Origin of the sequence: Burkholderia sp. Bp9012, from assembly GCF_003853825.1 — a bacterium.
Taxonomy (GTDB): domain Bacteria; phylum Pseudomonadota; class Gammaproteobacteria; order Burkholderiales; family Burkholderiaceae; genus Burkholderia; species Burkholderia diffusa.
On the sequence record NZ_QTQA01000040.1, the window covers coordinates 1 to 48,445 of the forward strand.

The 48,445-nt window shown below is 64.8% G+C and carries 43 protein-coding genes; 36 read left to right on the top strand and 7 right to left on the bottom strand.

Features of this window, described 5'->3' with window-relative positions:
* From DIE11_RS33250 to groL, 9 genes are all read left to right on the top strand, one after another.
* Nucleotides 1-1,302: beta strand repeat-containing protein (locus tag DIE11_RS33250; RefSeq protein WP_409364595.1), on the top strand; the 1,302-nt coding region annotated here is incomplete at its 5' end.
* A 276-nt stretch (nucleotides 1,303-1,578) separates the two neighbouring features.
* Nucleotides 1,579-1,938 carry a hypothetical protein gene (locus DIE11_RS33255; protein ID WP_124629572.1) on the top strand — a complete coding sequence of 120 codons (360 nt, stop codon included), beginning with the start codon at nucleotides 1,579-1,581 and terminating at the stop codon, nucleotides 1,936-1,938.
* Nucleotides 1,939-1,993: 55 nt separating this feature from the next.
* Nucleotides 1,994-2,509: a sigma-70 family RNA polymerase sigma factor gene (locus tag DIE11_RS33260; RefSeq protein ID WP_059608125.1), complete on the top strand. Its 516-nt coding sequence runs from the start codon at nucleotides 1,994-1,996 to the stop codon at nucleotides 2,507-2,509.
* The gene (locus DIE11_RS33265; protein WP_124629573.1) at nucleotides 2,509-3,297 is read left to right on the top strand and encodes an anti-sigma factor; all 789 of its coding nucleotides are present in this window, start codon (nucleotides 2,509-2,511) and stop codon (nucleotides 3,295-3,297) included. Before DIE11_RS33260 ends, DIE11_RS33265 begins: the two co-directional genes overlap by 1 nt.
* 27 nt (nucleotides 3,298-3,324) lie before the next feature.
* Nucleotides 3,325-3,738 carry a quinol oxidase gene (locus DIE11_RS33270; RefSeq protein WP_124629574.1) on the top strand — a complete coding sequence of 138 codons (414 nt, stop codon included), beginning with the start codon at nucleotides 3,325-3,327 and terminating at the stop codon, nucleotides 3,736-3,738.
* Nucleotides 3,735-4,367 carry a DUF1571 domain-containing protein gene (locus tag DIE11_RS33275; protein ID WP_124629575.1) on the top strand — a complete coding sequence of 211 codons (633 nt, stop codon included), beginning with the start codon at nucleotides 3,735-3,737 and terminating at the stop codon, nucleotides 4,365-4,367. The genes DIE11_RS33270 and DIE11_RS33275 overlap by 4 nt, the downstream gene beginning before the upstream one ends.
* 41 nt (nucleotides 4,368-4,408) lie before the next feature.
* On the top strand, nucleotides 4,409-4,918 hold the full coding sequence (locus tag DIE11_RS33280) for an SRPBCC family protein (protein WP_059608129.1): 510 nt from the start codon (nucleotides 4,409-4,411) through the stop codon (nucleotides 4,916-4,918).
* 374 nt (nucleotides 4,919-5,292) lie between these two features.
* Nucleotides 5,293-5,586 carry a co-chaperone GroES gene (locus DIE11_RS33285; RefSeq protein WP_011544732.1) on the top strand — a complete coding sequence of 98 codons (294 nt, stop codon included), beginning with the start codon at nucleotides 5,293-5,295 and terminating at the stop codon, nucleotides 5,584-5,586.
* Between the two features lie 46 nt (nucleotides 5,587-5,632).
* Nucleotides 5,633-7,273: a chaperonin GroEL gene (gene groL, locus DIE11_RS33290; protein ID WP_059611329.1), complete on the top strand. Its 1,641-nt coding sequence runs from the start codon at nucleotides 5,633-5,635 to the stop codon at nucleotides 7,271-7,273.
* A 169-nt stretch (nucleotides 7,274-7,442) separates the two neighbouring features.
* Here groL and DIE11_RS33295 read toward each other — a convergent pair whose 3' ends face one another.
* Nucleotides 7,443-8,309, bottom strand: a complete 867-nt coding sequence (locus tag DIE11_RS33295; protein ID WP_059608131.1) for a hydroxymethylpyrimidine/phosphomethylpyrimidine kinase — start codon at nucleotides 8,307-8,309, stop codon at nucleotides 7,443-7,445.
* 254 nt (nucleotides 8,310-8,563) lie between these two features.
* Between DIE11_RS33295 and DIE11_RS33300 the strand changes: the two genes are divergently transcribed.
* From DIE11_RS33300 to DIE11_RS33335, 8 genes are all read left to right on the top strand, one after another.
* Entirely contained in the window at nucleotides 8,564-8,734 is a 171-nt protein-coding gene (locus tag DIE11_RS33300; protein ID WP_004186709.1) for a rubredoxin, read from the top strand.
* 104 nt (nucleotides 8,735-8,838) lie between these two features.
* A complete protein-coding gene (locus tag DIE11_RS33305; protein WP_124629576.1) occupies nucleotides 8,839-10,143 on the top strand; it encodes a hypothetical protein in 1,305 nt (434 codons plus the stop codon).
* Nucleotides 10,144-10,325: 182 nt separating this feature from the next.
* Nucleotides 10,326-10,904 (top strand): YqgE/AlgH family protein, encoded by a 579-nt coding sequence (locus tag DIE11_RS33310; RefSeq protein ID WP_006751106.1) that lies wholly within the window; start codon nucleotides 10,326-10,328, stop codon nucleotides 10,902-10,904.
* A complete protein-coding gene (gene ruvX / locus DIE11_RS33315) occupies nucleotides 10,901-11,350 on the top strand; it encodes a Holliday junction resolvase RuvX (RefSeq protein ID WP_124629577.1) in 450 nt (149 codons plus the stop codon). The genes DIE11_RS33310 and ruvX overlap by 4 nt, the downstream gene beginning before the upstream one ends.
* Complete coding sequence (gene pyrR / locus DIE11_RS33320; protein ID WP_059681461.1) at nucleotides 11,337-11,852, top strand: bifunctional pyr operon transcriptional regulator/uracil phosphoribosyltransferase PyrR; 516 nt, start codon at nucleotides 11,337-11,339, stop codon at nucleotides 11,850-11,852. Before ruvX ends, pyrR begins: the two co-directional genes overlap by 14 nt.
* Nucleotides 11,853-11,926: 74 nt before the next feature.
* The gene (locus tag DIE11_RS33325) at nucleotides 11,927-12,958 is read left to right on the top strand and encodes an aspartate carbamoyltransferase catalytic subunit (RefSeq protein ID WP_059608134.1); all 1,032 of its coding nucleotides are present in this window, start codon (nucleotides 11,927-11,929) and stop codon (nucleotides 12,956-12,958) included.
* A gap of 61 nt (nucleotides 12,959-13,019) precedes the next feature.
* Nucleotides 13,020-14,306 carry a dihydroorotase gene (locus DIE11_RS33330; RefSeq protein WP_124629578.1) on the top strand — a complete coding sequence of 429 codons (1,287 nt, stop codon included), beginning with the start codon at nucleotides 13,020-13,022 and terminating at the stop codon, nucleotides 14,304-14,306.
* 19 nt (nucleotides 14,307-14,325) lie between these two features.
* Nucleotides 14,326-15,183, top strand: coding sequence for a 1-acyl-sn-glycerol-3-phosphate acyltransferase (locus DIE11_RS33335; RefSeq protein ID WP_124629579.1), 858 nt, complete (start codon nucleotides 14,326-14,328; stop codon nucleotides 15,181-15,183).
* Nucleotides 15,184-15,216: 33 nt separating this feature from the next.
* Here DIE11_RS33335 and DIE11_RS33340 read toward each other — a convergent pair whose 3' ends face one another.
* The gene (locus tag DIE11_RS33340; RefSeq protein ID WP_124629580.1) at nucleotides 15,217-16,056 is read right to left on the bottom strand and encodes a symmetrical bis(5'-nucleosyl)-tetraphosphatase; all 840 of its coding nucleotides are present in this window, start codon (nucleotides 16,054-16,056) and stop codon (nucleotides 15,217-15,219) included.
* Nucleotides 16,057-16,401: 345 nt separating this feature from the next.
* Here DIE11_RS33340 and rfbB point away from each other — a divergent pair, with 345 nt between their 5' ends.
* From rfbB to DIE11_RS33435, 19 genes are all read left to right on the top strand, one after another.
* Complete coding sequence (rfbB, locus tag DIE11_RS33345; protein ID WP_124629603.1) at nucleotides 16,402-17,463, top strand: dTDP-glucose 4,6-dehydratase; 1,062 nt, start codon at nucleotides 16,402-16,404, stop codon at nucleotides 17,461-17,463.
* Nucleotides 17,464-17,474: 11 nt separating this feature from the next.
* A complete protein-coding gene (gene rfbA, locus DIE11_RS33350) occupies nucleotides 17,475-18,368 on the top strand; it encodes a glucose-1-phosphate thymidylyltransferase RfbA (protein ID WP_124629581.1) in 894 nt (297 codons plus the stop codon).
* Complete coding sequence (gene rfbC / locus DIE11_RS33355) at nucleotides 18,353-18,904, top strand: dTDP-4-dehydrorhamnose 3,5-epimerase (protein ID WP_124629582.1); 552 nt, start codon at nucleotides 18,353-18,355, stop codon at nucleotides 18,902-18,904. Before rfbA ends, rfbC begins: the two co-directional genes overlap by 16 nt.
* Nucleotides 18,897-19,799 (top strand): dTDP-4-dehydrorhamnose reductase, encoded by a 903-nt coding sequence (gene rfbD / locus DIE11_RS33360; RefSeq protein ID WP_124629583.1) that lies wholly within the window; start codon nucleotides 18,897-18,899, stop codon nucleotides 19,797-19,799. The genes rfbC and rfbD overlap by 8 nt, the downstream gene beginning before the upstream one ends.
* 141 nt (nucleotides 19,800-19,940) lie before the next feature.
* On the top strand, nucleotides 19,941-21,386 hold the full coding sequence (locus DIE11_RS33365) for a mannose-1-phosphate guanylyltransferase/mannose-6-phosphate isomerase (RefSeq protein WP_124629584.1): 1,446 nt from the start codon (nucleotides 19,941-19,943) through the stop codon (nucleotides 21,384-21,386).
* Entirely contained in the window at nucleotides 21,386-22,180 is a 795-nt protein-coding gene (locus DIE11_RS33370) for an ABC transporter permease (protein ID WP_124629585.1), read from the top strand. Before DIE11_RS33365 ends, DIE11_RS33370 begins: the two co-directional genes overlap by 1 nt.
* Nucleotides 22,180-23,400: an ABC transporter ATP-binding protein gene (locus DIE11_RS33375; protein WP_124629586.1), complete on the top strand. Its 1,221-nt coding sequence runs from the start codon at nucleotides 22,180-22,182 to the stop codon at nucleotides 23,398-23,400. The genes DIE11_RS33370 and DIE11_RS33375 overlap by 1 nt, the downstream gene beginning before the upstream one ends.
* Entirely contained in the window at nucleotides 23,397-24,791 is a 1,395-nt protein-coding gene (locus DIE11_RS33380; RefSeq protein ID WP_124629587.1) for a bifunctional 2-polyprenyl-6-hydroxyphenol methylase/3-demethylubiquinol 3-O-methyltransferase UbiG, read from the top strand. Before DIE11_RS33375 ends, DIE11_RS33380 begins: the two co-directional genes overlap by 4 nt.
* Before the next feature lie 91 nt (nucleotides 24,792-24,882).
* A complete protein-coding gene (locus DIE11_RS33385) occupies nucleotides 24,883-26,319 on the top strand; it encodes a PfkB family carbohydrate kinase (protein WP_124629588.1) in 1,437 nt (478 codons plus the stop codon).
* A 159-nt stretch (nucleotides 26,320-26,478) separates the two neighbouring features.
* The gene (locus DIE11_RS33390) at nucleotides 26,479-30,135 is read left to right on the top strand and encodes a glycosyltransferase (RefSeq protein ID WP_124629589.1); all 3,657 of its coding nucleotides are present in this window, start codon (nucleotides 26,479-26,481) and stop codon (nucleotides 30,133-30,135) included.
* 60 nt (nucleotides 30,136-30,195) lie between these two features.
* Nucleotides 30,196-31,230: a GDP-mannose 4,6-dehydratase gene (gmd, locus tag DIE11_RS33395; protein ID WP_059530360.1), complete on the top strand. Its 1,035-nt coding sequence runs from the start codon at nucleotides 30,196-30,198 to the stop codon at nucleotides 31,228-31,230.
* On the top strand, nucleotides 31,208-32,125 hold the full coding sequence (locus DIE11_RS33400) for an NAD-dependent epimerase/dehydratase family protein (RefSeq protein ID WP_124629590.1): 918 nt from the start codon (nucleotides 31,208-31,210) through the stop codon (nucleotides 32,123-32,125). Before gmd ends, DIE11_RS33400 begins: the two co-directional genes overlap by 23 nt.
* Nucleotides 32,122-33,270 (top strand): glycosyltransferase family 1 protein, encoded by a 1,149-nt coding sequence (locus DIE11_RS33405; protein WP_124629591.1) that lies wholly within the window; start codon nucleotides 32,122-32,124, stop codon nucleotides 33,268-33,270. The genes DIE11_RS33400 and DIE11_RS33405 overlap by 4 nt, the downstream gene beginning before the upstream one ends.
* 28 nt (nucleotides 33,271-33,298) lie before the next feature.
* Nucleotides 33,299-34,375: a glycosyltransferase family 1 protein gene (locus DIE11_RS33410; protein WP_124629592.1), complete on the top strand. Its 1,077-nt coding sequence runs from the start codon at nucleotides 33,299-33,301 to the stop codon at nucleotides 34,373-34,375.
* Complete coding sequence (locus DIE11_RS33415) at nucleotides 34,372-35,562, top strand: glycosyltransferase (protein ID WP_124629593.1); 1,191 nt, start codon at nucleotides 34,372-34,374, stop codon at nucleotides 35,560-35,562. The genes DIE11_RS33410 and DIE11_RS33415 overlap by 4 nt, the downstream gene beginning before the upstream one ends.
* Before the next feature lie 485 nt (nucleotides 35,563-36,047).
* Nucleotides 36,048-37,013, top strand: coding sequence for an SDR family oxidoreductase (locus tag DIE11_RS33420; RefSeq protein WP_124629594.1), 966 nt, complete (start codon nucleotides 36,048-36,050; stop codon nucleotides 37,011-37,013).
* Nucleotides 37,014-37,018: 5 nt separating this feature from the next.
* Nucleotides 37,019-38,035, top strand: a complete 1,017-nt coding sequence (locus DIE11_RS33425; protein ID WP_124629595.1) for a glycosyltransferase family 4 protein — start codon at nucleotides 37,019-37,021, stop codon at nucleotides 38,033-38,035.
* A gap of 12 nt (nucleotides 38,036-38,047) precedes the next feature.
* On the top strand, nucleotides 38,048-39,931 hold the full coding sequence (locus DIE11_RS33430) for a nucleoside-diphosphate sugar epimerase/dehydratase (RefSeq protein WP_124629596.1): 1,884 nt from the start codon (nucleotides 38,048-38,050) through the stop codon (nucleotides 39,929-39,931).
* Nucleotides 39,932-40,237: 306 nt separating this feature from the next.
* Nucleotides 40,238-42,586 carry a protease pro-enzyme activation domain-containing protein gene (locus tag DIE11_RS33435; protein WP_260437235.1) on the top strand — a complete coding sequence of 783 codons (2,349 nt, stop codon included), beginning with the start codon at nucleotides 40,238-40,240 and terminating at the stop codon, nucleotides 42,584-42,586.
* A gap of 122 nt (nucleotides 42,587-42,708) precedes the next feature.
* On the opposite strand, the gene DIE11_RS33440 is transcribed toward DIE11_RS33435, so the two are convergent.
* Genes DIE11_RS33440 through DIE11_RS33460 form a run of 5 tightly spaced genes read right to left on the bottom strand, consistent with a single transcriptional unit; the run spans nucleotide 42,709 to nucleotide 48,137 of the window.
* The gene (locus DIE11_RS33440) at nucleotides 42,709-43,815 is read right to left on the bottom strand and encodes a glycosyltransferase (protein ID WP_124629598.1); all 1,107 of its coding nucleotides are present in this window, start codon (nucleotides 43,813-43,815) and stop codon (nucleotides 42,709-42,711) included.
* Between the two features lie 27 nt (nucleotides 43,816-43,842).
* On the bottom strand, nucleotides 43,843-44,865 hold the full coding sequence (gene galE, locus DIE11_RS33445) for a UDP-glucose 4-epimerase GalE (RefSeq protein WP_124629599.1): 1,023 nt from the start codon (nucleotides 44,863-44,865) through the stop codon (nucleotides 43,843-43,845).
* Between the two features lie 14 nt (nucleotides 44,866-44,879).
* Complete coding sequence (locus DIE11_RS33450; RefSeq protein ID WP_124629600.1) at nucleotides 44,880-46,016, bottom strand: glycosyltransferase family 4 protein; 1,137 nt, start codon at nucleotides 46,014-46,016, stop codon at nucleotides 44,880-44,882.
* A 43-nt stretch (nucleotides 46,017-46,059) separates the two neighbouring features.
* Nucleotides 46,060-46,884 (bottom strand): glycosyltransferase, encoded by an 825-nt coding sequence (locus DIE11_RS33455; RefSeq protein ID WP_124629601.1) that lies wholly within the window; start codon nucleotides 46,882-46,884, stop codon nucleotides 46,060-46,062.
* Nucleotides 46,881-48,137: a lipopolysaccharide biosynthesis protein gene (locus DIE11_RS33460; protein ID WP_124629602.1), complete on the bottom strand. Its 1,257-nt coding sequence runs from the start codon at nucleotides 48,135-48,137 to the stop codon at nucleotides 46,881-46,883. Before DIE11_RS33460 ends, DIE11_RS33455 begins: the two co-directional genes overlap by 4 nt.
* Between the last annotated feature and the right edge of the window lie 308 nt (nucleotides 48,138-48,445).

The window sequence follows — 48,445 nt, forward strand, 5'->3', positions numbered from 1 at the left end:
GTGACGGGGGCGCTCGGTGGCGGCAATCCGGCAGGTGCGTTGACCGGTGCGCTGGGCACGGTCACGGGTGCACTGGGGAACGTCGGCGGCACGAACCCGCTGACACCAATCCAGAACATTGTCGACCAGGTCACGGGCACGGTGGGCAGCGGCAATCCGGCCGGTGCGCTGGGCAACGCGGTCAATACGATCACCGGGACGCTCGGCAACATCGGCGGCGCGTCGAGTCCGCTGGCACCGGTGCAAGGCGCCGTCACGCAACTCGCCGGCACGCTTGGCAACGGCAACCCGGCCAGTGCACTGACGGACGCCGTGAACTCGATGACGGGCGCGCTCGGCAACCTCGGCGGCACGAACCCGCTGGCGCCGGTGCAGGGCGTCGTGAACCAGGTCGTCGGCACGTTGTCGGGCGCCGGCGGCGGCAGCCCGATCGCGCCGATCACGAACCTCGTCAGCGGCCTGCAGAACGCACTGCCGACGGGTGGCAACGCGGCCGGCGCGCTGACCGGCGCACTCGGTTCGGTCACGAGCGCGCTCGGCAACCTCGGTAGCACAAACCCGCTGGCCCCGGTCCAGGGCGTCGTGAACCAGGTCGTCGGCACGCTCGGCAGCGGCAACCCGGCAGCCGCACTGAGCAACGCGGTCAGTTCGGTGACGGGTGCACTCGGCAACCTCGGCGGTACGAACCCGCTGGCGCCGGTGCAAGGCGTCGTGAACCAGGTGGTCGGCACGCTCGGCGGCAGCAATCCGGCCGGCGCACTGACGGGGGCCGTGAGCTCGGTGACGGGCGCGCTCGGCAACCTCGGCGGCACGAACCCGCTGGCCCCGGTGCAGGGTGTCGTGAACCAGGTCGTCGGCACGCTGTCGGGCTCAGGCGGCAGCCCGATCGCGCCGATCACGAACCTCGTCAGCGGTCTGACCGGCGGCAGCAACCCGGCCGGCGCACTGACCGGCGCACTCGGTTCGGTGACGGGCGCCCTCGCGAACGGTCCGGCAGCCCTCGGGCAGGCGGCCGGCGCGCTGTCGGGCGCGGCGGGTTCGACGGCTGCGGCGGGCGGCAGCCTGCTCGGCTCCGGCGCGAGCGCGGCCGGCAGCACGGCGGGCGCGACCGGTTCGCTGGTGTCGACGACCGGCAACGCGACGGCAACGGTCGTCAATGCTGTCGGCACGACGCTGGGCGCGGCGCTGGGTTCCACGCCGAGCCTGTCGGTCACGCCGCACTCGGGCAACGGCTCCGCGAACAACCCGCTCGCGCCGGTGTCGACGCTGCTGCAGGCGGTGACTGGCGCATTGCCGAAGTAACCGGCCGGAACGCGCGGCGGCGGCGCATCGCCCGCCGCGCGCAACGGGTCGTACATCGCGGCATGACAGCAATGTCATGCCGCGTTTTCTTTGGGTTCCCGATGTGTTTCCCGTGAGGAATGGCGTCGCTTTGTGGGGTGGCATGGAATAACCGGCCGGTTTCGTCCGTTTACATACCGAGTCTCGGCGCGGCCGGACAGCGGGATAATGGTCATGACGAAGTCGACGTCCCGTCCGGCGCCACCGTGCCGCGATGCCATGTCAAGGAGAACGGGAATGAAGACGATGCTGTTCGCCATCGCGCTGACGGCCGCGATCGCGCGGCCCGCGGCCGCCGAGCCGCCGCAGGCCGGTGACGGGAAACTGGTCGACGAAGATCACATGACGCTGTACGTGTTCGATCACGACGCGCCGGGCAAGAGCACCTGCACCGGCACCTGTGCGGCCAACTGGCCGCCGGCGCTCGCCGACGGATACGACAAGGCGACGGGTGCACTGAGCCTCGTCACGCGCGACGACGGCCGGAAGCAATGGGCTTACCACGGCCGTCCGCTGTATCGCTGGAAGATGGACCGCAAGGCCGGCGATGCCGGCGGCGACGGGATCGGCGGCATGTGGCACGTCGCGCGCCCCTGAGAAACCGACGGACCGAATGACGGACTGACGGCGCGGCGATGCGCGAGGCATCCGGATGAGCTACGAATCGGACCTGCTGGTGTGGCTGCCGCATCTCACGCGATATGCGCGCGCGCTGACGGGCGAGCGGGCCTGGGCGGACGATCTCGTGCAGGACACGCTCGAGCGCGCGCTGAACCGGCCGCCGCGCGACGGCGGAAACCTGCGTGCGTGGCTGCTGACGCTGCTGCGCCACCGCTTCATCGACCAGTTGCGCGCGCGGCACGAGATCGCGGTCGACGATGCGACCGCGCCATGGCAGACGATGGCCGCGCCGACCGACGAGATCGGCGGCCTGCTGCTGCGCGACGTGCAGCGCGCGCTGTATCGGCTGCCCGTCGAGCAGCGCGAGGTGCTGCTCCTGGTCGCGCTCGAGGAATTGAGTTACCGCGAAGCCGCACAGGTGCTTGGCGTGCCGGTGGGGACGGTGATGTCGCGGTTGTCGCGGGCGCGTGAACAGATGCGTGCGCTGCTGTCCGGCGAGTCGCCGGCGCGCGGCGCGGCCGCGTTACGGGTGATCGGGAAGACATGATGGACGACGATCCGCGCAAATCTTCGAATGATCGAGACGGCGGAGCCGATGCATCGGCGCAATTGCTGTCGGCGCTGCTCGACGGCGAACTGTCCGGACAGGAGCGCCGCGAGGTGCTCGAACGGCTGCAGTCCGATCCGCGCGAAGCCGACCGGTTTGCGCATTACGGCGCGCAGCGCGACGCGTTGCACGCGCTGTTCCCGCTGCCTGCCGCCGCACCCGCGCTGTTTGTGCAGCGGCGCGCACCGCGCTGGCGCGGCGTCGCGTATGCATTCGCGGGACTGGCGGCCGGGCTGGTGATCGGCGTCGCGCTGCACGCGGGCTGGACGACGTTCGGTGCCGAGCCGGCCTTTGCCGCGCGCGCGGACGTCGCGTACGCCGTGTACGCGGCCGATCGGGAGCATCCGGTCGAGGTCGACGCACGCGATCCGGCGCGCCTTGCCGCGTGGCTGTCCGCGCGTCTTGGGCGGTCCGTGCGCGCGCCGTCGCTCGACGAATACGGATATGCATTGCTGGGCGGCCGGCTGCTGCCGGGCGACGCGGGGCCGGCCGCGCAACTGATGTACCAGCGTGCGGACGGCAAGCGCGTGACGCTCTACATGACGGCCTACGATGCGCGGCGCTTCGCGCCGCAGTCGATGTCGGCCAGCGGCCGCGACACGTATTTCTGGTCCGATCGCGGCATGGGTTACGCGCTCTCCGGACGCGCCGACGAACGACGGCTGCGCGAGCTCGCGATCGAAGCATGCGGCGCGCTCGGCGGACCGACCGACGCGTGGAAGGGGTGACGCGCGCGACGTCGGCAGGGAGCCAACATGAACACGAAGGCGGTGATGGCGGCGGTGGCGCTCGTGGCGGGCGCCGGGCTCGCGCGGGCGGACGGCGATGCGCCGGTGCGCGTGCCGGTCGATGCTGACGGCGTGCAGCGGGTGGCGATCGTCGGCGGCAGCTATTTCTTTCGCCCGAACCACGTGATCATCCGCGCGCACGTGCCGGTCGAACTCACGGTATCGGCCGAACCGGGCGTCGTGCCGCACAGTTTCGAGATCGACGCGCCGCAGGCCGGGATCGCGGTGCACACCGAACTGGGCACGACGCCGCGCACGTTGCGCTTCACGCCGACGGCGCCCGGCCGCTTCGCCTACTATTGCACGCATCGGCTGCTGTTCCTGCGCAGCCATCGCGAGCGCGGAATGGAAGGCGTGCTCGACGTCGAGGCGGCGCCGTGATCACCGCATTGCTGGCCGCGAGCCTGATAGGAGCGAGCATGACAGCCGATCCCGTTACCATCGCGCAGTCGCATTTCGACCAGGTCCATTCGTACCGCGCGACGATCCGCTCGTCCGCGCGAAGCGGCGAGCACGCCGAATTCCACTATGCATACCGGAAACCCGGTTTCGTCCGGATGGACTTCGTGTCGCCGCATCACGGCGCGGTGCTCGCGTACGACCCTGACGCGGGCAAGGTGCGGCTGCGCCCGTTCGGCGAGCATGCGCTGCCCGCGCTGACGCTGTCGCCGTCCAATCCGCTCCTGCGCGACCGCAGCGGCCATCGCGTCGACCGGTCGGATGTCGGCGTGCTGCTGCGTAACGTACACGCGCTGCAGCAGGGCGGTGCGACCGTGACGGAAGGCAAGGAAACCATCGGCGGCCGTACCGCGCTGCGCGTATCGGTGACGGGCGCGCCCGCACACGTGGTTGACGGCGTGCATCGCTATCTGTTGTGGCTGGACGCCGAGGACGGCTTTCCGCTGAAGGTCGTCAGCTTCGCGGATGACGACGGCGTGCCGCTCGAAACGGTGACGCTCGATGACGTCGAGATCGACGTCGCGTTTCCCGCCCGCTTTTTCGCGCCCTGATCGCGCGCTTGATCCCGATTCTGATTCGCGCCGGAGGCAGCATGGCGGAATACCGGTTTTCGACGACGTGGCGCGTGGACGCGCCCCTCGCGGCTGTCTGGGACGCGATCTACCAGGTCGATCGCTGGCCCGACTGGTGGAAGAGTGCCGTGCAGACCGCCGAGATCGAGCGCGGCGATGCGCGCGGCGTCGGCGCGCTGCAGCGATACACGTGGAAAGGCGCGTTGCCGTACCGGCTGACCTTCGACATGCGCGTGCTGCGCGTCGAGCGGCCGCATGTGCTCGAAGGCCGCGCGAGCGGCGCGATCGAAGGCGACGGCCGCTGGTCGTTCGCCGGCGACGGTGCGCGCACCGTCGTGCGCTACGACTGGCACATCCGCACGCGCGAGCGCTGGATGAACTGGCTGGAGCCGATCGCGCGCCCGCTGTTCGCCTGGAATCACGACGTCGTGATGCGCGAAGGCGCGAAAGGCCTCGCGCGACTGCTCGGCGCGACGGTCGTGACCGACGGCCGGACGTTCCAGCCAGTGGCGGGCTGTCCGGACATGTGACGATCCCGTGGCCGCCGTTTGGGCCCCTGTCGGGTCCGAGCAGCCTTTTTCACGCGATGCCGGACGACCGCGGGAACTCGGTGCTCGCCCCGTGTCAAATTGGGGCGAGGGTCGGGATTTCCCGTATCCCGTCCGCTCCTGGTGTGCGAGATTGATGCTTATGTAATTGTTTTAAATGAATTTTTGTGATTCACCCCCGTTTTTCCGTCGTTCCGCCTCGCACGAAAAAACCTCCGGCTCCCCTTCTTGAATTTGTCAAAACCCGTCCATATAATTAGCACTCGCTGCACGAGAGTGCTAACAATTCTCTGCCGGGCGATTTGCCGGGCAGATTCCCCAAGCGTTCTTCAATCTCAGTCAAGAGAGGAGTGAATATGAACCTTCGTCCTTTGCACGATCGCGTGATCGTCAAGCGTCTGGATCAAGAAACCAAGACCGCCTCGGGCATCGTCATCCCCGAAGCCGCTGCTGAAAAGCCGGATCAAGGCGAGATCCTCGCGGTCGGCCCGGGCAAGCGTGACGACAAGGGCGCTCCGATCGCGCTCGACGTGAAGGTCGGCGATCGCGTCCTGTTCGGCAAGTACGCAGGCCAGACCGTCAAGGTCGACGGCCAGGAACTGCTGGTCATGCGCGAAGAAGACATCATGGCCGTGGTCAACGCGAAGTAAGCGTCCACTGACGGTACATATTCCCAAGAATTCAAGGAGTTAGAAGATGGCAGCTAAAGACGTCGTATTCGGCGATTCCGCCCGTTCGAAGATGGTCGAAGGCGTGAACATTCTCGCCAACGCAGTCAAGGTCACGCTGGGTCCGAAGGGCCGCAACGTGGTGCTCGAGCGCAGCTTCGGCGGCCCGACGGTCACCAAGGACGGTGTGTCGGTCGCGAAGGAAATCGAGCTGAAGGACAAGCTCCAGAACATGGGCGCGCAAATGGTCAAGGAAGTCGCTTCCAAGACCAGCGACAACGCAGGCGACGGCACGACGACGGCAACCGTCCTCGCGCAATCGATCGTTCGCGAAGGCATGAAGTACGTCGCATCGGGCATGAACCCGATGGACCTGAAGCGCGGCATCGACAAGGCAGTCGCAGCGGCTGTCGAAGAGCTGAAGAAGATCAGCAAGCCGTGCACGACGAACAAGGAAATCGCACAGGTCGGCTCGATCTCGGCGAACAGCGACTCGTCGATCGGCGATCGCATCGCTGAAGCGATGGACAAGGTCGGCAAGGAAGGCGTGATCACCGTCGAAGACGGCAAGTCGCTGGCCGACGAACTCGACGTCGTCGAAGGCATGCAATTCGACCGCGGCTACCTGTCGCCGTACTTCATCAACAACCCGGACAAGCAAGTCGCCGTCCTCGAAAACCCGTTCGTGCTGCTGCACGACAAGAAGGTGTCGAACATCCGCGATCTGCTGCCGGTGCTCGAACAAGTCGCGAAGGCAGGCCGTCCGCTGCTGATCATCGCCGAAGACGTCGAAGGCGAAGCGCTCGCAACGCTGGTCGTCAACAACATCCGCGGCATCCTGAAGACCGTTGCGGTCAAGGCGCCGGGCTTCGGCGATCGTCGCAAGGCGATGCTGGAAGACATCGCGATCCTGACCGGCGGTCAAGTCGTCGCGGAAGAAACCGGCCTGACGCTCGAGAAGGCAACGCTGGCTGAACTGGGCCAGGCGAAGCGCATCGAAGTGGGCAAGGAAAACACGACGATCATCGACGGCGCAGGCGAAGCCGTGAACATCGAAGCGCGCGTCAAGCAGATCCGCACGCAAATCGAAGAAGCGACGTCGGACTACGACCGTGAAAAGCTGCAAGAGCGCGTGGCCAAGCTGGCCGGCGGCGTGGCAGTGATCAAGGTCGGCGCTGCGACCGAAGTCGAAATGAAGGAAAAGAAGGCACGCGTCGAAGACGCGCTGCACGCAACCCGCGCTGCCGTTGAAGAAGGCATCGTCCCGGGCGGCGGCGTTGCGCTGATCCGTGCACGTACCGCGATCGCAGGCGTGACCGGCGCGAACGCCGATCAGAACGCAGGCATCAAGATCGTGCTGCGCGCAATGGAAGAGCCGCTGCGCCAGATCGTCACGAACGGCGGCGAAGAAGCGAGCGTCGTGGTCGCAGCAGTTGCAGCAGGCAAGGGCAACTACGGCTACAACGCAGCGACGGGCGAGTACGTCGACATGGTCGAAGCCGGCGTCGTCGACCCGACCAAGGTCACGCGTACCGCACTGCAGAACGCAGCTTCGGTTGCAGGCCTGCTGCTGACGACGGACGCAGCTGTCGCAGAACTGCCGAAGGAAGATGCACCGATGCCGGGCGGCATGCCGGGCGGCATGGGCGGCATGGGCATGGACATGTAATCGACTTCGGTCGATGGTGTCCGGAACGCGCAGCGATGCGCGTTCCAGCCAAAAGAAAAGACCCGCAGCGATGCGGGTCTTTTTTTATGCGCACGCGAAAGGGGCTGGCATGCGGCTCCTAAGCGAGAGCAGGCGGCGCGCAACGGCGGCGCAGGGCCGCCGCGCGGCGTCAATGCCGGGCGATTCGCGGCGAGGTTTTGCTGCTGTCCGTCACCGGACGCCCGCCTTCCTCATCGTTGCTGCGCGCCCAGAAGAACCGGTCGGGCAGGTACGCGCCCATGCCGGGCCGGAACGCGTCGCGGACGGCCTGGTACAGGTATTCCTGCGCCTCGCGCACCGCTTCGGGCGGCTCCTGGCCGTTCGCGAGCAGTGCCGCGATCGCCGCGCCGAGCGTGTCGGTGATGCCCATCAGCCGGTGCGGCGAGCGATCCCACATGTCTTCGCGAAGCTGGCCTTCCTCGCCGTACAGCGTGTTGACGAGCCGGTGCGAACCCGTCTCCGACGACAGGATGTACTCGCAGCCCTGCGACAGCAGGTGCGATACGGCCGCGTCGAGATTCGGCGCCTCGGCATCGCCGTCCGGCTGCGCGAGCGCGATCAGCGTCGCGTGGTCGGCGACCAGCAGTGTCGTCTGCGGTGCGAGCAGGTCGGCGATCGATTCGCGCAGATCGTCGGCGGCGAGCACGTGCTCATCGTCGAGCGTGAAGTCCGGTGCGAGCACGAGCGGCACGCCGTCGTAGTCGGCGACCACTTCCGCGATCGCGCTCACGACTTCCGCGCGCGTCGCGGCGCCGATCTTGAACGCGGCGACCGGCATGTCCTCGAGCAGCATGCGCGCCTGGGCGGCGACGACATCGGGATCGAGGCCGGTCACTTCGTCGCAGGCGGCGGAGTCGCGCACGGTGTAGCCCGTCAGGACGGACACGCCGTGACAGCCCATGCTCGCCAGGGTCATCAGATCGGCTTGGAGGCCGGAACCGCCGGTGGGATCGGACAGGCCGAAGGTGAGGACGATCGGAGGGGCGTTGCTGGACATGTAGAAATGGGGCAAGAAAAAAACGGGGAAGCGACAGAACTGCGGACGGCGAGGCGAAGTGGGCGTTTCGGCCCCGTGTTGCCCGGCAGGCCGCACTTTTCAGTCATTATGCGGCGGAATCCGGCCCGCACGACGGAATTTTTAGCGCAGCGCAACGTAGTCGCCGTACTCCAGCGCGATTGCTAGGCAGTCCGGCCCCGACACGGTACCATCATGGCTCCCGAATTTACCGACTTTTCCCGACGCGGCTTAAGATGGAATACAAGAGCTGGATGTGCCTGATTTGTGGCTGGATTTATGACGAAGAAGCCGGGCTGCCCGAAGAGGGCATCGCCCCGGGCACGCGCTGGGAAGACGTCCCGATCAACTGGACGTGCCCCGAATGCGGCGCTCGCAAGGAAGACTTCGAGATGGTCCAGATCTGACCGGACCCTTGGCCCACGGACACACCGCTTCGGCCTCGCGGTTGCCCGGCGCTCTTGCGCCGCGGCCGGCGCGAGCGACTTGACGATGACAGGCGCGCGTGTCCATGACGTCCGATCCGGCCAACGTTTCTCACCCTGACGCACTGCCCAACCCGCGTGGCGGGGCCGTGCGCGCCGCCGACGCGTGGCTCGCGGCAGCCGCCGACGCATTCGAGCACCGGGACGACGCGGCCGCGCCGCTGTCAGCCGCCGCCGCCGTGCTGGCGGAGGCCGGCTGGCTGCCGGCCGCCCGTTTCGCCGGGCAACTGTCGGCCGCCGTGCCGCTCGTCGCCGCCGAGCCGACTTCGGCCGGCTGGCGAGCCGCGCTGCGCGACTTCCGCGCGGCCGTCGGCCGCCACAACCTGCGCGAACTCGCCTGTTCGTCCGTTCTCTTCGATCATTTCCGTGCATTGCGTGCGCAAAGCGCCGCCGACCTGCGTGCGAGCACGCCGCTCGACGCGCTCGCGCTCGTCGGTCGCGCGGTGCCGCAGGCCACGCTGCGCGTACTGCCCGAGGAGATCGCGACCCGGGTACGCGCCCGCTACGAGCAGGCGCTGCTCGGCGTGCTGCGTGCGCAGCACGGCGCGCCCGACGCCGCGCTCGACGAACTCGGTGCGATGCAGGCTGCGCTGGCCGACGATGGCCCGTACGATTTCTGGCGGCTCGCGGCAGCGTGCCAGCGTGCGCTGCGCGCAACCGGCGCGCCCGAACTGAAGCGTTTTCTCGCGCGGACGAACCTGCTGCTCGGCGAGCAGGCGCAGGGCCGGCGGCGCAGCGCGCCGCCCGAGCTCGTGCGCGAGACGGTTGCGCTGTTGTGGCGCGATTTCGCGCTGTTCGGCGCAGCCGCGGAAGACGTCGCGCTCGTCGACGTGCTGCACGACTATGGGCTGACCGTGGACTGGCATGTCGCCGGCACGCCCGCGTCCGAGGCGCTGTGGGAGGCCGACGCCGCGCGGGCCGAGCACGACGCGGTTGCCGTCGCGCCGACCCGTGCGCTCGGCGTCGTGACCGTCAACGCGCATGCGTATGAGGATTTCCTGCAGACGGCCGACGCGTCGATGGCCGATCTGGCCGTCGATCCGGCCGCGGCCGATGCGGGGGCCGCATGGCGCGCATCCGCGGCCGCCTACCGGGTCGGTACGGCCGCGTGCGCGCTCGGGCTCGGTCATGCGGCGCTGCTGGCCGACACGCTCGGGCTCGCGTGGCGCCGCGCCGCGCACGGCATGCCGCTCGCCGACGGCGGGCTCGATGCACACGCCCGCGCGTCCGACATGCTGCGCGCCGCGCTGCTGAAGATCGCCGCGGGGGTGGCGCCGCCGGACCTGACCGCGGCGTCCGGGGCGCTCGGCGCGGCGCTCGGCCGGGCCTGACGCACAACGGGGCGCGACCGCAGCGGCAGCCCTTGTCGCGCGGGCCGGCAACACGCTGCCGACAGCGCCCGCGCGCGTGTTAGAGTGCCGTGTGATCCGCGCGCGTCGTTGCCAGCGTCGCGCGGCGTTGCTTGTTGATCGCGGCCCGGTCAGGTCGCGGCGTCTTTGCTAAAATTCAAACCATGTCAAAGCCTTCCGATCGCATCAATCTCACCAACCAGTTCCTGATCGCCATGCCGAACATGGCGGATCCGACGTTTTCGGGAACGGTGGTCTATCTTTGCGATCACAGCGAGCGCGGCGCGCTCGGCCTCGTCATCAATCGTCCCACCGACATCGACCTCGAATCGCTGTTCAACCGCATCGACCTGAAGCTCGACATCGAGCCGCTGCTGCACATCCCCGTGTACTTCGGCGGCCCGGTCCAGACCGAGCGCGGCTTCGTGCTGCACGAGCCGGTCGAGGGCGCGAACTACAACTCGTCCATGTCGGTCGAGGGCGGGCTCGAGATGACGACGTCGAAGGATGTGCTCGAGGCGGTCGCGACGGGCACCGGCCCGAAACGCTTCCTGCTGACGCTCGGCCATGCAGGCTGGGGCGCCGGTCAGCTCGAGGAAGAAATTTCCCGCAACGGCTGGCTGACCGTGGCCGCCGATCCCCGCATCGTGTTCGACACGCCGGCCGAGGAACGCTTCGAAGCCGCACTGGGCCTGCTCGGCGTCAGCTCGTCGATGCTGTCCGGCGAAGCAGGGCACGCATGAGTGGCGCGAGCGCGCGCGATGCGACGCTCCTGGCGTTCGACTACGGCGAAAAGCGAATCGGCGTCGCGATCGGCAATGCGCTGACGCGCTCGGCCCGTGCCCTCGTCGTGATTTCCAACCTGAACCGCGAGCACCGCTTCAAGGCGGTCGGCGAACTGCTGGCCGAATGGCGGCCCGACGCGCTCGTCGTCGGCCTGCCGATGCATCCGGACGGCACGCCGCACGAGATGACGCAGCAGGCGAAGCGTTTCGGCAACCAGCTGAACGGCCGCTTCGGGCTGCCCGTCACGTGGGTCGACGAACGCTATTCGTCGGTCGAGGCCGAGGCCGGGCTGCGCGAGCGCAACGTGCGCGGGCGCGCACGCGCCGAGATGCTCGACGCCGAGGCCGCGCGCGTGATCCTTCAACAGTATCTCGATCAATTGTCCGACCATGAGCACCATTGACGCCGACGCGCTCTACCGCGTCCTGCTCGACCAGATCCGCGACGCATACGGCACGGCCTTCGCCGAGCCGGGCGGCCCGCGGCTCGCCGGCATTTACAGCGGCGGCGCGTGGCTCGCCGAGCGCCTCGCGCGCGATCTCGGCGCGCCGGCGTTCGGCGTCGTGAACGTCGCGCTGCATCGCGACGACTACGCGAAGAAGGGGCTGCACAGCCAGGCGAGCCCGACGTCGCTGCCGTTCGACGTCGACGGCGCGCGCATCGTGCTCGTCGACGACGTGCTGTACACCGGCCGCACCGTGCGCGCCGCGCTCAACGAACTGTTCGACTACGGCCGTCCGGCCGCGGTCGAGCTCGCGGTGCTCGCCGATCGCGGCGGCCGCGAGCTGCCGGTCGCCGCGCGCTTCGCGGGCGGCACGCTCGACGTGCCGGCCGATGCGACGCTCGTGCTCGCGCGCGACGAAGCCGCGCAGCTGACGCTGCGCATCGAGGCGCACGGCGCCTGACCGAACCGCGAAACCGTATCCCGGGCCGCCGGTTCGTACCGCGGCCCGTTTGCATAGTTGGAATCACGCACACCATGACTACCGACACCACTGGCCGCACCGGCAATCCCGCTGCGACCGCGAGCCCCGAGCGGTTCCGCTACGGTTTCCTGAAGGGCAACCCGCAGCTCACGAAAAACGGCGAGCTGAAACACCTGCTGTCGATCGAGGGGCTGCCGCGCTCGATCGTCAACCACATTCTCGATACGGCCGAGCAGTTCGTCAGCGTGACGGACCGCGAGGTGAAGAAGGTGCCGCTCCTGCGCGGCAAGTCGGTGTTCAACCTGTTCTTCGAGAACTCGACGCGCACGCGCACGACCTTCGAGATCGCCGCGACCCGCCTGTCGGCCGACGTGCTGAACCTGAACATCAACGCGTCGTCGACGAGCAAGGGCGAGTCGCTGCTCGACACGATCAACAACCTGTCGGCGATGCATGCCGACCTGTTCGTCGTGCGCCATGCGTCGAGCGGCGCGCCGTATCTGATCGCCGAGCACTGCGCGCCGCACGTGCACGTGATCAACGCCGGCGACGGCCGTCACGCGCACCCGACGCAGGGCCTGCTCGACATGTACACGATCCGTCACTACAAGCGCGACTTCACGAAGCTGCGCGTGGCGATCGTCGGCGACATCCTGCATTCGCGCGTCGCGCGCTCCGATATTCACGCGCTCACCACGCTCGGCGTGCCGGAAGTGCGCGCGATCGGCCCGCGCACGCTGCTGCCGGGCGGCCTCGAACAGATGGGCGTGAAGGTGTTCCACAACCTCGACGAAGGGCTGAAGGGCGTCGACGTGATCATCATGCTGCGCCTGCAGAACGAGCGGATGAGCGGCGCGCTGCTGCCGTCCGCGCAAGAATACTTCAAGACCTGGGGCCTGACGCCCGAGCGCCTCGCGCTCGCCGCGCCCGACGCGATCGTGATGCACCCGGGCCCGATGAACCGCGGCGTCGAGATCGACTCGCAGGTCGCCGACGGTCCGCAGTCGGTGATCCTCAACCAGGTCACGTTCGGCATCGCCGTGCGGATGGCGGTGATGGGCATCGTTGCCGGCAACAGCGACTGAGCCCGCCTACGCGCATCCTTATCCAGGCATTCAACGCATTCAACGCATTCACAGACAGCGCATGAAGATTCATATCCAAGGCGGCACGCTGATCGACCCGGTCGCCGGCACCGAACGGCAGGCCGACGTATTCGTCGCGGACGGCAAGATCGCCGCGATCGCGGCGGCTGGTGCGGCGCCGGCCGGTTTCAACGCGGACAAGACGATCGACGCTGCTGGCCTGATCGTTGCCCCCGGTCTCGTCGACCTGTGCGCGCGGCTGCGCGAGCCCGGCTACGAGCACAAGGCGACGCTCGCGTCCGAGATGGCCGCGGCCGTCGCCGGCGGCGTCACGACCCTCGTGTGCCCGCCGGACACCGACCCCGTGCTCGACGAGCCGGGCCTCGTCGAGATGCTCAAGTTCCGCGCCCGCAACCTCCACCAGGCCAACGTCCATCCGCTCGGCGCGCTCACCGTTGGCCTCAAGGGCGAAGTGATCACCGAGATGGTCGCGCTGACCGAGTCGGGCTGCGTCGGTTTCACGCACGCGAACGTGCCGGTGCGCGACACGCAGGTGTTGCTGCGTGCGCTGCAGTACGCGAGCACCTACGGTTACACGACGTGGCTGCGTCCGCTCGACGCGTTCATCGGCCGTGGCGGTGTCGCGGCGAGCGGCGCGCTCGCGTCGCGGCTCGGACTGTCCGGCGTGCCGGTCGCGGCCGAGACGATCGCGCTGCACACGATCTTCGAACTGATGCGCGTGACGGGCGCGCGCGTGCACCTCGCGCGGCTGTCGTCGGCGGCGGGCCTCGCGCTCGTGCGCGAGGCGAAGGCCGAGGGGCTGCCCGTGACCTGCGACGTCGGCGTGAATCACCTGCACCTGATCGACGTCGACATCGGCTATTTCGATTCGCAGTTCCGGCTCGATCCGCCGCTGCGCGGCGAGCGCGATCGCGAAGCGATCCGCGCGGCGCTCGCCGACGGCACGATCGATGCGATCTGCTCCGATCACACGCCGGTCGACGACGACGAGAAGCTGCTGCCGTTCGCCGAAGCGACGCCCGGTGCGACGGGGCTCGAACTGTTGCTGTCGCTGACGGTGAAGTGGGCCGACGAAACCAGGACGCCGCTCGCGCAGGCGCTGCGCCGCATCACCGCGGCGCCGGCCGACGTGCTGCAGCTGCCGGCCGGGCGTCTTGCCGAAGGCGGCGCGGCCGATCTGTGCGTGTTCGATCCGCGCGCGCACTGGCGTGTCGAGCCGCGCGCGCTGAAGAGCCAGGGTCACAATTCGCCGTTCCTCGGCTACGAACTGCCGGCTTGCGTGCGTGCGACGCTCGTGGCCGGGCAGGTCGCGTTCGAGCGCCACTGAACCACGCCGGATCTTCGCCATGATCGCACTTCGCAAGCTGCGTCTCGTCGTTCACCTGCTGCGCGGCATGGCGACCGTCGCGCTGCGCTTTTCGCACGTGAGCGCCCCGCGGCGCCTCGAGCTCACGCGCCGCTGGTCGCTCAAGCTGTTGCGGATCTGCGGGATGCGGCTCGTCGTCCACAACGACGGCGCGCGCCTCGACGCGGGCGCGCTCGTCGTCGGCAACCACGTGTCGTGGCTCGACATCTACACCGTCAATGCGTGGCGGCCGACGCCGTTCGTGTCGAAGGCCGAGGTGCGGCAGTGGCCGGTGGTCGGCTGGCTGGCCGAGAAGCTCGACACAGTGTTCCTGCAGCGCGAGAAGCGTACCGAGGCGATGCGCGTCATGCACGAGATGGCGGAGCGACTGCGCAACGGCGGCGTGATGTGCGTGTTTCCGGAAGGCACGACGTCGGACGGGCAGGGGCTGCTGCCGTTTCACGCGAACCTGTTCCAGGCGGCGGTGTCGGCAGGCTCCGCGGTGCAGCCGATCTGCCTGATGTACGAGGATGCACAGGGGCGGCAGTCGGTCACGCCGGCCTATACCGGCGAACTGTCGCTCGGCAAGTCGCTCGACATGGTGTTGCGCGGCGGCCCGCTGGTCGCGCATCTGTACGTGTGCGAGCCCATTGCGCCGGGTGGCGACCGTCGCGCGACCTCTGCTGCCGCGCGTGACGCGATCGCCGCTGCACTCGAAGCGATGCAGGCGAAGGTCGGCAAGCCGTCGCCCGACGCGCTCGCGGAGCTCGAGAAGCATGCGTATCCGGTGACCGAAGTCGGCGCCGGGGCGACGGGCGATGCGGCGGCCGAAGAGCCGGTGGCGGGGCGCGAGGGGTAAGGCTTCATTGCGCCCCGGTGCGACGCGGGCAGGCTATTCGCCGCCCGGCGCACGGCATGCTTCGCACTGCACCTGCGTGACCGTGCGTTGCGCCGGGTCGGCCGTCAGTCGTACGGCCGACAACCGATTTCCCCACACGCATCCGGAATCGAGCGCGACGATATTGTCGCGCAGCATCAGGCCGAGCGCGGCCCAGTGCCCGAATACGACGGTCACGTTTTCGGTGCGGCGCTCCGGTGCGTCGAACCACGGCACATAGCCGGGCGGCGCGCTGTCGGGGCCGCCGTTCGCCTTGAACTCCATCGTGCCGTCCGGCGTGCAGAAGCGCAGGCGCGTGAACGCGTTGAATGCGACGCGCATCCGGTCGCGTTTTTTTAGGTTCGGACTCCATTGGTTCGGCTCGTTGCCGTACAGGCCTTGCAGTGTGTCGCGCCAATCGGGGGCGCGCAGCGCGCGTTGCAGCTCGTCCGCGAGTTCCAGTGCGAGCGTGGTGTCCCATTGCGGCAACACGCCTGCGTGGACGAGCAGCATCCCGTGTTCGAAGTGCGCGAACGGGCGGTGGCGTACCCAGTCGAGCAGTGCATCGGCGTCGGGGGCGTCGACAATTTCGCCAATCGTGTCGCCCGGGCGTTCCGTGCGGATGCCGGCCGAGACGGCGAGCAGGTGGAGGTCGTGGTTGCCGAGCACGACGGTCGCGCGCGGGCCGAGGTCGACCATCGCACGCAGCGCGGCGAGAGAGTCGGGGCCGCGGTTGACGATGTCGCCGGCGATCCAGAGTGGGGTGTCGGCGGGGGCTGAAAGCTTGTCGAACAGCGACTGGAAAGCTGAATGACAGCCTTGAATGTCGCCGATGGCGATGGGGATGGGCGGCATGAGTGGTGGTGGTTGTGCAAGTCCTGATGCTGAATGGGAAAAGCATGATTGCGACAGCGTGCTCAGGTACAATATTGTGCCAGCTTAACATATTGATTTAAAACATAATTTCATCCGTGTTGCCGAATGCGTGCCCGTGTTTCAAGTTGTTAGCAACATGGCTTTTGCAGCGGCTTGCTTCCTATAATTACCGTTTCCTCGACAAAATTAGCATTTCATGACTTTGACGGTCTCGGTGAGAAGTTAGAATGCCCGCCTTGAGCGACGCGCACCTTGGCGTTGTCGCTGTTCGAAATGAGGGCGGCTCGTGCTCGGGGTCTGCCGCGGACGACTAAAGGGAGCCTCATGATCCTGGTGACGGGTGGCGCGGGTTTTATCGGCGCAAATTTTGTACTCGACTGGCTGCGTCATTCCGACGAGGCTGTGCTCAATGTCGATAAGCTGACCTACGCTGGCAACCTTCGCACGCTGCAATCGCTGGACGGGACCCCGAAACACGTGTTCGTACGCGCCGACATTTGCGATCGCGCCGCGCTCGATGCGCTGTTCGCCGAATACCAGCCTCGCGCTGTCCTGCATTTCGCCGCTGAAAGCCATGTCGATCGCTCGATTCACGGGCCGGCGGATTTTGTTCAGACCAATGTGGTGGGCACGTTTACGCTGCTCGAAGCCGCACGGACATACTGGAGCAGCCTGAGCGAAGCAGACAAATCGGCCTTCCGTTTTCTGCACGTATCGACGGACGAAGTGTTCGGCTCGCTGTCGGCCACCGATCCGCAGTTCTCGGAAACCACACCGTACGCGCCCAACAGCCCGTATTCGGCAACGAAGGCCGGCTCCGATCATCTCGTGCGCGCCTATCATCATACGTACGGCCTGCCCACGCTTACCACGAACTGCTCGAACAACTACGGTCCGTACCAGTTTCCCGAGAAGCTCATTCCGCTGATGATTGCCAATGCGCTCGCCGGCAAGCCGCTGCCCGTCTATGGTGACGGGCAGAACGTGCGCGACTGGTTGTACGTCGGCGACCACTGCAGCGCGATTCGTGAAGTGCTCGCGCGCGCCGTGCCCGGCGAGACTTACAACGTCGGCGGCTGGAACGAGAAGAAGAACCTCGAAGTCGTGCATACGCTGTGCGATTTGCTCGACAAGGCCCGCCCGAAGGCGGCGGGTTCGTACCGCGACCAGATCGCCTATGTGACGGACCGTCCCGGCCATGATCGTCGTTATGCGATCGATGCGCGCAAGCTCGAGCGCGAACTCGGCTGGAAGCCCGTGGAGACGTTCGAGACCGGTCTGGCGAAGACGGTCGCGTGGTATCTCGACAACCAGGTGTGGGTCAACGAGGTGGCCTCGGGTGAATACCGCAAGTGGGTGGAAACCAACTACGCAGAGCGCGCTTGAGGAGTTCATCGATGGCACGTAAGGGCATCATTCTCGCCGGCGGTTCCGGCACGCGTCTGTATCCGATCACGCATGCGGTCTCGAAGCAGCTGCTGCCGGTCTATGACAAGCCGATGATCTATTACCCGCTCTCGACGCTGATGGTCGCGGGCATTCGCGACGTCCTGATCATCTCGACGCCGCAGGACACCCCGCGCTTCGAAGCCATGCTCGGCGACGGCAGCCAGTGGGGAATGAATATCCGGTACGCTGTGCAGCCGTCGCCGGACGGCCTTGCTCAGGCATTCATCATCGGCAGGGAATTTGTTGGTCGGGATCCGTCGGCGCTGATCCTCGGCGACAACATCTTCTATGGTCACGACCTGGCGAAGCAGCTCGAGCGCGCAGACGCGCAGCATACGGGCGCGACGGTGTTTGCCTATCACGTGCACGATCCGGAGCGTTACGGCGTCGTCGAGTTCGACCGGGACTTCCGTGCCGTGTCGATCGAGGAAAAGCCGGCCAAACCGCGTTCGCACTATGCCGTCACCGGCCTGTACTTCTACGACAATTGCGTGTGCGACATCGCGGCGGACATCAAGCCGTCGCCGCGGGGCGAGCTGGAAATCACCGACGTCAATTCGCGCTATCTCGCTGCGGCCGCGCTGAATGTCGAGATCATGGGGCGCGGCTACGCATGGCTCGACACCGGAACGCATGATTCACTGATCGAGGCCGCGACATTCATCGCGACCCTTCAGAAGCGTCAGGGCCTCATGGTCGCCTGCCCCGAGGAAATCGCGTACCGCCGCAACTGGATCGATGCGGAACAGGTACAGAAACTGGCCGAGCCATTGTCGAAGAACGCGTACGGTCAGTACCTCACCAGTCTTCTCACGAGTCAGGTCGCATGGCAATCCAAGTAACGGCAACGGCGCTGCCCGAAGTCAAGCTCATCGAGCCGAAGGTGTTCGGCGATGCGCGCGGATATTTCTACGAAAGCTTTAACGGGCGGGAATTCGCCGAGCATATCGGGCCTGGCATCGAATTCGTGCAGGACAACCATTCGCGTTCGGCGAACGGCGTGCTGCGCGGGTTGCACTATCAGGTTCGGCATGCGCAGGGGAAGCTCGTGCGCGTGGTGGAAGGCGAGGTATTTGACGTTGCCGTCGATATCCGTCGTAGTTCGCCGACCTTCGGCAAGTGGGTCGGCGTGACGCTTTCCGCCGACAACCACCGCCAGCTCTGGGTGCCGCCCGGCTTCGCGCATGGCTTCGTCGTGTTGTCGGAGGCCGCGCAGTTCCTGTACAAGACGACCGACTACTGGTATCCGGAGCACGAGCGTTGCATCGTGTGGGACGATCCCGAAATCGGGATCGAGTGGCCGATCGATGCGGCACCGGTATTGGCTCCGAAGGACGCGGCGGGCAAGCGTTTGAGCGAGGCGGAAGTCTATGCGTGAGGGTGGGATGCATCCTGAACCGACGATCCTCGTGACTGGCGTGAACGGCCAGGTCGGGTTCGAATTGCTGCGGTCGCTTCAAGGGCTCGGACGTGTGGTGCCGTGCGATCGGTCGATGCTGGATCTTTCGGATCTCGATCGAGTGCGCGCATTCGTACGGGACCTGAAGCCATCCCTCATCGTGAATTCAGCGGCTTATACGGCGGTGGACAGGGCCGAGACCGAAGTCGACGCCGCGCGCCGCTTGAATGCAGACGTGCCGCGCATCTTCGCCGAGGAGATGGCGCGCACCGGCGGCGCGCTGATTCATTATTCGACCGATTACGTGTTTGATGGGAGGAAGGCGGGCGCGTATACGGAAACCGACGCGACGAATCCCGTGAATGCTTACGGCGCGACGAAGCTTGAAGGTGAGCAGGCGATCACGACGACGGGGTGTGCGCATTTGATTCTCAGGACGAGCTGGGTGTACGGGCGGCGCGGAAAGAACTTCCTGCTGACCATGCTGAAGCTCGGCAAGGAGCGGCCGGAGTTGCGTGTCGTGGCCGATCAGGTCGGTGCGCCGACCTGGGCCCGGACGATCGCTGTCGTCACGTCGCACATCATCGCGCAGCAAGCCGCCGCGGATGATGTCGCCGATTGGTGGGCGAAGCGTTCCGGCATCTATCACTACACGTCGTCCGGCGCGACGTCGTGGCACGGCTTCGCGCAAGCGATTCTTGAGCACGCGATGGGCGAACTTGCGCCGAAGGTATTGCCGATTTCGGCGAGCGAGTATCCGGTTCCGGCGAAGCGCCCGGCGAATTCGCGGATGGCGCTGGAAAAGCTGGCGCGAACGTTCGGCGTGACGATGCCTGCATGGGACGATGCACTGAGGCTCTGCCTGGGTGAGTAGGGTGCGTCGGCTATAATTTCGTCCCAACTAAGTTGGCCTAAACGGTTGATATTTTTTGCTGACGGGCTGTTGAATCAAAAGGCGAAAGGCGGTGGAAAGCCTTCCTTTCGCGGTTGGAAAACCAAATCTGGAGTGAAAGTGATGTTGATCCCCGTCATCCTGTCTGGTGGCGCAGGCACGCGACTTTGGCCGGTCTCCCGTGAAGGGCACCCCAAACCGTTCATGAAGCTTGCGGACGGCGAGAGCCTGCTCTCGAAAACCTATCGCCGTGCGGCGGCCGTGGTCGGCAGTGATGCAGGGTCGCAGCACCGTGAGATCTTGACGGTCACCAACCGCGACTACTACTTCATGAGCAAGGATGAGTTCACGGGCGTGAAGCTCGGTGAATCTCTGCCCGGCGCATTCATGCTCGAACCCGCCGGTCGCAACACGGCACCTGCAGTCGCAATGGCGGCCCATCACGTCGCGGAAAAGTACGGGCGCGATGCGCTGATGCTGATTCTCGCGGCCGATCATCTGGTTCAGGATCAGCAAGGCTTTTCCGCCGCGGTCGCGAGTGCTGTTGAACTGGCGAACCAGGACAAACTGGTGACGTTCGGCATCGTGCCGACGCGCCCGGACACGGGCTTCGGTTATATCGAGACAGGAGAGACGATCGGCGCAGGCCGGGCCGTCCTGCGCTTCGTCGAAAAGCCCGATGCCGACAAGGCAGCCGAATATCTTGCTGCGGGCAACTATCTCTGGAATTCCGGGATGTTCTGCTTCAAGGCAGGCGTCATTCTGGACGAAATGGCCCGCCATGCCCGGGACGTCGCGACAGCAGCCGAGACGTGCTGGTCGTCGCTGATGGCAAACAACACATCGGCGCAGATGCTCGAGATTCCTTCGGAGTCTTTCGCAAAGATGCCCGACATCTCGATCGACTACGCGGTAATGGAGCGTTCGACGAACGTGGCGGTCGTGCCGTCCAGTTTCGGGTGGAGCGATATCGGCTCTTGGGGGGCGATTCGCGAACTGGTCGCCCCGGACGCGGATAGCAACCGCGCCGTCGGCGAAGCAATCTTCGTCGACAGCCGGAATACCTACGTGCAGAGCCAGGATCGGGTGGTCGCGGCCGTGGGCGTGGCTGATCTGATGATTATCGATACGCCGGATGCGCTGCTGGTTGCACATCCCGATTACGCGCAGGACGTGAAGCGAGTCGTGGCTCGTCTGAAGAAACAGAATCACGAAGCGTACAAGTTGCATCGCACCGTCAGCCGTCCCTGGGGCACTTATACCGTGCTGGAAGAAGGGCCTCGCTTCAAGATCAAGCGTATCGAAGTCAAGCCGGGCGCCAGCCTGAGTCTGCAAATGCACCATCATCGCAGCGAACACTGGATTGTCGTATCCGGAATGGCCAAGGTCGTGAACGGAGATCAGGAAATCTTCGTGCGTACCAATGAATCGACGTACATTCCCGCAGGCCACAAGCATCGACTCGAGAACCCCGGCGTGCTGGATCTCGTGATGATCGAGGTGCAAAGCGGCGAGTATCTCGGGGAAGACGACATCGTTCGCTTCCAGGACGTTTACGGGCGGGCGTGATGCTAGGGATGTTGAAAGTCCTTTGGGACTATCGCGGTTTCATTCTGGGCAGCGTCAAGCGGGAATTCCAATCCAAATACCGCAATTCCCTGCTTGGTGCGGCGTGGACCGTGCTCAATCCGCTTGCGATGATCGTCGTGTACACGGTGATCTTTTCGCGGGTCATGCATGCCCGCTTGCCCGGGGTCGACAGCACGTTTGCGTACAGCATTCACTTGTGTGCCGGTGTGTTGCCTTGGGGCATGTTTGTGGAAATCGTCAGCAACGGCCAGAACACCTTTGTCAACAACGCGAACCTGCTCAAGAAGCTGAGCTTTCCGCGGCTGTGTCTGCCGATCATTGTCGTGATCAATTCGCTGGTCAATTTCGCGATCGTGTTCGGGTTGTTTACGGTGTTCTTGCTGATCACGGGCAATTTCCCGGGTTTGGTCTATTTCGCCGCCATTCCTGTGCTGACCCTGATGACGTTGTTTGCCATCGGACTGGGCATTACGCTCGGGGTGTTGAACGTGTTCTTTCGCGACGTGGGGCAGTTCTTCGGGATCGTGCTGAATTTCTGGTTCTGGCTGACGCCGGTTGTTTACGCGGCCGACATTTTGTCCAAGTCTGCACAGGAGGCGTTGCGCTTCAACCCGATGGCGCCCGTGATCGAAGCCTTCCAGGTCATGATGGTGCAACACCTCTGGCCGGACTGGTCGACGCTGTTGTATCCGTTCGTATTGAGCATTGTGCTGTGTCTCGCAGGCTTCAGTTTGTTCCGCAAGCATGCGGGTGAAATGGTGGATGAACTCTGATGGGTACCATTACCGTTACCAATCTTGGCAAGGCATACAAGCAGTATCCAACGCGATGGTCGCGCCTCCTCGAGTGGCTGGATCCGCGCGGCAAACCTCATCACACGCTGCATTGGGTGCAGCGTGACGTGAATTTCTCGGTTCGTTCCGGCGAGGCGCTGGGTATTGTCGGCATCAACGGTGCCGGCAAAAGCACGCTGTTGAAAATGATTGTCGGAACTACGCAGCCGACCGTCGGCAACGTAACGCGAACCGGTCAGATTGCCGCGTTGCTCGAACTGGGAATGGGGTTCCATGCGGACTTCACCGGGCGCCAGAACGTGATGATGGCGGGACAACTGCTCGGTTACAGCGTCGAGGAGATTGTCGCGTTGATGCCGCAAATCGAGGCGTTCGCCGAAATCGGCGAATACATCGACCAGCCGGTGCGCGTGTATTCGAGCGGGATGCAGGTGCGTCTCGCGTTCAGTGTCGCGACGGCCCGCCGTCCGGACATTCTGATCGTCGACGAGGCGCTCTCGGTCGGCGATGCCTATTTCCAGCACAAGAGCTTCGATCGCATCCGGGAGTTTCGCAAGCAGGGCACGACGTTGTTGATCGTCGCGCACGACAAGGCCGCGATTCAGGCCATCTGCGATCGCGCGATCCTGCTGAATGCCGGGCGGTTGGAGATGGAAGGCACGCCCGAAGCGGTCATGGATTACTACAACGCGATGCTGGCGGACCATCAGGACCAGGAGGTGCGCCAGGAGGTGCTCGAGAGCGGCAAGGTCCAGACGATTTCCGGTACGGGTGAAGTCACGATCGACAAGGTTGAGCTGCTGAATCGAGACGGCAGGCCGATCGACGTCGCTCATGTCGGGCAGCCTGTGACGCTGAGGATATCTGCCGAATGTCGTGAGTCCGTGCAGGACCTGGTCATGGGCTTCATGATCAAGGACAGACTGGGGCAGACCGTCTTCGGTACCAACACGCACAATCTCAAGTCCGACATCGGCGATGTGGCTGCGGGCGCGAATGCGACGGTCGATTTCGAGTTCCTGGCGAATATCGGCCCAGGCAGTTATTCAGTTGCCGTGGCGTTGCATACGGGCAGTACGCACATGCAGAACAACTTCGAGTGGAGGGATCACGCCCTTACATTCAATATGGTGAACGGCAACGTGAGCGAATTCGTCGGAATTACGTGGATGCCGACACAGGCGAAGGTGGTGTCGTGAGTGACAATTTCTACCGGGCATTTGAAGAACGCTATTACGCGCCCCGGGACCTCATCAAGAGCATCCGCAGGCAGTATCTGCCGTTCGTCGAGCCGTTGGCATCGATCTATCCGGGCGGCCGTGCGTTCGATCTCGGCTGTGGCCGTGGCGAGTGGCTGGAACTGATGTCCGAACAAGGTTTGACGCCTTTCGGCGTGGATCTGGACGCCGGTATGCTGCAAGCCTGCGAGGAGCGCGGCCTGCCCGCGACGCAGGGCGATGCGGTGGCCTATCTCAAGACGCTGGCGTCCGACAGCCAGGTCGTCGTTTCGGCATTCCATGTCGTCGAACACATTACCTTCGAGCAGTTGCAGACGGTTGTTTCGGAGGCATTGCGGGTATTGCAGCCGGGTGGTTTGCTGATCCTCGAGACGCCGAACCCGGAAAATATCGCTGTCGCGACCAACAACTTTCATCTGGATCCCACGCATCAGAAGCCGATTCCGTCGCTGCTGCTGTCGTTCGTGGTCGAGCATGGTGGATTCGAGACGGTAAAGACGCTCCGGTTGCAGGAGTCGCCGGCGTTGCGTAATCCTGATCGTGCGGTGTCTCTGCTGGACGTGATACGGGGGGCGAGTCCCGACTATGCCGTCGTCGCCCAGAAGGCCGCCGATCCGCAAATCAAGGAGAAATTTGCTCAGATGTTCGCGGCCGAGTACGGCTTGTCGCTGGAGCAACTGGCGGACCGTTACGAAGCGCGAACCGATTCCGAGAGGCTCCGGACGGAAAAGGCCGAGGCGGGCGTCGAGCGGCTAGACGAACTGGTTCGTGTGATCAGCGAGCAACTACATCTGGCCCAGGAGCGCCTTCAGTCCGTCGAAGCCGATCTGGATGCAGGGCAACGGCGGGTTACCGAGGACCGGCTCAAGCTTGCAGAGGAGCGGTGTCGGCATGCGGAGGAGTTGCGCCAGCATGCGGAGAACCAGCTTGGCGCCGTGGAGGCGCGGGCTCAACATGCCGAGGCGCAGGCCCGGCATGCGAATGAAGTGTTGCATGCCGTGCTGCACAGCACGTCTTGGCGCGTGTCGAAGCCGGTGCGCATGATCGGCGTTCCGCTGCGCAGATTGACGTCTGCAATCCGCGAACGCAGGTTGCTGTCAGGGATCAAGGCGCGAATCAAGGGCGCACTCAGAGTCGGTGCGGCCGAGCTGGCGAAGCGGCCGGCATTGAAGCGTGCGGCCCTCAGGTTGGTGAGGATGAGTCCGTCCCTGGACCGTCGATTGCGCACGGTCGTGACACCGTCGGCGAACGCTGCAGTCGGTTCTCCCCTGTCTCAACGCGCTTTGCCGGAGTCGGTCCGTGAAGTGCTCGAGGAGCTCCGGGCCGCCACGCGCGCGTCCGAATCCCGGTGACGATGCGCCCAACCGAATTGATGGAACTGCTGCGCGCTTGAATGGCGTGCCGGCAACAATGCTAAGTGCTGCTTTGGAAATGACGTCCCCTATGCATAAACCCCAGCCTGCTCATGCCACCAGACCCCGAATTCTGGTAGTTGGCGACATCATGCTCGACCGCTACGTCATCGGTGGCGTTTCTCGCATTTCTCCCGAGGCACCGGTTCCCGTTCTGGCGGTCGGTCGCGAAGAAAATCGGCCAGGTGGTGCTGCGAATGTGGCAGCCAACGTCAGCGCCATGGGCGGGGACGCAACACTGCTGGCGGTGGTCGGTCACGACAGCGCGTCCATCGAGCTTCAGAAGTGCCTGCAGGGGTACGGCGTACAGACGATGTTCGTGTCGGACCCGGAGGGCGGCACGACGCAAAAGACCCGCTTGATGGCGGGCGCGCAGCAGATCGCCCGCGTCGATCGCGACGTGCGGCCGACGGCGCGTACTCAGGCGCTCCTGCTCGAAGAGTTCAGGCGAGTCGCATCCGATCATGACCTGATCGTGTTTTCCGACTATGCGAAGGGTACGCTGGACCATCTGCCGGAATTTCTGGCGGCGGCAGCGGCCTTGAATGTTCCCACGTTGGTTGATCCGAAACGGACCGACCCCGCGTTCTATCGCGGCGCAACATTGCTCAAACCGAACAATTCCGAATTCATCGGGCTGTTCGGCGACTATACGTCCGACGATGAACTGCTGGAGCGGGCACAGCAGGTGCTGGGTGAACTGAACTTGCGGCATCTCGTCGTGACCCGTGGCGCGAAGGGCATGGTCTACGTGAGCAAGGACGGCCATCTGGGTAGCATCCCCACGCACGCGCGGGATGTCTTCGATGTATCGGGCGCCGGCGATACCGTACTCTCGGCACTGGCACTGGCGCTGGCCCGCGGTACGCCGGTATCCGAGGCGGTGCATATCGCCAATGTGGCGGCTGGCATCGCCGTATCTCATTCCGGTACCTATGTGGTCTCTGCGGACGAGGTTCGCGATCAGCTGTATCCGTCGCGCCAGCGCGCCCCCAAGCTGGTGGATGAGGAAACCCTCGGGAAGCTGCTGCTGGCGCATCGGCAGCGAGGGGAAGTCGTCGTATTCACCAACGGCTGCTTCGACACCCTGCACCCTGGACATATCCGCTTCCTCGACGAAGCGCGTGCACAGGGCGACATTCTGGTCGTGGCGCTCAATGCCGACGCATCGGTGCGCGAACTCCACGGTTCGGGGCATCCACTCCATTCTTTTGGCTATCGCGCCGAAGTGCTGGCTGGCTTGGCAGCAGTGGATTACGTGGTGGAGTTTGACGCGCCGACACCGTTGAAACTGATCGAATCGCTTGAGCCCGACGTTCTCGTGAAGGGTGGCAATTACCAGGTCCATGACATCGTTGGCCATGACGCGGTAAGTGCCCGGGGAGGCCGAGTGGCCGCGCTCGCATTCCATGACGGCTACCCGACCGCGCGTGTCGTTCCGGAGATCAGCGCGGTGCGTGATCAATGACCTTGCTCTGGATCACGGTTCAGCGCCGCTATTGCCACTCGAGGCTGCTCTTCGGATGGGCCTTTTCCGTCAGCGCGCCCCGATGCGCTGTTGCGCCGGATCGTTCCGGAGTCACGACGGCCTCGTGGGCGTCGGTAGGTCAAGTAAAGTAGGACAACCATGCGAATCGTTATTGACATGCAGGGAGCGCAAACCGAGAGCCGCTTCCGTGGCATCGGACGCTATTCCCTTTCCTTGGCGCTTGCCATTGCCCGCAATGCGGGACACCATGAAATCTACCTGGCCCTCAGTGGACTGTTCCCCGAGACCATCGGGCCGATCCGTCAGGCATTTCGAGGTTTGGTGCCGCAGGAGCGGATTCGCGTCTGGCAGGCGCCGGGGCCGATGCGCTGGGTCGACCCGCAAAATGCGTCGCGTCGTGCCGTCGCTGAACGGGTGCGCGAGGCGTTTCTGGAAACGCTCGATCCCGATATCGTGTTGGTTACCAGTCTGTTCGAGGGGTTGGGGGATGATGCAGTCATCAGCATCGGGGCATTGGGTGAACCGCTGCCGACCGCGGTCATACTTTACGACCTGATTCCGCTGATCAACCCGGACGAGCAATACCGGACGAACCCTGTTTATCGCGGCTACTATGCAGACCGCATCGAAAACCTGAAGCGGGCACGGCATCTTCTTGCGATCTCGGAAAGTGCCCGGCAGGAGGCGCTGGGTGCATTGCCTTTTTCGCCCGAGAAAGTGACCAATGTGTCGGGTGCTTGCGACGAGATGTTTACCCGCGTCGTGCCCGATGCAGACCAACTGGCGACCCTGAATAAACGCCTGGGGGTAACCAAGCCTTTCATCATGTACACGGGTGGAGCCGATGCCCGCAAGAACCTTCCGCGTCTGATCGAGGCGTTCGCCGACCTGCCGGATACGTCGCGCCACCACCACCAGCTTCTGTTTGTCGGTCGAATGCCGCAGTCGGAAGTGAGCGCGCTTCGTGCTCATGCACGACGCGTCGGCCTACATGCCGACGAGCTGTTGTTCAGCGATTACATCTCGGATGACGAGCTGCTGGCGTTGTTCAGTACCTGCCGCCTGTTTGTCTTCCCTTCTCTGCACGAAGGGTTTGGCTTGCCGCCGCTTGAAGCGATGGCATGCGGCGCCGTGGTGATCGCTGCCGACGCCGCGAGCCTTCCGGAAGTCATGGGCAGCCCCGAGGCGCTCTTTGATCCGCAGTCGGTTCCGGCCATCAGCGCCAAGATGCATCAGGCGCTTACCGACGAGGGCCTGCGCGCTCGATTGCTGGAGAACGCCAGGACTCAGGCGCAGGCATTCTCGTGGGATCGCAGCGCCAAGCTCGTGTTGCGGGCCATTGCCCCCTTCGAGCGAACCCGTGAGTCACGGACGGGGCGAGCCGTGACCTTCGAGCGCACCACGTTGTTCGAGCCGAAGATCAAGAGGATCCTGCTGCTCAAACTGGATCATATGGGGGATCTGCTGCTGGCGGTGCCGGCTATTTCTCGTCTGCGCGCACGATACCCGAAGGCCGGCATCGACGTAGTGGTGGGGAGTTGGAATCAGGCTTTGGCGCAGACCCTGCCGTTCTTCGACCGGGTGTTGACGCTCGACTATTTCAAGCGCAAATCTTCGTTGCAGGCGGAGCTGTCCGACGGTTCGTTGGGTGAATTCGTGAAGCAGCTGGGTTTCTACGACCTGGCTATCGATTTGAGGCGACAGCCTGATACACGGTTCGTCCTGGCACAAGTCGAGGCGGGGCTCAAGGTCGGCTATGGCAGTCTCAACCCGGCCATCGATGCCAAGCTCGACATCGCACTGCCCACATATCAAGACCTGCCGTTCGTGGAAACGCCGCTGAATCGCGTTTCGATCAGCGAGCAGATGCTGGCTCTGGTCGACGCACTACCGGCTCATCCGTCCGACTATGTCGAGTTGCCGCCGCTCGCGGCCCCTTTGCAACAGCATACTCGTGCGGTTGCGCTGTTTCCCTACGCCGGTGGCGATGCAAAGGAATGGCCTGTTGCGCGATTCCACGAACTGGCCCGACGGCTGGCCGCGGATTCCACAGTGGAACTCGTCAGCGTTTTCTTTGCCAGCGACAAAGAAGCCCAGCGTTTCAGCTTCGACGGCCTTGAAAAAGTGGTGATTCAAGTGGGGCTCAGCATCCCCGAACTGATGCGGCATCTCGCCGGCCACCAGTTGTGCGTCGCCAACAATTCCGGCGGCGCGCACATGGCAGCCTATCTGGGTGTGACGGCGCTGGGGGTCTATGGCGGGCTGGAAACCGCACACGAATGGGCGCCGGTGTTCGGCAACAGCTATGTCTTGCATAATGAGGCGGCTTGCTCACCCTGCCACATTCCTGCGCGACGCGATTGTCCGCACAACTTTTTCTGTCTCGATGACATCGCGGTGGACGAGGTGTATGCCCGCTGCCAGGAATTGCTCGCTCAGAACGGTGCGGCGCTGCCGATTGCACAGTCACGTCCGAGCATCAAGTCGACGCGCAAGAAGCTGTTCCAGGCCCTCGCGCCTTTGGTACGTCAATGCAACGAAGACGAGTTGAGTCAAGTCGCACAGGGCATCGCGCTCAGCTTGCCTACGCGAACGCGCCGCACGTTATTTGTCGATGTATCGGAACTGGTCAGCCATGATGCCCGGACCGGGATTCAACGCGTCGTCCGAAGCATTCTGAGCGAACTGCTCAAAGACCCGCCGAAGGACTTCGAGGTGTGGCCCGTCTACGCAACGCATGACCGAACGGGTTATTTTTATGCGAAACGTCTGCGTTCGCGCTTCATGGGGCAGGATGACCCCGGCGCAGTGCAGGAAGATCCCATTGATTTTCAGGCAGGCGATGTCTTTTTGGGGCTGGATCTGAACCCATACGGCATTGGCGTTCAGGAAGCATTTCTCGATGAAATGTCGCGTCAGGGCGTTCGTATCCAGTTTGTCGTGTACGACCTCTTGTGCGTGCAGATGCCCAGCTACTTCGCGCCGGGGAGCGAGGCCCTGTTCGAGAAATGGCTGAATACGATCTCCCGTTATGACGGTGTCGTGTGCGGTTCCCGAACGGTGGCGGACGAGTTCACGCAATGGTTGCAGGCGCATCAGCCTCAGCGCCAGGGAACGCTTGAAGTGGGCTGGTTCCATTACGGCGCAGATGTGCAGAATTCGCACCCGAGCTCTGGCATGCCAAGCGACGCGCCTCGTATACTCAGGGCACTGCGCGCGGCTCCCAGCTTTTTGATGGTGGGGACGGTCGAGCCGCGCAAAGGCCATGCGCAGGCGTTGGCGGCTTTCGAGCAACTCTGGCAGGAAGGTACGGCGGTCAATCTGGTGATCGTCGGCAAATCCGGGTGGCTGGTCGAGAAGCTGGTTGCACGTCTGCGAGCGCATCCCGAGTTCGGAAAACGGCTATTCTGGCTGGAGAGCATCAGCGATGAATACCTGGAGCAGGTCTACGGCGCATGTTGCTGTCTGCTTGCGGCGTCGGAAGGGGAAGGCTTCGGGTTGCCGCTGATCGAGGCGGGTCGCAAGCATCTGCCCATATTGGCGCGAGATTTGCCGGTGTTCCGCGAGGTAGCGGTGGACCATGCACATTATTTCCATGGCACCAGTGGTGAAGCGTTGACGGAGGCCGTGACGCACTGGCTCACGCTGTATCGGCAAGGCGCACACCCAAAGTCCGAGGGAATGCCCACCCTGACCTGGCAAGCCTCTGTTCAGCAATTGCTGGACAGCGTATTACCGATGCGACAGGTCATCAAGCCCGTCACCCGCTTGGAAGTACCCGCGGAGACCGAGTGACATTGCCGTCAATCATCCGATAAAGATTTTGCAAGAGAACTTAAGATGAATTCTCAAAATATGAAAGTTTCCATCATTACCGGCATCACTGGCCAAGACGGTGCCTATCTCGCCCAGCTCCTGCTCGAGAAGGGTTATCAGGTGTATGGCACCTATCGCCGTACCAGCTCGGTGAACTTCTGGCGTATCGAAGAGCTTGGCATCGCCAAGCACCCGAACCTGCATCTGATCGAATACGATTTGACGGATCTGTCGGCGAGCATCCGCCTGCTGCAGACGACCGGTGCCACGGAAGTCTACAACCTCGCCGCGCAAAGCTTTGTCGGCGTATCCTTCGACCAGCCGGTCACCACTGCGGAAATCACCGGCATCGGTCCGCTGAACCTGCTCGAGGCGATCCGCATCGTCAATCCGAAGATCCGCTTCTACCAAGCGAGCACGTCCGAAATGTTCGGCAAGGTGCAGGCGATCCCCCAGATCGAATCGACGCCGTTCTATCCGCGCAGCCCGTATGGCGTCGCCAAGCTGTATGCGCACTGGATTACGGTGAACTATCGCGAAAGCTACGATATCTTTGGCTGCAGCGGGATCCTGTTCAATCACGAATCGCCGCTGCGCGGCCGCGAGTTCGTCACGCGCAAGATCACGGACTCCGTCGCAAAGATCAAGCTGGGTCAGCTCGACGTGCTCGAACTGGGCAACATGGACGCGAAGCGCGACTGGGGTTTCGCGAAGGAATACGTGGAAGGTATGTGGCGCATGCTGCAGGTCGATGAGCCGGACACGTACGTTCTCGCCACGAATCGCACGGAAACCGTCCGCGATTTCGTCCGCATGGCGTTCAAGGCCACCGGTGTCGATCTCGAGTTCAAGGGCAGCGACGTGGATGAAGTCGGCGTCGATGTCGCGACCGGCAAGACGGTTGTGCGCGTCAATCCGAAGTTCCATCGTCCGGCCGAAGTCGACCTGCTGATCGGCAACCCGGAGAAGGCGAAGCAGAAGCTGGGCTGGGAGCCGACGACGACGCTCGAGCAGCTGTGCGCAATGATGGTTGAAGCGGATTTGCGTCGCAATGAACTCGGCTTCTCGTTCTGACGCGCCGCGGGCCCTGGTGACGGGGCTCGGCGGCTTTACCGGCGACTTTCTGGCGCAGTCGTTGCGGGCGGCCGGTTATCGCGTGTTCGGTACGACGCACGGTTCCGAAGCGATGGGGCCTGATATGTATCGGGTAGATCTGTGCGACCGCGCGGCGCTCGCACAGGTCGTCGCCGACGTGCAGCCGGACGTGGTCGCGCATCTCGCCGCGATCGCGTTTGTCGCGCACGGTGACACCGACGCGATCTATCGCACCAACGTGGTCGGCACGCGGAATCTGCTCGATGCGCTCGCGAATCTGGAGCGTCGTCCAAAGGCGGTTCTGCTGGCGAGCAGTGCCAACATCTACGGCAACGCGGCGGTCGAAGTCATCGACGAATCGGTCGAGCCCAACCCTGCGAACGACTACGCGGTAAGCAAGCTGGCGATGGAGTACATGGCGCGCCTGTGGTGCGACAAGTTGCCGATCGTTGTCGCGCGTCCGTTCAACTATACGGGCGTCGGGCAGTCGCCGCAGTTTCTGCTGCCGAAGATCGTCAGCCATTTCCAGCGCGGCGAGCGCGTGATCGAACTTGGCAATATCGACGTCGAGCGCGATTTCTCCGACGTGCGTCGCGTCGTGGATGCCTATCGGCGCTTGCTGCAACTCGCACCGGCCGGCGGGGTGTTCAACGTGTGCTCCGGCCGCGCGGTGTCGCTGAAGGCGGTGATCGCGATGATGGAGCAGATTGCCGGATACACGATCGAAGTGCGCGTCAATCCGGCTTTCGTGCGCGCGAACGAAGTGCGCCGGTTGCAGGGCGACAGTACGCGGCTGCAGGCCGCCATCGGCCCGCTCGAGGACATACCGCTGGAAAGCACGCTGCGCTGGATGTTTGGCGGAGGGCGTGGGTGAAGGTCGGTTTCGGCACGACGGCCCTCGCACGGAGCCGTGCGCACGGCGGCGTCGACGGCATCGGTTCTTATACGCGCGAACTGGGACAGGCGCTGATCGCGCGGGGCGGAATCGGCCTCGTTCCCGCCGGTTTTGGCGCGACCGTCGGCGACGACGTATTTCCGGGTGCGCGGCCGCCGGTGAATCTCGGTCGGCATGAAGTCGCGACGGTGCTGGGCGCCGTGACGCCGTGGACGTCGATCGACGAGAAGGCGCTGCGCGCGGAGCGCGTGGACGTGTTTCATGCGACGGATCACCTGATTCCGAAGCTGTCCTCGATACCGGTCATCGCGACGCTGATGGACGCGATTCCACTGTCGCATCCGGAGTGGACGACGATCCGGTTGGCGGCGCTGCGTCGTTGGCTACTGCGTCGTTCAGGCACCTGGGCCGACCATGTGATCACGATTTCCGACTACTCCAAACGGGAAATCGTCGAGCATTTCGGCATCGCGCCGGAGCGGATTTCGGTGGTTCCGCTGGGTGTCCATCCCCGATTCTTCGAACGGATCGACCAGGCCGAGCGCGAGGCGGTATTGAAGCGGCTCGGCTTGCCGGCGCAATTCTTCCTGTGCGTCGGGACCTTGCAGCCGCGGAAGAATCTCGAGCGGGTCGTTGACGCACATGCGAGCTTGCCGGCCGGCTTGCGCCGCGATATCCCGCTGGTGATCGTCGGCCGGGCCGGGTGGGGCTGCGAGCAACTCGTTGCACGCTTGCGCGCGGACGAGAGCGGTTGCGTTCGGTGGCTCGAGTATCTGCCTGACCATGACGTACGCGCGCTGCTCCAGTCGGCAACTGCGCTTGTGTTCGCGTCGCTGTGTGAGGGTTTCGGGTTGCCCGTCGTGGAAGCTTTTGCGTCGGGGCTACCGGTCGTGGCCTCCAGCACGACGTCCGTTCCAGAAGTCGCGGGCGACGCGGCAATCCTGGTCGATCCTTCCCGTACCGGCGACATTGCCGACGGCATGAGAATGATCGTCGAGCAGCCCGGCCGGGCAGACGTGCTTCGCGAGGCCGGGCTGGCACGGGCGCGAGCGCTGAATTGGCAGGCCTGCGCGCAGCAGACGCTGGCCGTCTACGAAGCTGTCCTGGGCGGAACACGTCGTTAATGAATCAATTCGCTTCGAGGAGCACCGCGTGAAGTTGGGGGTGGACATCACCTGGATGGTGGGCAACTACCGCGGCATGGGGCGCTTCGCCCGTCAACTGGTGGCGCCGATCAGCGAGTCGGTGCTGGGCTTCGCGCCAAGCGGGGTGAGCACCGACGAATGGTCGTGCGTCAGCGAAGGGCGTGGTTTCTTCCCGTGGTGGGAGCAGGTCGAGTTGCCGCGGTTGTGCCGCGAGCAGAAGCCGGACTATCTACTGTGCCCGTACAACACGGGGCCGTTACGCTCCACGGGCAACACGCCGCTGATCGCGGTCATTTACGATCTGATCTACATGCAGCCGTGGAGCGTGCTGCCGCCGGCGCGGTCGCTGTATCAGACCGCCGGGCGCGTGTACCGTCGCCATGTGGTGCCGCGGCTGGCGCGCCGGGCCGACGTCGTGCTGACCATCTCGCGGTTTACGCAACGAGAACTGGTAGAGACGTTCGGGCTGAACGAGGCCGACGTGCACGTCATCCCATGCATGATCTCGGATGACTGGTTCGACGCACCGGTGAGTCCGGCGGCGCGCCGGCCGTACCTGTTCACGGTCGCGGGCGAAGTACCGAGCAAGAACGTCGATCGCCTCCTGCAGGCGTTCGCGGTCGCGCGCCCGGCGCTCGGCGATGACGCTACGCTGAGGATCGCGGGAATCAAGTCGGAACATCACGCGCATTTTCTCGGGCGGGCGGCGGCACTCGGGCTCGCGGGTGCGGTCGAGTTGCTCGGCTACATTTCGCGGGACGAACTGCGCGAGCAGTATCGGCACGCGCGCGCTTTCATCTTCGCTTCGTTGTTCGAAGGGTTTGGCATTCCGCTGCTGGAAGCGATGGCGTCGGGTACCCCCGTTGCGTGCAGCAATACGACGTCGATGCCCGAGGTGGTCGGCGACTGCGGCCTGCAGTTCGATCCTTTTTCGGTGGAAGACATGGCGGAGCAGATTCGCAGGGTATGGAGCGATGGTACGCGCTTTGACGTCGCGATCGGCGACGGCGTGGCCCGCGCACGGTCCTTCTCGGAGTCGGCCGTGCGTCCGTTGATTCAGGACTTCTGGGCGCATCTACCATGAACCAGGTCAAGAAGAAGCTGCTGGTGCTGACGCCGCGGTTTCCGTATCCGGTGATCGGCGGCGACAAGCTGCGGATTTACCATCTGTGCCGCGTGCTGTCCCGCCATTACTCGCTGACGCTGCTGAGCATGTGCGAGACCGACGAGGAGATGCACGCCGCGTTGCCGGACGATGGCGTATTCGACCGGGTCGAACGGGTCTTTCTGTCTCGCCGCCGATCGTACCTGAATACGCTGCTCGCGTTGCCTACGCGCACGCCGCTCCAGGTCGCGTACTACCGGAGCCGCACGTTTGCTGCGGCGGTGGCGCGATTGCTGCCGTCGCACGACGGCGCCTTCGTGCATCTCGTGCGTTGTGCCGAGTATGTACGCAAGTCCGACAAGCCGCGCATCCTGGAAATGACCGATGCGATCTCGCTCAACTACAGCCGAGTGAAGCAGCTGAAGAAAGCGCGCGGACTGAAGTCGCGCGTGTTCGGCATTGAGGCGAAGCGCCTGCTCGACTACGAGCGCACGATCGTCAACGATTTCGACCTGTCGGTGCTGGTGTCCCGGACCGATCGCGACTATCTGTTTCCGAACGCATCCGCCGCGAAAGTGATGGTGTGCTCGAACGGCGTCGATTTGTCAGGTCTGCCGTATATGGCGCGCAGCATGGCGAGCCGGATCCTGATCTTCATCGGCGACATGCGCACGGTCCAGAACCAGGACATGTGTCATTTTTTCGCGGAGGCCGTACTGCCGTTGCTGCGCAAGCGTGCCGATTACCGCTTCCGTATCGTCGGCTCCATCGCGCCAACACTCGCTGAACGATTTCGCGCATATGACGGCGTCGACGTGACGGGCCGAGTCGAGTCGGTCGCGCAGGCCGCATCCGACGGCGCAATCGGCGTGTGCCCGATGCGCATCGGTGCAGGTGTGCAGAACAAGATTCTCGAATACATGGCGCTCGGGCTGCCGGTGGTCACCACGTCGCTGGGCCATGAGGGCCTGGGTGCGCAAAGCGGCCGCGATTTGCTGATTGCGGATACACCGGAGGAATTCGCCGAACGCATCGAGCAATTGATCACCGACGAGTCCGCGGCGATCGAGATGACGGCGCGAGCGCGAGCCTTCGTCGAGCGCGAGCACGGCTGGGAACGGATGCTCGCGCCGCTCGTCGACAAGGTGGGTACGTTGCTGGCCTGAGCGACGGCGCTTCCAGCACGCGTAGCCCCGGTAGTCACGGGCGTGGGGCGCACGGCTTGGTCGCTACCAATAGGCAAGGTTACAATGCCCGGGCATCGATGCGGCACAACCGGCGCGTGGACATTGGCCTTCGGGCGGGATTGCCGGGTGGCGAAGCGGACGCCCTGCAAGGGCGACGAGCCGCGCCGCGTCACGCGGTGCTTTCATCCGATTCGGAACCCGAACATCACTTTGTCTTTCCCTATGATTGCATCTGGCAGCGCGCACTTTGACGCGCTGCCGAATGCCTGTCGCGCGGCGCCGATTGAAAACGGTGCCAGCGATCGACATGCTTTCCGTTTTCGAGATTCCGACGTGTTCGCCTCTGCCTCCGTTTCTGTTCTCAAGTGCCGGTCCGGTGTGCGTCGGCCCGCGCTGTCTGCACGCGCGACAGTCGGGCGCACATCGCCTCGCCGAGGCGTCAGCCGACAAAGCCGGAGGGTGCGATGACTCATCTCGTTGTCACCGGCGCGAACGGTTTCGTCGGCCGAGCGGTTTGCCGCCGCGCACGACAGGCCGGGCTCACCGTTACCGCACTGGTGCGGCGACCGGGCGGCTGCATTGATGGCGTGCGTGAATGGGTGCACGGCACCGCCGATTTTGATGGTCTGGACGAGGGGTGGCCGACCGACCTGGCTGCCGATTGCGTGATCCATCTCGCTGCCCGCGTGCATGTGATGCGCGACGAGTCGCCCGATCCCGACGCCGCGTTCGATGCCACCAATGTCGTCGGCACCTTGCGTCTCGCCGAGGCAGCGCGCAATCACGGCGTCCGCCGCATCGTGTTCGCGAGCAGCATCAAGGCGGTTGGCGAGGGCGATGACGGTGTACCGCTGTCGGAAGTATTCGAACCCGATCCACAGGATGCATACGGTCGCTCGAAGCTGCGCGCGGAGCGACAACTCGCGCAGTTCGGCGCGTCGGCAGGGCTCGAGGTCGTCGTCGTTCGTCCCCCGCTCGTGTATGGCCCAGCGGTCCGCGCCAACTTCCTGAGGATGATGGATGCGGTTGCGCGAGGGATTCCATTGCCGCTCGGCGCCGTTTCGGCGCGTCGCAGCATCGTCTACGTCGAAAACCTCGCGGATGCACTGCTGCGTTGCGCAATCGACCCGCGCGCGGCCGGCGAATGTTTTCATGTTGCTGACGACGACGCGCCGTCGGTTGCGGGCCTGCTGCGTCTCGTTGGCGACGCGCTGGGCAAGCCGGCGCGGCTGATCGCGGTGCCGCCGGTGCTGCTGCGTGCGATCGGGACGTTGACGGGCCGCCGCGCGGTCGTCGACCGCCTGACCGGTAGCCTGCAACTCGACACTGGCCGGATCAGGCGCATGCTCGGCTGGCATCCGCCCTATACGACCCGCCAGGGCCTCGAAGCGACCGCTGCATGGTATCGTTCGCGCGATACACAACAATAGTCGACATGCATCTTCCGATCTCCACATGGCCTTACGCGGTCGTGGTGGCGCTGGCCGCCGCCATCGCGTCGACGGCCATCCTGCGCATGCTGCTGGCGACCGGCCTCGCATGGCGCCTCGCTACCGATATTCCGAACGATCGGTCGCTCCATACGCTGCCGATTCCGCGCGTCGGCGGATGGGGTATCGTGCCGGTCTGCGTTGTTGCATTGCTGGCGCTTGCGCCGGCGTTGTGGCTGATTGCCGTCGCCGCTGCGGGGCTGGCCGCGATGTCGCAGATCGACGACCGGCGCGGGCTGCCCGCCCGTGTGCGGTTCTCGGCTCACCTCGCGGCAGCGGTTGCGCTGATTGTCGCCTATCCGGCCGATGCGCCATGGTGGCTGCTCGTTGGCGTCGGCTTCGTGATGGTCTGGCTGACGAACCTGTACAACTTCATGGACGGCGCCGACGGCCTCGCGGGCGGCATGGCGCTGTTTGGCTTCGGTGCCTACGCGGTTGCGGCGCTGACCGGCGCGAACCCGTCGCCCGATCTCGTCGTTGCTGGCGCGGCCGTGGCCGGTGCGGCGTTCGGCTTCCTGTTGCTCAACTTTCATCCGGCCCGCCTGTTTCTCGGCGACGCAGGCTCGATTCCGCTGGGATTCCTGGCCGGTGCGGTCGGCTACTGGGGGTGGCGTGCAGAGACCTGGCCGATCTGGTTTCCTGCGCTTGTGTTTGCGCCCTTTATCGCTGACGCATCTGTAACACTTTTGAGACGCCTGTTACGCGGAGAAAAGTTCTGGCAGGCTCACCGGGAGCATTATTATCAAAGAATGGTCCGCTCGGGCGTAGGTCACCGCCGGACTGCTCTTTATTGGTACCTCATCATGCTCGCAGGCATAATCGTCGCCGTGTGGGCAAAGGGCCGCCCTGAACAGCAGCAATGGCTGTTGTTTTTCGCATGGTATGGCGTCCTCGCATGTATCGGGTTGGTGATCGACGTGCGTTGGCGCCGGTTTCAGTCGGCCGCCGAAAACAACTCTTGAGGTTTCCTGCCGATGTTGCGATCCAAAGCATCGTGGCTGTCGCTGAGTGCTTTCCTGTTCGACCTGACGGCGGTTGTCGCGTCGTGGTTGTTCGCTTATCTCGTTCGTTTCAACGGTAGCGTTCCGTCTGATTTCCTGAGCGGCGCGATGACCGCGCTCGTCTGGACGTTGCCGGTCTACGCGCTGATGTTCCACGTGTTCGGCTTGTACCGCGGCCTGTGGGTGTTCGCGAGCCTTCCCGATCTGATGCGAATCTCGAAGGCCGTTGCCGGCGGTGGCGTGATCGTGATGATCGGGGCCGTGATGTTCCAGCCGTCGCCGATCATCCCGCGCTCCGTGCTGCTCGTTTCGCCGCTGATGCTGTTCCTGTTGATGGGCGGCGCCCGTGCGCTCTACCGCGCGACGAAGGAGTTCTACCTGTACGGCGGCCTCGTCGGGCAGGGCAAACCCGTGCTGGTTCTCGGCGCCGGTACGGCGGGTGCGAGCCTCGCGCGCGAGTTGTCGCGTTCGGGCGAATGGCGCCTCGTGGGCCTGCTTGACGACGACGTCACCAAGCATGGGCGCGAGATCTACGGCTACAAGGTGCTCGGCTCGTTCAACGACCTGAAGCACTGGACCGATGCGATGAAGGTCGAATACGCGATCATCGCCATTCCGTCGGCGTCCGTCGAAACGCAGCGCCGCGTTGCGACGCTGTGCGTGCGCGCCGGCGTGAAGGCGATGGTGCTGCCGTCGCTGACCGCGCTGATGCCGGGGCAGGGGTTCCTGTCGCAGGTGCGCAATATCGACCTCGAGGACTTGCTTGGCCGCGATGCGGTGACGATCGACACGCCGCACGTCGAAGCGCTGCTGCTCGGCCGCGTCGTGATGGTGACGGGCGCCGGCGGCTCGATCGGCTCCGAACTGTGCCGGCAGATCCTCCGTTTTGCACCTGCGCAGCTCGTCGCGTTCGATCTGTCCGAATACGCGATGTATAGGCTCACCGAGGAGTTGCGGGAACGCTTCCCCGACCACCCCGTCGTGCCGATCATCGGTGACGCGAAGGATTCGCTGCTGCTCGACCAGGTGATGTCGCGCTATGCGCCGCACATCGTGTTCCATGCGGCGGCATACAAACACGTGCCATTGATGGAGGAGCACAATGCGTGGCAGGCGCTGCGCAACAACGTGCTTGGCACGTATCGTGTCGCGCGCGCGGCCATCCGGCACGGCGTCCGCCATTTCGTGCTGATCTCGACCGATAAGGCGGTCAATCCGACCAACGTCATGGGCGCGAGCAAGCGTCTCGCCGAGATGGCATGCCAGGCTTTGCAGCAGACGAGCGGCGGCACGCAGTTCGAGACCGTGCGGTTCGGCAACGTTCTCGGCAGCGCAGGCAGTGTGATCCCGAAGTTCCAGCAGCAGATCGCGAAGGGCGGTCCGATGACCGTCACGCATCCCGAGATCACGCGGTTCTTCATGACGATTCCGGAAGCGTCGCAACTCGTGCTGCAGGCGTCGAGCATGGGGCACGGTGGCGAGATCTTCATTCTCGACATGGGCGAACCGGTCAAGATCGTCGATCTCGCGCGCGACCTGATTCGTCTGTACGGCTTCTCGGAGGGACAGATCCGGATCGAGTTCACGGGGCTGCGGCCTGGCGAAAAGCTTTATGAGGAACTGCTCGCGGACGACGAAACGACGACGCGCACGCCGCACCCAAAACTGCGGATCGCACGTGCGCGGGAAGTGCCGGAGCATTTGCTCGACGAATTGCTGCCGTGGCTGATGCAGAATCGTGTGCTGAGCGACGACGAAGTCCGGCGCGATCTGCGGCGCTGGGTGCCGGAATACCAGTCGACGGCTGCCCCCCTGCTGCAGATTGTGCAGGATGTGCGGGCGGTATCGAGCGAGTGAGAATTATTACCGCGCGCGTGTGCCGGTCACGCCCAACAGAAAAAGAAAAAAGCGCCCGTGAGGCGCTTTTTTATTTGCCGCGGACGAGTGGCCGATACCCGTATTGGCAAAATTTCTCCTGCGACGCCGCACCAGGATATCGGGGTCGGGCATTCAGTCGCTTCGGTCATTTGACTACCCGTCGATTCCTTCCTATGTTTTCCTCAAGGTAGCCGTCCGATTGCCGTAAAGAACAAAGGTGAAAAGCCAAATACGAGATCAACGGTCCATACCAATCCGATGAAAGCGGAACATATTGCAAGGGGAATGAGCGCGGCACTCATGGTGTTCGCGCTCGCGGGGTGTGGCGGCGATGAGAGTCCGACGGCGTCGACCGTCACCGCCACTGCGCAGGTCGGCAAATTGTCGGCGCTGCGCGCCACGGGCAACGTGGTGAGTGCGGCGCCGATGAGTGCGACGGCGCCGGTCCATGTTGCGCTCATACTCAAGCCGAACGACGAAGCCGGACTGCGTCGGTTCGTGCAGGACGCGCGAACGCCCGGCAGCGCCAGCTTCGGCGCCGTACTGACCTCCGCGCAGATCGCCGCGCGCTACGCGCCCACCGCCGACCAGGTCGCCACGGTGAAGGCCTATTTGGGAAGTAAGGGCTTCACGCACATCAACGTCGCCGGCAACAACATGATCGTCGAAGCCGATGCGCCGGCCGGCGTGATATCCGGCGTGTTCAAGACGACGCTGGTGCCGGTCGCGATGGCGGACGGCTCCAGCGCGCATATCAACACTGCCCCCGAGACGGTGCCTGATGCACTCGGCGGAGTCGTTCAAGCTGTTCTGGGGCTCGATACCGCGACGCGCCTGCATCCGCACTTCGTGCGCGCGTCCGTGGCCGCCAGTGCGCCAACCACAAACACGTCGCCGACGACCAACGCAATCATGGTGGGCCACAACCCGACGGAGTTTCCGGGCATCTATTCCGTCGGCAGCGCGCCGACGGCCGGCAACACCACGGTGGGCATCATTGCGGAAGGGAACCTGACGCAGCCCGTCATCGACCTGACGACGTTCGAAACCAACAACCGGTTGCCTGCCGTGCCCGTTTCGGTGATCAACGCCGGCACGCCGAGCGCCGACACGAGCGCGAACGTCGAATGGTCGCTCGACAGCCAGGCCATCGTCGGGATGTCCGGTGGCGTCAAGCAAATCAACTTCTATGTTGCGCCGTCCTTCGCATGGAGCGACATGGCGCTCGCGATCAATCGCGCCGTGACGGACAATACCGCGCGGGTCGTCAACATGTCGATCGGCGGATGCGAGAACTGGGCGCCGACCGCCTCGATGGACGTGCTGTTCGAAATGGCGGTCGCACAGGGACAGACCTTTTCGGTCAGCACGGGCGATTCGGGTAGCGTTGCGTACGGCTGCAGCGGCACGTCGGTGCAATATCCGGCCAGTTCGCCCTACGTCGTGGCCGTCGGCGGCACCAGCCTCTATACGAACGGGAACGGCAGCTATGGCGGCGAGATGGCCTGGGACTCAGGTGGCGGCGGCAGCAGCGGCTTCGAGCCGATTCCGGCCTGGCAGTCGAACGTCCCGCAGCTCAAGGGCCGGGCGTTCCGGGGCCTGCCGGATCTTGCGTTCGACGCCGATCCCAACAGCGGCGCGCAGATCATCGTGGGCGGACAACTCGAGACGCTGGGCGGTACGAGCCTCTCCGCGCCGTTGTTTACCGCGACCTGGGCGCGCCTCTTGTCCGGCAGTTGCGCGACGAACCTCGGCTTCGCGGCGCCGACGGTGTACAGCACTCAAGCCATGACGCCGTCGATCTTCCGCGACATCACCTACGGCAGCAACGGCGCATACAGTGCCGGTTCGGGCTGGGACTTCGTGACCGGCTGGGGCACGTCGGTCGTCACCACGCTGCAATCGTCGATATGCGCGCCGACAACACCGATGTATGGCGGCATGATCAACGAGGGTACGATGCTCAAGCCCGGGCAGATCGTGTACTCGGCCTCCGGAAACCATGAGTTGGCCATGCAGAATGACGGCAACCTCGTCCTGTACAACACGACCAGTGGTGCCGCGGTGTGGAACTCCGGGACCAACGGAAACACCGGTGCCTATGCCGTGTTTCAGACCGACGGCAATTTCGTCATCTACGGCACGGGCGGCAAGCCTTTGTGGTTCTCGTCGACCAATGGCACGTCGTATGGGCAGAGTCTTGTCATTCAGGACGACGGCAACATGGTGATCTACCGGACGTCGGTGCCGATATTTGCCACGGCGACTTCCGCGGCGGGCCTGGCGAGTTCCTCGAGCGGTCCTGCGGTCTGGAAGGGCGGTGTCACGCTCGGTAGCGGGCAGAGTCTGGTATCGGGCAACGGCGCGAACGTGCTCGTCATGCAGGGTGACGGGAATCTGGTGCTGCTACGCCAGGGCGTTCCGGTGTGGAGTTCGGGTACCTACAATCACCCGGGGGCCTACGCGACGATGCAAACGGACGGCAACCTGGTGGTCTACAGTTCGGCGGGAGCACCGCTCTGGTATTCCAGCACCGGTGGAAATCCGGGGGCAGTCACCTACCTTCAGGACGACGGTAACGTCGTGATCTATTCGCAAGTACCGGGCTGGAGCTCGAATTCCGCCGGAACCTAGTCGACCGTTCTTCGAGCCGCCGCGGTGCCGTCATGATTCGGTCGGCACCGGCGGCTCGTCCGTCATCGAGGTGCGGCACGCGTTGCCGCGTGAACCGGCAGCGCGCCGGCGGCCGGCAGCGCTCAATGCCCCCGCTTTTCCTTCCTCACCACCATCCACCTCGGCGCCCTGAACCTGACGATGCTGAGATACAGCCAAACATAGGTCAGCGCGAACAGCACCACGAACACGAACAGGTGCACCGTGTGCCGCCAGAACAGCGTTGCGGGAATCACCGCGACGAGGCAAAGCAGCCACAGATACGGCGACGTCAGCGAATTCCGCCGCGTGAGGTCATGCGCATGCTTCGTCCCGACGGCCCATCGCATCAGCCGCTTGTACACGAGCATGTGCAGGTGCACGCCGTCCGGAATCCCCGGCGACATCCCGCGGATGAACTTCTTCCGGTAGATCGAGAAGCAGGTCTCGAAGATCGGATACATGAACAGCAGTACCGGGTACCACGCCGACACCTCGTGATTGCGCATCACCAGCATGATCGCGAGCTCGGCGAGCATGAACCCGATGAAATACGCGCCGCCGTCGCCGAGGAAGATCAGGCCGGCCGGGAAATTCCACAGGAAGAAGCCGAGCACGGCGCCCATCATGATGATCGACGCGGACATCACGACCGGGTCGTTGACGTGGAATGCGACGTAGGCGAGCGACGCGAACATCATGAAGCTGACCATCGACGCGAGGCCGTTGAAGCCGTCGATGATGTTGATCGCGTTGGCCAGTGCCGCGACGGCGAGCACCGTGATGAACGCCGAAATGGCCACGTAGTGGAGCAGGAAGTCGAGCGGCGGCACGCTGATGCGCGTGACCGCGATGTTCAGCAGCCAGAACGCCAGCGCGGCCGCGCCCATCGTGCACAGCAGCCGCGCGCGCGGCGACACGCGCTTGGTCAGGTCCTCGACGAGCCCGGACAGGAACGCCGGCAGCCCGCAGGCCACGATGCCGAGAATGCTGCCGGCGATCGTCGGATAGCGCCGGGTCAGAAGCAGCGCGGCAATGACGACGCCGGCGAGGATCCCGATGCCCCCGACGCGCGGCACCGGCCGCACGTGGAATTTCTGCACGCCGGCCAGGTCGCTGTCGATCGAGAATTTCTCGTGCAGATGCGCATAGCGCACGATGAACAGGGTGACGAGCAGGGAGACGATGAAGCCGGATGCGAAGCTGAGCATGGGATCGCTCGAAAAATGGACAGCGGATTATACAAAACCGCGGGGGTTCCCCTCCTGCCATTTCCAGTGGTCGGCGCACATCTCCTCGATCCCGAGCGTCGCACGCCAGCCGATCAGGTCGGCGGCGGCCTGCGGATTCGCGTAGCACTCGGCGATGTCGCCGGGGCGGCGCGCGACGAGTTCGTACGGCACCGGGCGGCCCGACGCCTTCTCGAACGCGCGCACGACCTCCAGCACGCTGTAGCCCTGGCCCGTGCCGAGGTTGACGACGAAGCTCGCATCGCGCTTCGCGAGCGCGTCGAGCGCGGCGATGTGCCCCTTCGCGAGATCGACGACGTGGATGTAGTCGCGCACGCCGGTGCCGTCCGGCGTCGGGTAGTCGGAGCCGAACACGCGCAGCTTCTCGAGCTTGCCCACCGCGACCTGCGCGACGTACGGCATCAGGTTGTTCGGGATGCCGGCCGGATCCTCGCCGATCAGCCCGCTCGCATGCGCGCCGACCGGGTTGAAGTAGCGCAGCGTCGCGATGCGCCACGACGGGTCCGATACCTCGAGATCGCGAAGGATCTGCTCGGCGATCAGCTTCGACTGGCCGTATGGGTTGGTCGCGGACAGCGGGAACGATTCGTCGATCGGCGAGCGCTCCGGCACGCCGTATACGGTCGCCGACGAGCTGAACACGAACTGCCGGACGTTGCGCTCGCGCATGATCTTGAGCACGGAGAGCAGCCCGCCGAGGTTGTTCTGGTAGTACTCGAGCGGCTTCGCGACCGATTCGCCGACCGCCTTGAGCGCCGCGAAATGGATCGTGCCCGTGATCGGATGCGCGTCGAACACCTTCGCGAGAGCGGCTTCGTCGCACACGTCGACCTGGTGGAACGCCGGCGTCCTGCCCGTGATCCGCTCGATGCGCCGGACGGACTCGGCCTTGCTGTTGACGAGGTTGTCGACGATCACGACATCGTAGCCGTTGTCGAGCAGCTCGACGGCCGTGTGCGAGCCGATGTAGCCCGCACCGCCGGTAACGAGGATGGTGCCTTTAGCGGTCATGCTGATGCGCTCCTTCAGAGTGTGATGCCGGTCAATGTATGAATGGTCTGCCGGTAGCGTTCGACGACCTGCTGCTCGTCGAATTCAGCGGCCACCTTGCGGCGGCCGCGCGTGCCCATCGCATCGCGCCCGGCGGTCCCGAGTTCGATCATGCGGATCAGCTGCTCGGCGAGGCTCGCGCTGTCGCGCACGCGGCACAGGAAGCCCGTTTCGCCATCGGCCACGACGTCGCGGCAGCCCGGCACGTCGGTCGCGACGATCGGGCGGCCCATCGCGGACGCTTCCATCAGCGTGCGCGGCACGCCCTCGCGGTACGACGGCAGCACGACGCAGTCGGCCGCCGCGATGTGCGGGCGCACGTCGTGCGCCTCGCCGAGATACTCGACGACGCCTTCGCCGACCCACGCGTCGACGTCCGCGCGGCCGATCGCGCTCGGATTGTCGACGCCGAGCGGCCCGAGCAACTGGAAGCGCGCGTCCGGGTAGCGGGCCCGCACGACGCGCGCGGCCTCGACATATTCGCGCACGCCCTTGTCCCACAGCAGCCGGCCGATCAGGATGAACACCGGGCCACGGCCGGCGGGCAGCGGAACCGGTGCGAACTGTTCGAGGTCGACGCCTTCGCCGTGCAGCAGCCGCGCCCGGTCGGGATGCGCAAGCAGTTGCTCGTCGGTGAAGGTCGCGAGGTCGTCGCGGTTCAGGAACCAGACTTCACGCGGAAAGCGGAACGCGAACCGGTACAGTCGCTTCGCGACACTGGCCGCGCGGCTTTTCTGGATGAACACGTAGCCGAGGCCTGTCGTGACCGCGATCGACGGCACGCGCGCGAGCCACGCCGCGATCGACCCGTAGATGTTCGGCTTGATCGTGTAATGGAACACGAGATCGGGCTTGAGTGCGCGGTAATGGCGCACCAGCGCGGCAAGCGTGCCGAGATCCTCGCGCGGGCTCGTGCCTTTCGACGCGACGGCGAGCGCGACGTAGCGGCAGCCCATCTGCTCGAGCAGCGGCACCGTGCGGTCGTGCGGCGCGATCACGATGACCTCGGCGCCGCGCGCGACGAGCGCACGGATAAGCCCGTGGCGGTACGTGTAGATCGCCCAGGCCGTGTTGCAGACGAGCGCGATGCGCAGCGAGGAGGTAGCGGACATGAAAAAAAAGAAAAAATAAAGCGTCGAAAATGCCGGATGCGGGCTAGGCAGACGGGCGCGCCGCGAACAGCGTCCGCTTGATCCGCTGCAACGTACGGTAAGGCGTCACGAAATGCAGCAGGTTCTTGGCGAGGCCGGCCCAGTCGTACGGGTTCAGAACGTTGAAGTGTCGCAGCAGCAGCGAGAGCGTCGATATCAGCTGGCGGCGGCGCTTGGTCGCGCTGATCCCGCCCTCGTTGAGCTCGTAATAGAGGCCGAGCTCGGGCAGGTTCGCGCAATCGTAGCGTTGCATTAACCGTAAAAAAAGATCGAGATCCTCGGCCGCGCGGTACTTCGCCCGATAGTTGCCGACTTCGCGCACCGCGTCGATGCGCAACATGACCGATGGATGCACGAGTGGCGAGCGCAGGAAGCGCGTGCGGCGCAGCGTGCGCGGATCGGCGGGCGGCGTCAGCATGAAGCGCGGCTCGCCGGCACGCGACACGACCTGCGTCCACATGCCGACGCAGGCCACGCGCGGATGCGCATTGAGATAGGCGCGCTCTTTGGCGAGGCGCTGCGGCGCGGCGAGGTCGCCGGCGTCGATCCGTGCGGCATAGCGGAAGCCGCGCGCCGCGAGTGCGTCGATGCCGGCCTCGAGCGCGCGCTCGATGCCGCCGTTCTGCGGCATGCGCAGCACCTCGACCACGAGGCCGGGCAGGTCGGGCGCCGCGATCGGCGGCGTGCTGCCGTCGTCGACGATCAGCACGTGCACCGGCGCGTCCTCGCGAAACGACGCGAGGGTGCGGACGACGTCGTCGTGGCCGTTGTAGGCCGGCATCAGCACGGCCACGTCGTCGAGCGGGGGCGGGCAAGCGGGAGGCGTCATGGGCGCAGCTTGAGACGAATGTAATAAAAATTAACGGCGGCGGCCGCAACATAGCCGGCCGCCAGCCCGACGAGCGCGCCGTACAGGCCGAGCCGGGGGATGGCGAACACGTTGACGAGCGCGGCGATCGCGAGCGCGAGCACCCATTTCGCCAGCAACACGAATTTTGCTTGATATTTGAGAACGATAAGATTGCCTATCGCCTCGATGCCGGCCGGCACGGACAGCCAGACGGCCCAGCGGAAGATGTCGACCGACGCCTCGTAGCCGCGGCCGAACACCTTGCCGACGATGAGCGGCGCGGCTGCGTCCAGCACCAGCGCGCCGGCCGTCATCAGGCCGGCGGTCATCGCGATCAGCCGGACGATGTTGCGGCGCAGCCGCGCGATGTCCTGCACGCGGTACACGAACGCGGGCGCGATGGTCTGCGCGAGCATCAACGCCAGCGTGATCCAGTTCTCGTTGAGCTGCTGGGCCGCGGAATAGCGGCCGAGGTCGGCGAACGACACGTGACGCTCGAGCATCAGGCGGTCGAGCTTCAGGAACAGATACATGCAGATCAGGCCGAGCCAGAACACGGTGCCGGCGGTGGCAAAGTGCCTGAACAGCGGTTTGTCGAACGTCCAGCCGAGCGTGCCGCCGTTACGATGGCGGTAGTAGAGCAGCAGCGCGAAGCCGATCGCGGCGGCCTCCAGCGCCCACAGCCATGCGAAGCGGGCGGGGCCGGCGGCCGCGCGGACCAGCAGCCAGACGAGCAGCGCCTTCGCCAGCGCGGTCAGCATGCTGGTCACGAGCTGCGGCTTGCTGTAGGTCATGCTCTGCAGCCACGCGTTGATCACGCCGACGAACGGCTCGCGGAACACCATCGTGACCGCGAGGCCCGCGAGCATCGCGCCGACGAGCGGGTCGAACGCACCGGCGCCGATCGCGATCCAGGTCGCGACGAGCGCTGCGGCGGACACGCCGATGCGCAGCGCGAATGCGCTGCCGAGCACCGCGCCGAGTTGCGCGGGCGGTCGGTGGACGATGGTCGGAACCAGGATTTCGGCGCCGCACACCCAGGTGAGCGGTGCCAGTACGAGGAGAAGCGTATTCGCATACTGCCATTTGCCGAACACGTCCGGCCCGAAATAACGGGCCAGAAGACCGCTGATCGCGATCGCGACGCCGATCTGCGTGAGCCGTTCGAGCCCCAGCCAGACGAGATTCGCGACGGCCTTCGCGACGTCCGGGTTGCCGAATCGCTTCAGCATGCGGGGCAGCCGCGCGCGCGCGAGGCGGCCGGCAGGGCGCCCGGAGGCGGCTGGGTGGCGGCGGCGGAACGGCTAGGCATTAAAATGGACGGAATCCGCGTCATCAAAACCCGCGATTATAAGTTGGATCGGGGCCGCTCCAGCCGTCCCGTTCCTTGCAGCGCCGGGCCCGCATGTATGATGCCGGGCATGCGCGAAAGGCGGCCAGATTATTTTCCATGCACGCAACCGAGAGAGAATCGATGATCTCCCAATCCATCTTCAAGGCATATGACATTCGCGGTGTGGTCGGCAAGACGCTCGACGCC

Bases quoted from the DNA above. Each gene is read 5' to 3' on its own strand.
- groL (WP_059611329.1), top strand. From the start codon at position 5,633: ATGGCAGCTAAAGACGTCGTATTCGGCGATTCCGCCCGTTCGAAGATG.
- DIE11_RS33310 (WP_006751106.1), top strand. From the start codon at position 10,326: ATGTCAAAGCCTTCCGATCGCATCAATCTCACCAACCAGTTCCTGATC.
- DIE11_RS33330 (WP_124629578.1), top strand. From the start codon at position 13,020: ATGAAGATTCATATCCAAGGCGGCACGCTGATCGACCCGGTCGCCGGC.
- DIE11_RS33280 (WP_059608129.1), top strand. From the start codon at position 4,409: ATGGCGGAATACCGGTTTTCGACGACGTGGCGCGTGGACGCGCCCCTC.
- DIE11_RS33365 (WP_124629584.1), top strand. From the start codon at position 19,941: ATGTTGATCCCCGTCATCCTGTCTGGTGGCGCAGGCACGCGACTTTGG.
- DIE11_RS33300 (WP_004186709.1), top strand. From the start codon at position 8,564: ATGGAATACAAGAGCTGGATGTGCCTGATTTGTGGCTGGATTTATGAC.
- DIE11_RS33265 (WP_124629573.1), top strand. From the start codon at position 2,509: ATGGACGACGATCCGCGCAAATCTTCGAATGATCGAGACGGCGGAGCC.
- DIE11_RS33425 (WP_124629595.1), top strand. From the start codon at position 37,019: ATGCATCTTCCGATCTCCACATGGCCTTACGCGGTCGTGGTGGCGCTG.
- galE (WP_124629599.1), bottom strand. From the start codon at position 44,865: ATGACCGCTAAAGGCACCATCCTCGTTACCGGCGGTGCGGGCTACATC.
- ruvX (WP_124629577.1), top strand. From the start codon at position 10,901: ATGAGTGGCGCGAGCGCGCGCGATGCGACGCTCCTGGCGTTCGACTAC.
- DIE11_RS33435 (WP_260437235.1), top strand. From the start codon at position 40,238: ATGAGCGCGGCACTCATGGTGTTCGCGCTCGCGGGGTGTGGCGGCGAT.
- pyrR (WP_059681461.1), top strand. From the start codon at position 11,337: ATGAGCACCATTGACGCCGACGCGCTCTACCGCGTCCTGCTCGACCAG.
- DIE11_RS33450 (WP_124629600.1), bottom strand. From the start codon at position 46,016: ATGTCCGCTACCTCCTCGCTGCGCATCGCGCTCGTCTGCAACACGGCC.
- DIE11_RS33375 (WP_124629586.1), top strand. From the start codon at position 22,180: ATGGGTACCATTACCGTTACCAATCTTGGCAAGGCATACAAGCAGTAT.
- DIE11_RS33440 (WP_124629598.1), bottom strand. From the start codon at position 43,815: ATGCTCAGCTTCGCATCCGGCTTCATCGTCTCCCTGCTCGTCACCCTG.
- rfbD (WP_124629583.1), top strand. From the start codon at position 18,897: ATGCGTGAGGGTGGGATGCATCCTGAACCGACGATCCTCGTGACTGGC.
- DIE11_RS33390 (WP_124629589.1), top strand. From the start codon at position 26,479: ATGCGAATCGTTATTGACATGCAGGGAGCGCAAACCGAGAGCCGCTTC.
- DIE11_RS33305 (WP_124629576.1), top strand. From the start codon at position 8,839: ATGACGTCCGATCCGGCCAACGTTTCTCACCCTGACGCACTGCCCAAC.
- DIE11_RS33420 (WP_124629594.1), top strand. From the start codon at position 36,048: ATGACTCATCTCGTTGTCACCGGCGCGAACGGTTTCGTCGGCCGAGCG.
- DIE11_RS33285 (WP_011544732.1), top strand. From the start codon at position 5,293: ATGAACCTTCGTCCTTTGCACGATCGCGTGATCGTCAAGCGTCTGGAT.
- DIE11_RS33455 (WP_124629601.1), bottom strand. From the start codon at position 46,884: ATGACGCCTCCCGCTTGCCCGCCCCCGCTCGACGACGTGGCCGTGCTG.
- rfbC (WP_124629582.1), top strand. From the start codon at position 18,353: ATGGCAATCCAAGTAACGGCAACGGCGCTGCCCGAAGTCAAGCTCATC.
- rfbB (WP_124629603.1), top strand. From the start codon at position 16,402: ATGATCCTGGTGACGGGTGGCGCGGGTTTTATCGGCGCAAATTTTGTA.
- DIE11_RS33260 (WP_059608125.1), top strand. From the start codon at position 1,994: ATGAGCTACGAATCGGACCTGCTGGTGTGGCTGCCGCATCTCACGCGA.
- gmd (WP_059530360.1), top strand. From the start codon at position 30,196: ATGAAAGTTTCCATCATTACCGGCATCACTGGCCAAGACGGTGCCTAT.
- DIE11_RS33385 (WP_124629588.1), top strand. From the start codon at position 24,883: ATGCATAAACCCCAGCCTGCTCATGCCACCAGACCCCGAATTCTGGTA.
- DIE11_RS33255 (WP_124629572.1), top strand. From the start codon at position 1,579: ATGAAGACGATGCTGTTCGCCATCGCGCTGACGGCCGCGATCGCGCGG.
- DIE11_RS33430 (WP_124629596.1), top strand. From the start codon at position 38,048: ATGTTGCGATCCAAAGCATCGTGGCTGTCGCTGAGTGCTTTCCTGTTC.
- DIE11_RS33270 (WP_124629574.1), top strand. From the start codon at position 3,325: ATGAACACGAAGGCGGTGATGGCGGCGGTGGCGCTCGTGGCGGGCGCC.
- DIE11_RS33370 (WP_124629585.1), top strand. From the start codon at position 21,386: ATGCTAGGGATGTTGAAAGTCCTTTGGGACTATCGCGGTTTCATTCTG.
- DIE11_RS33295 (WP_059608131.1), bottom strand. From the start codon at position 8,309: ATGTCCAGCAACGCCCCTCCGATCGTCCTCACCTTCGGCCTGTCCGAT.
- DIE11_RS33415 (WP_124629593.1), top strand. From the start codon at position 34,372: ATGAACCAGGTCAAGAAGAAGCTGCTGGTGCTGACGCCGCGGTTTCCG.
- rfbA (WP_124629581.1), top strand. From the start codon at position 17,475: ATGGCACGTAAGGGCATCATTCTCGCCGGCGGTTCCGGCACGCGTCTG.
- DIE11_RS33325 (WP_059608134.1), top strand. From the start codon at position 11,927: ATGACTACCGACACCACTGGCCGCACCGGCAATCCCGCTGCGACCGCG.
- DIE11_RS33340 (WP_124629580.1), bottom strand. From the start codon at position 16,056: ATGCCGCCCATCCCCATCGCCATCGGCGACATTCAAGGCTGTCATTCA.
- DIE11_RS33335 (WP_124629579.1), top strand. From the start codon at position 14,326: ATGATCGCACTTCGCAAGCTGCGTCTCGTCGTTCACCTGCTGCGCGGC.
- DIE11_RS33460 (WP_124629602.1), bottom strand. From the start codon at position 48,137: ATGCTGAAGCGATTCGGCAACCCGGACGTCGCGAAGGCCGTCGCGAAT.
- DIE11_RS33400 (WP_124629590.1), top strand. From the start codon at position 31,208: ATGAACTCGGCTTCTCGTTCTGACGCGCCGCGGGCCCTGGTGACGGGG.